This is a genomic window from Nonomuraea sp. NPDC049714, from assembly GCF_044465295.1.
In the GTDB taxonomy this organism is placed as follows: Bacteria; Actinomycetota; Actinomycetes; order Streptosporangiales; family Streptosporangiaceae; genus Nonomuraea.
Genome location: NZ_JBITLM010000016.1, coordinates 55,281 through 112,951, shown reverse-complemented (window position 1 = coordinate 112,951; position 57,671 = coordinate 55,281). Strand labels below are relative to the sequence as shown.

Annotated in this window: 31 protein-coding genes and 2 pseudogenes (2 of these 33 cut by a window edge); 12 read left to right on the top strand and 21 right to left on the bottom strand. The window is 69.2% G+C overall.

What is annotated here, in order from left to right; all coding sequences use genetic code 11:
• Both ACIBQX_RS43370 and ACIBQX_RS43365 read left to right on the top strand, forming a co-directional pair.
• A pseudogene (locus ACIBQX_RS43370) lies at nt 1-34 on the top strand (recombinase family protein) (its annotated part extends 320 nt beyond the left edge of the window); the annotation flags it as partial.
• Nucleotides 35-69: 35 nt separating this feature from the next.
• The gene (locus ACIBQX_RS43365; protein ID WP_397015314.1) at nt 70-627 is read left to right on the top strand and encodes a GNAT family N-acetyltransferase; all 558 of its coding nucleotides are present in this window, start codon (nt 70-72) and stop codon (nt 625-627) included.
• 33 nt (nt 628-660) lie between these two features.
• Here the strand turns inward: ACIBQX_RS43365 and ACIBQX_RS43360 are convergent, their stop codons facing one another.
• Nucleotides 661-1,020, bottom strand: coding sequence for a hypothetical protein (locus ACIBQX_RS43360; RefSeq protein ID WP_397015312.1), 360 nt, complete (start codon nt 1,018-1,020; stop codon nt 661-663).
• Nucleotides 1,017-1,731 (bottom strand): annotated as a pseudogene (locus tag ACIBQX_RS43355) (transposase); the annotation flags it as partial. The pseudogene ACIBQX_RS43355 and the gene ACIBQX_RS43360, both read right to left, overlap by 4 nt.
• A gap of 669 nt (nt 1,732-2,400) precedes the next feature.
• On the opposite strand from ACIBQX_RS43355, the gene ACIBQX_RS43350 reads away from it, so the two are divergent.
• Nucleotides 2,401-3,297: an aminoglycoside phosphotransferase family protein gene (locus ACIBQX_RS43350; RefSeq protein WP_397015310.1), complete on the top strand. Its 897-nt coding sequence runs from the start codon at nt 2,401-2,403 to the stop codon at nt 3,295-3,297.
• A 533-nt stretch (nt 3,298-3,830) separates the two neighbouring features.
• Here ACIBQX_RS43350 and ACIBQX_RS43345 read toward each other — a convergent pair.
• Nucleotides 3,831-6,917 (bottom strand): BTAD domain-containing putative transcriptional regulator, encoded by a 3,087-nt coding sequence (locus tag ACIBQX_RS43345; RefSeq protein WP_397015308.1) that lies wholly within the window; start codon nt 6,915-6,917, stop codon nt 3,831-3,833.
• 72 nt (nt 6,918-6,989) lie between these two features.
• Here ACIBQX_RS43345 and ACIBQX_RS43340 point away from each other — a divergent pair, with 72 nt between their 5' ends.
• Nucleotides 6,990-7,580, top strand: a complete 591-nt coding sequence (locus tag ACIBQX_RS43340; protein ID WP_397015306.1) for an NADPH-dependent FMN reductase — start codon at nt 6,990-6,992, stop codon at nt 7,578-7,580.
• A complete protein-coding gene (locus ACIBQX_RS43335) occupies nt 7,577-8,122 on the top strand; it encodes a dihydrofolate reductase family protein (RefSeq protein WP_397015304.1) in 546 nt (181 codons plus the stop codon). The genes ACIBQX_RS43340 and ACIBQX_RS43335 overlap by 4 nt, the downstream gene beginning before the upstream one ends.
• Here the strand turns inward: ACIBQX_RS43335 and ACIBQX_RS43330 are convergent.
• Entirely contained in the window at nt 8,094-8,264 is a 171-nt protein-coding gene (locus ACIBQX_RS43330) for a DUF4158 domain-containing protein (RefSeq protein ID WP_397015525.1), read from the bottom strand. The genes ACIBQX_RS43335 and ACIBQX_RS43330 overlap by 29 nt on opposite strands.
• 307 nt (nt 8,265-8,571) lie before the next feature.
• On the opposite strand from ACIBQX_RS43330, the gene ACIBQX_RS43325 reads away from it, so the two are divergent.
• Entirely contained in the window at nt 8,572-9,648 is a 1,077-nt protein-coding gene (locus tag ACIBQX_RS43325) for a ferritin-like protein (protein ID WP_397015302.1), read from the top strand.
• Between the two features lie 718 nt (nt 9,649-10,366).
• Here ACIBQX_RS43325 and ACIBQX_RS43320 read toward each other — a convergent pair.
• Nucleotides 10,367-10,540 (bottom strand): hypothetical protein, encoded by a 174-nt coding sequence (locus ACIBQX_RS43320; protein ID WP_397015300.1) that lies wholly within the window; start codon nt 10,538-10,540, stop codon nt 10,367-10,369.
• Nucleotides 10,541-10,589: 49 nt separating this feature from the next.
• Between ACIBQX_RS43320 and ACIBQX_RS43315 the strand changes: the two genes are divergently transcribed.
• Nucleotides 10,590-12,227, top strand: a complete 1,638-nt coding sequence (locus tag ACIBQX_RS43315; protein WP_397015298.1) for a hypothetical protein — start codon at nt 10,590-10,592, stop codon at nt 12,225-12,227.
• A 342-nt stretch (nt 12,228-12,569) separates the two neighbouring features.
• Here the strand turns inward: ACIBQX_RS43315 and ACIBQX_RS43310 are convergent, their stop codons facing one another.
• On the bottom strand, nt 12,570-13,436 hold the full coding sequence (locus tag ACIBQX_RS43310) for a LysR family transcriptional regulator (RefSeq protein ID WP_397015296.1): 867 nt from the start codon (nt 13,434-13,436) through the stop codon (nt 12,570-12,572).
• A 95-nt stretch (nt 13,437-13,531) separates the two neighbouring features.
• Between ACIBQX_RS43310 and ACIBQX_RS43305 the strand changes: the two genes are divergently transcribed.
• Both ACIBQX_RS43305 and ACIBQX_RS43300 read left to right on the top strand, forming a co-directional pair.
• Nucleotides 13,532-14,371, top strand: a complete 840-nt coding sequence (locus ACIBQX_RS43305) for a TIGR03620 family F420-dependent LLM class oxidoreductase (RefSeq protein WP_397015294.1) — start codon at nt 13,532-13,534, stop codon at nt 14,369-14,371.
• A gap of 118 nt (nt 14,372-14,489) precedes the next feature.
• Entirely contained in the window at nt 14,490-14,666 is a 177-nt protein-coding gene (locus ACIBQX_RS43300; protein WP_397015292.1) for a hypothetical protein, read from the top strand.
• Nucleotides 14,667-15,003: 337 nt separating this feature from the next.
• On the opposite strand, the gene ACIBQX_RS43295 is transcribed toward ACIBQX_RS43300, so the two are convergent.
• From ACIBQX_RS43295 to ACIBQX_RS43275, 5 genes are all read right to left on the bottom strand, one after another.
• Complete coding sequence (locus ACIBQX_RS43295) at nt 15,004-17,235, bottom strand: hypothetical protein (protein ID WP_397015290.1); 2,232 nt, start codon at nt 17,233-17,235, stop codon at nt 15,004-15,006.
• A gap of 21 nt (nt 17,236-17,256) precedes the next feature.
• Nucleotides 17,257-29,988: a hemopexin repeat-containing protein gene (locus ACIBQX_RS43290; protein WP_397015288.1), complete on the bottom strand. Its 12,732-nt coding sequence runs from the start codon at nt 29,986-29,988 to the stop codon at nt 17,257-17,259.
• A 161-nt stretch (nt 29,989-30,149) separates the two neighbouring features.
• On the bottom strand, nt 30,150-30,878 hold the full coding sequence (locus ACIBQX_RS43285) for a phytanoyl-CoA dioxygenase family protein (RefSeq protein ID WP_397015286.1): 729 nt from the start codon (nt 30,876-30,878) through the stop codon (nt 30,150-30,152).
• A gap of 1,063 nt (nt 30,879-31,941) precedes the next feature.
• The gene (locus tag ACIBQX_RS43280) at nt 31,942-32,334 is read right to left on the bottom strand and encodes a GNAT family N-acetyltransferase (protein ID WP_397015284.1); all 393 of its coding nucleotides are present in this window, start codon (nt 32,332-32,334) and stop codon (nt 31,942-31,944) included.
• Between the two features lie 203 nt (nt 32,335-32,537).
• Nucleotides 32,538-35,882: a S8 family serine peptidase gene (locus tag ACIBQX_RS43275; protein ID WP_397015282.1), complete on the bottom strand. Its 3,345-nt coding sequence runs from the start codon at nt 35,880-35,882 to the stop codon at nt 32,538-32,540.
• Nucleotides 35,883-35,973: 91 nt separating this feature from the next.
• Here ACIBQX_RS43275 and ACIBQX_RS43270 point away from each other — a divergent pair, with 91 nt between their 5' ends.
• On the top strand, nt 35,974-36,990 hold the full coding sequence (locus ACIBQX_RS43270) for a TrmB family transcriptional regulator (protein ID WP_397015280.1): 1,017 nt from the start codon (nt 35,974-35,976) through the stop codon (nt 36,988-36,990).
• A 79-nt stretch (nt 36,991-37,069) separates the two neighbouring features.
• On the opposite strand, the gene ACIBQX_RS43265 is transcribed toward ACIBQX_RS43270, so the two are convergent.
• The 6 genes from ACIBQX_RS43265 to ACIBQX_RS43240 form a co-directional block, all read right to left on the bottom strand.
• A complete protein-coding gene (locus ACIBQX_RS43265; RefSeq protein ID WP_397015278.1) occupies nt 37,070-37,894 on the bottom strand; it encodes an alpha/beta fold hydrolase in 825 nt (274 codons plus the stop codon).
• A 291-nt stretch (nt 37,895-38,185) separates the two neighbouring features.
• A complete protein-coding gene (locus ACIBQX_RS43260) occupies nt 38,186-40,972 on the bottom strand; it encodes a glycosyl hydrolase family 95 catalytic domain-containing protein (RefSeq protein ID WP_397015276.1) in 2,787 nt (928 codons plus the stop codon).
• 97 nt (nt 40,973-41,069) lie between these two features.
• Entirely contained in the window at nt 41,070-44,552 is a 3,483-nt protein-coding gene (locus ACIBQX_RS43255) for a ThuA domain-containing protein (protein ID WP_397015274.1), read from the bottom strand.
• 108 nt (nt 44,553-44,660) lie between these two features.
• A complete protein-coding gene (locus tag ACIBQX_RS43250) occupies nt 44,661-46,406 on the bottom strand; it encodes a ThuA domain-containing protein (RefSeq protein WP_397015272.1) in 1,746 nt (581 codons plus the stop codon).
• A gap of 11 nt (nt 46,407-46,417) precedes the next feature.
• Complete coding sequence (locus ACIBQX_RS43245) at nt 46,418-49,237, bottom strand: PQQ-dependent sugar dehydrogenase (RefSeq protein ID WP_397015270.1); 2,820 nt, start codon at nt 49,235-49,237, stop codon at nt 46,418-46,420.
• Nucleotides 49,238-49,359: 122 nt separating this feature from the next.
• Entirely contained in the window at nt 49,360-51,717 is a 2,358-nt protein-coding gene (locus ACIBQX_RS43240) for a ricin-type beta-trefoil lectin domain protein (protein ID WP_397015268.1), read from the bottom strand.
• Between the two features lie 378 nt (nt 51,718-52,095).
• Between ACIBQX_RS43240 and ACIBQX_RS43235 the strand changes: the two genes are divergently transcribed.
• Nucleotides 52,096-52,836, top strand: a complete 741-nt coding sequence (locus ACIBQX_RS43235) for a FadR/GntR family transcriptional regulator (protein ID WP_397015266.1) — start codon at nt 52,096-52,098, stop codon at nt 52,834-52,836.
• Between the two features lie 45 nt (nt 52,837-52,881).
• Here the strand turns inward: ACIBQX_RS43235 and ACIBQX_RS43230 are convergent, their stop codons facing one another.
• The 4 genes from ACIBQX_RS43230 to ACIBQX_RS43215 all read right to left on the bottom strand — a co-directional run bounded on the left by ACIBQX_RS43230 (nt 52,882) and on the right by ACIBQX_RS43215 (nt 57,100).
• Nucleotides 52,882-54,057: a mandelate racemase/muconate lactonizing enzyme family protein gene (locus ACIBQX_RS43230; protein ID WP_397015264.1), complete on the bottom strand. Its 1,176-nt coding sequence runs from the start codon at nt 54,055-54,057 to the stop codon at nt 52,882-52,884.
• A gap of 1 nt (nt 54,058) precedes the next feature.
• Entirely contained in the window at nt 54,059-54,886 is an 828-nt protein-coding gene (locus ACIBQX_RS43225) for a carbohydrate ABC transporter permease (protein ID WP_397015262.1), read from the bottom strand.
• Nucleotides 54,886-55,791: a carbohydrate ABC transporter permease gene (locus ACIBQX_RS43220; RefSeq protein WP_397015260.1), complete on the bottom strand. Its 906-nt coding sequence runs from the start codon at nt 55,789-55,791 to the stop codon at nt 54,886-54,888. Before ACIBQX_RS43220 ends, ACIBQX_RS43225 begins: the two co-directional genes overlap by 1 nt.
• A gap of 70 nt (nt 55,792-55,861) precedes the next feature.
• Nucleotides 55,862-57,100, bottom strand: a complete 1,239-nt coding sequence (locus ACIBQX_RS43215; RefSeq protein ID WP_397015258.1) for an ABC transporter substrate-binding protein — start codon at nt 57,098-57,100, stop codon at nt 55,862-55,864.
• Nucleotides 57,101-57,266: 166 nt separating this feature from the next.
• Between ACIBQX_RS43215 and ACIBQX_RS43210 the strand changes: the two genes are divergently transcribed.
• Nucleotides 57,267-57,671 carry the 5' portion of a FadR/GntR family transcriptional regulator gene (locus ACIBQX_RS43210; RefSeq protein WP_397015256.1) on the top strand. It continues 366 nt past the right edge of the window, so the window shows 405 of its 771 coding nt (coding positions 1-405); its start codon is at nt 57,267-57,269; the stop codon falls past the right edge of the window.

Below are 57,671 nucleotides of genomic sequence, written 5' to 3'. Positions count from 1 at the left end.
CCGCCGCCGCAACACCGCGATGGGCGATCTGTGAAAGCGCGTTTGCGGGCGCGCGATAAGTTGCCCGCCATGACTGAACTAGGGTCCGTCACCTGGCCACCTGCCCCGATCAAGACCGAGCGGCTCGTGCTCCGTGAGTCCGAGGCACGGGACCGTTCGGCGTTCATCGAGCTGCTGGCGTCGCCAGAGGTGCACACCTACCTCGGCGGCCCCCGCCCGCGTGACGCGCTTGAGCGCGAGATGCCCGGGGTGCCCGAGCGGTGGCCCGGGAGATTCGTCGTTGATCTCGACGGGGCGATGATCGGCCAGATCCTGCTCAGGAGAGCAACGGGGCACCGTCGACCGGCTGCTGCGGGGAAGGCGGATCTCGGTTACCTGTTCCTGCCGCGAGCGTGGGGATTCGGGTACGCCGCCGAGGCGTGCGCGGCGGCACTCGGCTGGTTCGACGGCGTCCTTCCCGGCGAGCCGGTGGTGCTCACCACCCAGACCGCCAACGTCGGCTCGATGCGCCTCGCGGCAAAGCTGGGGTTCACCGAGGTAGAGCGGTTCCAGGCCTGGGACGCCGAGCAGTGGCTCGGCCTGCGGTCCCCGGTCGCGCCGCCCACTCGGGCTCGGCCGTTTCTTTGAGCGATTGTCAATACCTGTGGATCGGGTGGGTGGTCAGTCTCGGTAGCGGGGGTATCCCCCGTGGTCGGGAAGTTCGTCTTCGTAGTCGCAGGCAGCGACTGCGTCATGACCGGCCTGCCAGGCATGGGTGAGGATCTTGGACACCGTCTCGATGACCTGGTGGCTGGGAGCGTTTCCTCTTTCGATCTCCATCTTGATCGGCCAGGTGGGGAAGTCGGCCCCATCGTGCGTGCAGTTGTCATTGCGCCGGATCTCGATCTCTATGGTGCCGACGCGCAGCAGGCGGCCATCACGTATCGCGCCGATGGCGCGGGCGGTCAGCTCAATCGCAGCCTCTTGGCTTGCGCCGCGTAGGTAGAGCCCGCAGTAGTCGTAGCGGTCGGAGCTGGTCATGCGGCGTCTTTCCCCGCGTGACGTTCCGGCAGAACACCGCGTTCGAAGCAGGCGCCCGCACGGACGAGGGCGACCAGGTGAGGGGCATTCACGGCACGCCATCGGGCCTGGGCGGACCTCGATCAGCTTGAAGGCGTAGGCGGCCTGGAAGTCATTGACCGCGGCTTGGGCGTGCTCCCTGTTCTCGGCGTTCCAGATCTCGGCCAGGTGCTTCTTGGCCGCAGCGTGAGCGGACATCGGCAGCGTCCCCAGGACGTTAGCGATTTGGTGAAACCAGCACCTTTGCGCTTTGACCTGCGCCAGCAGGCACAGCTTGTGCTCCTCCAGCCGGATGTTGACGTGGATGCCGTCCACCCACAGATGGACGTAGTCGACGCCGGACAGGTCACGGGCGGCAAAAGCACGCTGCTCCCCCTTCCACTGCTCGGTGAGCCGAGTGATTACCGCCGCCGACAGGCCCGTCGTCGAGCCGAGGAACTGGCCCAGCGCGGGGACGAAGTCCCCACTGGACAGCCTGTGCACGTAGAGCAGTGGCAGCACCGCGGTGATCTGCGGTGTCTTGCCAGCCCACGCCGGCAGGATCGCCGAGGAGAACCGTCGGTGCTCACCACTCTCCTCGTCGATGCGCTTGTCGTTGACTCTTGGGGCCTTGACCTCGACCGCACCAGCCGCGGTGAGAATCTCACGCGAGGCGTGGTAGCCGTTACCGATCTGATCGATCAGCGAAGCCGACGCGGGCATCGGGCTGTCGTCGGCGGGCGGCTCGGGGACTACGGTAAGCGGCACGGATGTGCCTTCCCGACCGACGCTGCAGCGTCGGCCTTATCTCGAAACCATCATCGGATGATCCGGGAAGGTACACCTCTTCCCGGCAGGTCCACAGGTTTCGATCATTACTCGTTTCTTTCAGGTCACCCGTCATCTGGTCAGCGAGATGATCCGAAGCCCAGCTCCTGCGGCAGGTGCTCTCAGGCAATGCCGCTGTGCAGCACGAACAAGATTCCCTGCGAAGCCAGCCGCTTACGTCCTGGATGCCGGAATCGACGCTTCCGCTCGGGCAGCAGCGACCTGATCACCGCCCAGAGTCGTTACTGACCTCCACGGCTTCAGCCGCGCCATGACCGCCCCTCTCGCCGGCGGATAATGCTAGTTATCCGCTGCGAATTCGAGGGCATTCAGCTAGCCGGATTTCCCCGCACACTCCGATCTGGTTCTCCAGTCCGCGTGCTTAACGGCCTGTATAGGCTTCTCCGAACTATGGAGCCGTTCCGTCTCAAAGCCTCTGATCTGAAGCTCTCATTAGTGATGCCAGAGAATGACAGCGAGATGGTCCGGAGAGCGAGAGCCGCTCCGCCTGCCGCCCCAGTACTGTGACTTCGCATGACCGACACTGAGATAGAGATCACCACGGACCTGGTCCGCGACTTGCTGCAGGAGCAACATCCAGACCTTGCAGGGCTGGCCATCCGCGAGGTGGTGGGCGGTTGGGGCAACCAAATGTGGCGCCTCGGGGACGAGTTGGCCGTGCGCATGCAGCGCATGGACCCCACCCCGGAGCTCCAACTCAAGGAGCGGCGGTGGCTACCTGTGCTGGCCCCGCGCCTGCCGCTCCCGGTACCGACCCCGGTGCGGTTCGGCGAACCGTCCGAGCGCTTCCCCAAGCACTGGACCGTGATGACGTGGGTTCCCGGCGAGCCACTGGACCACGGCTCGATCAGCCGCGGCGCCCACGCGGCCGACACGCTGGCGGGTTTCCTCCGGGCGCTCCATGTGGAGGCACCCGCCGAGGCGCCGATCGCTACGGACCGCGGTGCCCATCCCAGGAACTGCACGGTCGGCTTCGAGAACTTCTTCCAGGCCGTTGCCCCCGACGACATCGCTGCCGACGTCCGGGACGTCTGGGCCGATGCCGTCGCGGCCCCCGCGTGGGAGGGCCCGCCGGTGTGGGTGCACGGCGACCTCCATCCCGCGAACGTCGTCGTCTCGGACGGAACGCTCTCGGGCATCATCGACTTCGGTGACATGTTCGCCGGCGATCCAGCGTGGGACCTCGCCGCCGCATGGGTGCTGCTACCCGCGGGCACGGCCTCACGGTTCTTCGACATGTACGCGCATGCAGACGAGGCGGCGATCCGGCGCGCCCGCGGGCTGGCCGCTATGAAGAGCCTCTTCCTGATGCTCATGGGGCAGAACGGAGATCGGGGCCTTCCCGGCGGCAAGCCGCACTGGGGACCTGCGGGCCGGGCGACACTTGATCGTGTTCTGAAGGGTGTTTGACGCACGCTTCTTGAACGTGTTCTCGATCTTGGTTAAGGGCGATGCGGCAGCCCACCTTCCTGGGGTTCATCGATCACCGCGCGTGGTGGGGATGCCGAGGTCCACGGGCCGTATGCTGCCCGTGGCCCCGATCGAGCCGGCAGGGCTTCTCCTCGGCGCCAGCCAGGCTGACCTGGAGTCCTTCAACCTCGCCGAGCCAGTTAGCCGGGGTTGTCGGGCACGTTAGTTACCTGCGGAAATCCCTTCCCACGGATCTCCGTCACGCCGCCTTAGGCACCGCATCGATCGCCCCAGCTCGTGCCGAAGCCCTGTGGCGGGTCGGTGAGAACGCGTGGGGTTGTCATCGACGACCGGCACATGCGCGCCACACGGGTGGGCGGAACCATGATCACGCTCGGCGAGACCAAAGAGCGCTGGACGACATCGTGGCCCGGCTGGCCGCGTACCAAAGGCTGGCAGAAGCTGCGCAGGACCGTCTCACTGTGGGCGACGGTCGACGGGCCAGGATCTTCCGTACAAGGACCACGACGTGCTTATGTGATCGTCTCGTCCAGGGTCTGGTGGCGGCCGGCGGTGTATTCAGTGGTGAAGACCTCTTCGCCCAGGATCCGGCGACAGATTGCGGCGATTCTGTCGACGTCGGCACGTTCCGCCGGGGACTGCGGGAGGGCGGTGGCCTCGCGGGACGCAGCCGCCGCACCGAGGAGCCGGGCGGCGTGGGCGTGGGCGCCCGCGAGGGCCACGGCCCCGGCCAGGCCCTCCGCGGCGGCGACCGCGCTGTGCGGGGCGTCGAGCTTGCGTGCCGCACTGTACGCCTCCAGGTGCAGGGCGCGGGCGGCCTCGGCGTCGCCGCGTTCCTCGGCGGTGAAGCCCAGTTCGACCAGGACCATCGAGAGGTACAGGGGCTCGGCGCCGCCTCCTGACTTCGCCCGGCGTACCAGGTTGCCGAGGTGTTTCTCGGCGAGATCGAACTCGCCCTGCCTGCGGGCGGCGGAGCCGAGGCCGATCTCGGCGAGGATCTCGCCGCCCGCGTAGTCCTGTTCCGTGGCGAGGCGGAGGGCGCGCTCGCACAGCTTCCAGGCCTTCGCGTAGTCGCCCAGTTGCACGTGGGTCCAGCCGAGCCAGGCGAGCTGACCGCTGACCTCCGGCCACAGGCCCAGCGCCTCCGCCATGCGCACACTTTCCTCGTGCAGCCTGGCGGCGCGGTCGTTGTCGCCGGTCAGTTCTGCCAGGCCGCCCAGCCAGGCCGATGCCTGCAGTTGACCCCATCGGTCGCCGAGTTCGGCGAACAGCTCCCCGCTTCTGGTCGCCGCCTGCTCGAGTACGGGCAGGTTGCCGCGTACGTGCGCGAACTGGGCGCGAGTGCTCAGCGCCGCCGCCTCGCCCCACCGGTCGCCTGCGGCGCGCAGGGCCTCCAGAGCCCTGTCGAGCAGGTCTTCACCGGCTTCCATCTCACCCAGGTTCACCAGCGCGAAGGCCAGGAACCACGCGGCCCTGGCCCGCTCACCCAGCTCTCCGGCGAACACCTCCGCTGCCTGATCCCGGCGTACCATCCACTCGGGACTCCCGCCCTTCAGAACGGAGATGCCCAAAAGCCACGCCATCGCCACAGACCGCACCCCGCCACCCGCTGCGGTGAGGGCGGTTTCGAGTGAACGACCGGCTTCGGTCAGGCGGCCGCGGAGGTACCAGTACCAGGTGAGGGCATTGGCGAGACGGAGGGTCAGCTCCGGGTGAGCGCCGTCCACGACGGCGCGGAGGTTGGCGGCCTCCGCGTCGAGCCGGCCGAGCCACTGGCGCTGGTCGGGGCCGTAGAGGTGGGGGGCGGCTCGTTCAGCGAGATCGGTGTAATAGGCATGGTGGCGGTGCCGTACCTCATTCAGGTCGCCCGCCTCTCGCATGCGTTCCACGCAATAGGCGGCGACGGACTCCAGCAGGCGGAAGCGGTTTCCCGCCCTGGCCACCAGCGACCTGTCGACGAGGCGGGCGAGCAGGTCGAGGACGTCATCGGCGGCCACGCCGTCGCCGGGGCACACGGCCTCGGCCGCCTCCAAGATGCACCCGTCGGCATGTACGGCCAGGCGGCGCAGCACGAGCCGCTCCTGCTCGGTCAGCAGCTCCCAGCTCCAGTCGATCATGGCGGTCAGCGTCTTCTGGCGGGGAGGCGCACCCCGATGCCCGGTCGCCAGCAGCCTGAAGCGGTCATCCAGCCGGTCCACCAGGCCGTCCACGCCCAGCGCCCGCACCCTGGTGGCGGCCAGCTCCAGCGCCAGCGGGATCCCGTCCAGCCGCCTGCACAGCAACGAGACGGCGGAGATGGTCGAGTCGTCGAGCCGGAAATCGCTGTGCGCGGCCGCCGCCCTGGCCGCGAACAACCGGACCGCGCTGTCCTGCTCCAACGGCGGCACGTCCCACACCACCTCGCCGGCCAGCGCCAGCGGCTCCCTGCTCGTCGCCAGGATTCGGAGTTCCGGCGCGGCCCGCAGCAACGTCTCCGCCAGGTCCGCCACCTGTTCCACGACGTGCTCGCAGTTGTCCAGCACCAGCAGCACCCGCCGGTTGCGCAGCGCACGCGCCAGCCGGTCGCGTGCCGAGAGCGGCTCGCCGCCCGGGTCGCGGATCTCCATGACCGCCATCACGAGCTCGGCCACCTCACCGGACCGGGGCATGGAGGCCAACTCGACCAGCCAGACACCGTCGGCGTAGGCGGAGACCAGCCGGCCCGCCGTCTCCACGGCCAGCCGAGTCTTGCCCACCCCGCCGGACCCGCAGAGCGTCACCAGCCGACTCGCCCCGAGCTGTGCGGATACCGCGGCCAAGGACTCGTCCCGTCCGATCAGCTCGGTGAGCGGAGTGGGCAGGTTGGTGGCATGCCGTACCACTGGAGCGAGGTCAGGGTCCTGGGCGAGGATGGCCCGCTGTAACTCGGCCAGCTCGGGGCTGGGTTCCAGGCCGAGCTCCTCGCCGAGCCGTTCGCGCAGGTCGGCGTAGCTGTCCAGCGCCTCGCTCTGCCGTCCGGCCCGATACAGGGCCTTCAGGTGTACGGCACGCAGCCGCTCACGCAGCGGATGCCGCGCCACCAGGTCGGCCAGCTCCCCGGCGAGCAAGGCGTGTTCTCCCAGCCGCAGCCGGGCCTCGGCGTGCGCTTCCACGGCGGTCAGGCGCTGCTCCTCCAGCCGGGCGATCGCCGCCCTGGCGAACTCCTCGTCGGCGAAATCGGCGAACGCCGGGCCCCGCCACAGGGCCAGCGCGTCGGCCAGCAGCGCGGCCCGCGTTCCCGGGTCTTTCGCCGCTTGGGCCTGCTTGGTGAGCTCGGTGAACCGGCGCGCGTCCACGGCGTCCGCCTCCACCTGCAGCAGGTAGCCCGCAGGCCGGTGCGCCACCAGGTTCCGATCGCCCAGCGCCTTGCGCAGCTGCGAGACCCTGACCTGCAGCGTGGCCGATGGATTGGCAGGGGCGTCGTCTCCCCACAGGTCGTCGACCAGCCGGTCGGCCGACACCGGGCGGCCCTCGTGCAGGAGCAGGTCGGCCAGGAGCGCGCGGACCTTCAGCCCACGGATCGTGACGGGCGCGCCGTCCGCGTCCCACACCATCAGCGGGCCAAGCACCCCAAACCGCATGACCGTCACCCTATGCCGGAGCGGTAAGCGCGGTGGAAGGAAACGGTAAGGGCCGCCCAGCACAGTAGTCACATGGCAAGCGACGAACGGCTGCGGGTGGCGGTGATCATCGGTAGCACCAGAAGCGGCAGGTTCGGCCCGACGGTGGCCGAGTGGTTCGCCGCCCAGGCCCGCAGGCGAAGGGAGCTGGAGGTCGACGTCGTCGACCTGGCCGAGGCACGGCTGCCCGAGGTCCTCACCGACGAGGACGAGGAGCTGCCTGCCGAGGTGCGGACGCTGGCTCCGCGACTGGCCGCGGCGGACGGCTTCGTGGTGGTGACCCCCGAGTACAACCACAGCTTCCCCGCACCGCTCAAGACCGCCATCGACTGGTACTACGCGGAGTGGCAGGCCAAACCGGTCGCCTTCGTGTCGTACGGCAGAGAGTCGGGCGGCCTGCACGCGGTCGCCCAGCTCCGTGAGATCTTCGCCGTACTGGGGGCGGTGGCCGTCACCGAGTCGGTCAGCCTGCCCTGCTACTGGGACCTCTTCGACGCCGACGGCTCCTGGCCCAAACGGGGCGCGAGCTGCCATGCGGCGGCCGGAATCACGCTTGACCAGCTGTCATGGTGGGCCCGTACGCTGCGGGACGCCAGAAACGATCACCAATGGAGAGAACAATGAGGAAAGTCATCGCTTCGACCTACACCACGCTCGACGGCTACATCGACGAGCCGCAGAACTGGTCGTTCGACTACCGGACGGACGATGCCACCCAGTACGCCCTGGACCTGATGCGCAGGTCGGATGCCCTGCTGGCGGGGCGGGTCACCTACGAGGGGTTCGCGTCGGTCTGGCCGACCAGGCCCAGCGACGAGTTCTCCGACCGGATCAATGGCATGCACCATTACGTGGTCAGCGACACCCTGGAGAAGGCCGACATCTGGGGCACCTCCACCATCATCAGGAGCGAGAACCTCGTCGAGGAGGTCACCAAGCTCAAGCAGCAGCCGGGCCGCGACATCATCATCTACGGCAACGGGCAACTGACCGACGCGATGTCGCAGGCCGGGCTGCTCGACGAGTACCACCTGTGGGTGCACCCCCTCATCATCGGTGAGGGTGAGCCGCTGTTCAGGCGTGAGTCGAAGGCGAAGCTGAAGCTGCTGGAGAACAAGACGTTCAGCTCCGGTCTGGTCATCCTGGTCTACCAGCCCGAGCAGTAGACCAGGATGACCGCACGCACGACGGATCCTCGACGCCCAGTTGCCCGGCCACGAAGTCGATGACCACCGTCGGCACGTCCAGGGGATCCTCCAAGAACATCCCCACCCACCGAGCAGTGACGAGTAGGAGGCCGAAGCCCAGCTTTCATGTCAAGGGCCGACTGAGCGCAACAGCGCGGCGGCGAGGGTCTCGCCAATGCCCGAAGCTCCCCTGCCCAGCGCCTGCCCGGTATGCGCAGGCCCGATCCGGGCCTCGCCGCGAGGCCCGGATGCCGGTCTACTGCGGCAAGCCCTGCCGCCGACCAGCGCACCGCGCCCGCGACCAAGCCGCCCGCCGTCTCCCCACCCCCGCCGAGCGCGCCTTGTCACAGATCCGGGTGCTGTCCTGTCTCAGCTGATGCACGGCCGGACCGACCGGCCACCGTCTACCTGTGTGAGGCATAACACCCATGACCTACACGGAGAACCGGCAAGGCGTCGCCGCCCGTGGGCCGGCGCGGATCGACACGCTCGACAGCCTTCGTGAGCACCTGCAGTGGGCGATCGAGTTGGAGCACGCGACGCTGCCGCCGTACCTGTGCGCCCTGTACTCGCTGGACCCGGAGCGCAACCCGGACGCCGTGGAGGTGCTGGGTGGCGTCTTCGTCGAGGAGATGCTGCACCTGGCGCTGGCCGCGAACCTGCTCAACGCGGTCGGCGGCCGCCCGCGACTCGACATGCCGGGGATGGTGCCGCCGCACCCCCGGCCGTTGCCCCACAGCGACATCGAGTTGTCGCTGCTGCCGTTCGGCCCCGAAGCGCTGGAGATGTTCCTGCGGATCGAGCGGCCCGCGCCGCCCGGGGCGCCGCCGGAGGGCGACGGCTACGAGACGATCGGCCAGTTCTACGACGCGATCGAGCAGGGCCTGCGTGACCTGTGCGAACGGCTCGGTGAGCAGGCGGTCTTCCGCGGTGACCCTGCCCGCCAGCTGAGCGGCGCGCATTTCCGGCACACGGCCGGGAACCTGTTCGCGGTCAAGGACCTGGAGTCGGCGCTCGGAGCGCTGGAGGAGATCGTCGAGCAGGGCGAGGGCACCGCCCGCGGCGAGGTCTGGGACGGCGACCAGGACATCTTCCACCCCGATCGGGATGAGGTCGCCCACTACTACCGGTTCCAGGAGCTCAAGGTCGGCCGGCGCTACCAGCGGGGCGACACCCCGCAGTCGGGCCCCACCGGCGAGCCGGTCACGGTGAACCTGGCCGCCGCCCGCTCGATGCGGCCCGACCCGCGCCTGTCCGACCACGCCCAAGGCGATCCGATCCGGGCGGCGCAGGAGCAGTTCAATGCCGCCTACTGCACGCTCCTGAACCAGCTCGAACAGGCCTTCAACGGCGACCCGACGATGCTCGGCGTCGCCACCGGCACCATGTACGCGATCAAGGCCCGGGCGGCCGCCCTGATGGAGCTGCCCGACGGGAACAGCACCGTGGCCGGCCCCACCTTCGAGTACGTGCCGCCCGAGCAGCGCTCCGGCCTCGGTGGATAGGCCCCTCGCCACCAGCTCTTCAATCCTCCCGAGCGGGCCTGGTACCGCATGGGAGGTACGTTCGTTGTCGGCCGCGGGCCCGGCCGCTGCACCAGCTCCGGCATAGTGCACTCCAGCATCGTGCCCAAGCCGGCCTCACCGCGCCGGATCTGCCCACTGTGCCGGGCCGGTGTGCCCGCCGAAACCGGCAGCGAGGCCCCGTAAACGAGAGTCTTCACTCGACTGACAGCGAATCTCTCGCCGATCCTCGCCTCTTACGATCAAGCACCGTCAGTATGGGCACCGGAGTCGTGGATCTGCGGGCGGCGGGAGGCTGCCCGCTGGCGGGAGAGCCGGATGTCTCGTGGGGCGTGTGCTGGACGAGGATTCCCGCACCGGTCGGTTGTCGCGGCGTGCGCGGCGTCGAACGAACCGCGCACCGCCTCGGCCACCGCCAGGCGCGCCGGCCCGTGACTGTGCCGCCCCGTTGGCAGCGCCAGCAGATCATCGGCCGGATACCGGTTGCGCCGGCGAGCTCGACTACCTCTCCGTCGGGCCGCTGCATCAGCAGATCAAAGACGCCTGGGAAGCACTCCTCCGGACTGGTGGTGGATCTGGGCGGCGTGACGTTCAGCAGAGCACCTCTCAACCACCGTCCGGACGACCAGCCGCGCTCCGCGTAGCAGTCCCGGCCAACGTCCGGACTGCCGGTGGCTCCGGAGAAAGGAGACAACCATGATCACCCCTTGCGCCGGCGATATGCACAGAGCGCGGTCAGGAGGTTCAGCCCCGAGGTCCAGACCCGCAGCCGGGTGCCGCTGGCGAAGTTGACGCCGGTCGCTCTCAACCCGGGGTGGGCGCCCTTGATCACGGTTCGGTGTCGTGCGATCGGCTGATCTTGACGTGGGAGCACCCATAAGACGTTATTAGAACATCTGTTCACATTTGTGCAGGAGGTCCTCGTGCGCCACCCACTGGTTCGCCGATTAGCCGCGCACTGCGGCGCCGCCGGCCTGATCATCGGCCTGCTCACCGTCGCGGCCCCCGCCGCCTCTGCGGCCGACACCACGACCGACCTCGGGGTGACCTTCGACTCCTACACCGCCGACCTGGCCGTCGGCGGCGGCCGGGTGTTCGTCGCCGCCGACGACCGGATCATCGTGGCCGACGTCGGCGGAAACCTCACCGGTGGCGTCGTCACCGGCCTGTCGGGCGTCCGCGAGCTGGCCATGAACGCGGACGACACCCGCCTGTACGCGACGCTCACCGGCTCGAACGAGGTGGCCGAGATCGACACCGCGAGCCTCGCCGTCACCCGGCGGATCGACCTGTCTGCCCACCCGTGCCCGTCCACCCTGGCATTGCTGGGCGAGCGGCTGTGGGTGGGGCACGGGTGCGACAACGGCCCTGGCGGCGTCGTCGGCCTGGATCTGAGCGCGGCCACACCGGCGCCGGTGGCGGTCGGGGGCGAGCATCTGCGCGCTCCCGTGCTCGCGGCCGCCGGCGACACGCTCGTGGTCGGAAGGACCAGCCTGCACCACGCCGACATGCTGGTCTACGACATCGGCGGCGGCACCCCGGAGCCGCGCGGCACGATCGACGGTGAGGAGTGGCGCATGGACTACCTGCGCGACCTCGCCCTGACCTCCGACGGCACCAACCTGTTCGCCGCGGCCGACACCCCCGGTCACTTCACCAGGTACGACACCAGGACCCTGGCGGCGACCGGCACCTACGGCGACGGCTGGGACGGGTATCCGTCGGCCGTGGCGCTCGGCTCGGGCGGCGCCTACGTCGCCGCGGGACGCCAGTGGGGCAGCACCGACCTCACGCTCTACGACACCGCGACCGGCGCGGCGATGTTCACGGCCGACCAGCCGGACGCCGAACTGCTCCCGGACGGCGTCGCGTTCTCCGGCCCGGACGTCTTCGTGCTACTGCGGAGCTCCGCGAACCGGCTGCTGCTGTGGCGGGTGACGGGCGTCGCGCTGCCGGCATCCAATCTGACGGTGACGGCCCCGGCGCGCCCGTATGTCGGCTCGCCGGTCACCGTCGAGGGGCGGCTCACCCGCACCGACGGCAAGACGCTCGGGCTCAAGCCGCTCGCGGTGACCCGGCGCCTGGTCCACGGGACGAAAGAGCCGATCGCCGGCGTGACGACGCAGAAGAACGGCACGTTCACTTTCGAGGACACACCGCCGGACGCCGGTGAGGTGACCTATCTGGTGTTCTGGGACGGCGACGACCACTACCGCCGGAGCAGCGCCTCCGTCACCGTGACGGTCAGGCACAGATCCGCCCTCACCATGACCGGGCCGCAGTCAGGCGTCGTCGGCACGCCCATGGAGCTGACCGGCGTGCTGACGACGGGCGGCGAGCCGCCCTCGCCGGGGGCCACGCTCACCGTGCAGCGCAGCGTGCAGGTCGACAACGTCAGCACCGGAAGCGTCAAGCTCCCGCCGGTGACCGTGAACGCCGACGGCACGTACACGTTCACCGACACGCCCGCCATCGCCGGCAGGTACAGCTACCTCGCGCTGTGGTCAGGAGAGGTCACGGCCGGGCCGGCCAAGGCCACTTATCGGATCGTGGTCGAGTGACCTGACGGCCGTGCCCGGCCATCGGGCCGGGCACGGCCGTCAGCCCTCAACGCTCCATCAGCTGCGCCACAGCGCGCTGACCCACTTGTCAACGGCGACCACGTTCGCGCCGTCCGCGGCGAGCCGTCGGCAGTACGCGTACCCGATGCCCCCGAGCCGCCCCGGTCACTAGCGCCGTCTTTCCGTCAAGCGCCACGGGTGAACTCCAGACCCACCTGGGTGGCGATCGCGAAGTAGTCCTCCAGGTGCCAGGTCCGCACGATGCGCCCGTCGACCACCTGGTGGAAGTCGGCCGCCCGGAACTCGACCTCGCGGCCGGGTTCGCATCTTGCTGTGGACAGGTCAGTCTCCGAAGGCCGCCTGGTGGGCAGCGGCGCAGGTGTGCGGGAGGTCGACCGGCACCACGACGCTGCCGGTGATCGTGGTCTGCGGTGCGAACGGGATCGCCCGCACCCGGGTGGAGCGGATCTCCGCGACCTGGTCGCCTGGCAGCACGGTCCAGCTACGCGGATTGAAACCGACCTCGACGATCGTGTCCTGGACGGTCCCGGCAAGGCGGCCGACCCGGGCTCCGGCCCCGGCCTTCCGTATCGCGGCTGTCAAAGCCTCCGGCAGGAACAGGGCGTGGTCCCGCGACGGGATCCGCAGTTCGCCGACGGCGAGATCGGCCAGGTCGACTGTCGAGCGACCGGCGGCGAGGTGCTGCACGGACACGATCGCGAACAGCTGCTCCGTCCACGTCGGCAGCACCCTCAGCCCGGGTGCCGAACGCACCCCCCGAGCCAGTGCCAGATCGATCTCCCCCCGTCGCACGTCGTCCAGCCGAGCCTCCAGCGGAAGGTCGACCAGCACGACGTCGACGCCGAGCGCCGAGGGGTGCTCACGCAGCGCGTCGATCCCGCGCTCCAGGCGAGCGGTGAACCCGGCGGCGGTACCGATGCGCATGGTGCCCGCCGGCGCACCGGCGGCGGCCTGGACCCGATCCGCGGCCGCGAGCGCATCACGCGCCGCGGCGAGCACCCGGTGCCCCGCGGCAGTGAGCCGAACCCGGCGCGGTGAACGGTCCAGCAGCCGGACTCCCAGCTCCCGTTCCAGTTGAGCGATCCGCCTGCTGACCGCGGGCTGGGCGATGTGCAGCCGCTCGGCGGCCCGCCCGAAGTGCAGTTCGTCGGCGACCGCAACGAAGTAACGCAGTGCGCGCAGTTCCACCGAACGGCCCCCTGTTCTGCGACGATGCCCCCAGGTTATCGAGCGCGGCGGAACTGGTTCTGGTTTCCGATGCGGCGTGGTGCTGGGATCGGATCATGGATATCGACCTGGGACTGCTCGGCGCCCACCTACGCGAGCACGAGGTGAGCCCGGAAAGCGCGGTGGAGGTGGAGCGGGCCGGCTACGGCACGCTGTGGCTGGACGCATCGCCACCGGCCGACCTCGCCTTCGCGGAGAAACTGCTCGACGCCACCACCCGGCTGGTGGTCGGCACGAGCGTGGTCAACGTGTGGACCGCCGACGCCGAGACCGTCGCCGCCTCCTACCACCGAATCGCCGCCCGCCACCCCAGCCGGTTCCTGCTCGGCGTCGGGATCGGGCACCGCGAGGTCCACACCGAGTGGGCGTCGCCGTACGACACCCTGGTGTCCTACCTGGACCAACTGGCGCTGGCCGGCGTCCCGGCCGAGCGGACGGTGCTGGCCGCCCTCGGTCCGAGAATGCTGCGGTTGGCCCGCGACCGCACGGCGGGCACCATCCCCTGCCTGGTCACGCCCGAGCACACCCGGCGGGCGAGGGAGGTCCTCGGGGCGGGCAAGCTGGTACTCCCCGGCCACTTCGCGCTGCCGGAGCCCGACGTCGAGCGGGCCCGCGCCGTCTCCCGGGCCGCACCGCCAGGGAACGCGCTGCAGGTCACCAACTACGCGAGCAACCTCCGGCGGCTGGGCTTCACCGACGAGGACCTCTCCGGCACCGGTAGCGACCGCCTCATCGACGCACTGGTCGCCCACGGCGACCCGGCCGGGCTCGCGCGCGGCCTGACCGCGCACCTCGATGCCGGCGCGGACCAGGTTGGCGTCTACCCCCTCGGCGACGACCCCATCGCCACCCTCCGAGCGGCCGCCGACGCCGTGCTGGCCATCAGGTCCGAGTGACCCGGGCGGGAACGCGTCGGCGTCCACGTTGGCGAGCACCACGACCTCCGGTGCGGGCCCGTGCCCGCCTGCGTCCAAGTAGTCTCCACGCGGGGTCTGCGTCAACATCGCCCACGCCATGACGGAGCTGGAGGAGCTGCTGCTGACCTTCGGCGGCTGGGAAGAGGACGGCGGGGTGGACGCCGGCGAGCAACCTGCCCGCTGGCCGGTGGCGCCCCCTGAGCGGGGCATGCCGGATCACGGGCTGGACGAGAACGGGCCGTCGTATGGCCTGACCTTCGCGGGAATGCGGTAGAAGGTGCGGGTCGCCGTCCACCTTCCCGGTCGGTGAAACGGCCGGTGATGCGGCCCGTCAGGCAGAAATAGCTGTGCAGATCCTCGTCGTACGTGTCGTGTCCGCCGAGTTCCAGTCCTTCCGTCAGAGGCGGGTATTCGGGGAGGTCCACGGGTTCGCCCGGCTCCTGTGGCGGAGTGACGTCGCCGAGCATCTCACCGTCGTAGTGGAGGTGCGGCGGCGAAAGCCCTGGACCCACTTCCCCCGTGTAGTCGATGTCGAATACCCGCCGCTTTCCCATGCAACCCCGTGTGGACCACGGTGTTCCGCTGAAGATCGCGCACCTGCGGGAGACAGGCTAGCGGTCTGGCGGGTACAGCTCCTCCGCCAGGATGCTGATGTCGATCGGGTTCTCGGCGGCGATGCGCCGGGCGACACCCGTCAGGATGTCCCGCAGGTACAGGCTCGTTTGCGGGAACTCGTTCAGGTCATCGACGATCTTCTGCGCCCGGTTCTGCCTGATGGCGGGGTCCGGCTCCTTCGCAAGATCGAGGAACGCCATGCGGACATCGGGCAGCACGCCCGATGTGTAGAGAATCTTGCAGTCCCACAGATATTCGAGGAAGAGCAGGAAATGCTGGGCCTCGGCGTCCACCCCGCCGAGCACCTTGGCCTTCGTCACGACCTTCTTGAGGGTCACGGTGTCCAGGCTGGCGGCGAGCACGGGGTCCAGTCCCAGTTCCTTGACGTAGGGGTCGAAGGCCACTCGCGTCGGCGCCCCCCTCGGCGGGGCCTTCGCGTCGGACCGGGCCATCCGCCGCCGCACCTTTTCGATATTGTCGAGCTCGGTGTCCTTCAGGATCTTGCCCAGCTTGACGAACTTCACGGTGTTCTTGAGGAAGGGCCAGTTCTCCTCGTGGAGGATCTCACGCATCTCGGCAAGGGTGATCACCTCGTAGAACAGGTCCTTCCGCGATACCTCGCCCGCACGTTTGGTCATGCCGGCGTTGATGAGCTTGCTCTTGAAGGTCTTGTAGTCGGCGACGTCGTCGAGGTTGATCCCGTCCAGGCAGTAGTAGACCGGTTCGCCCTTCTGCCGGGCCCACCACAGGCCGGCCTTGCAGGCCAGCGCGCCCATCATCTTCGCGGAGTCCTTGCCGGTCAGGTCGGCGGTGAGGAGCTTGGCCTCGGGGCCCTGCTTCGACAGGAAGGTCAGGAAGTCCGTGGCCTGCTCCCGGAACGCCTCTATGTACGCCGTCCGGTCCTCCAGCATCAGCGCGTAGTTCACCTCCGAGCTGGGGTTCGGCTTGCCCGCCGCCAGCATGTCGAACGCCATCTCCGCCTTGGCGATGCCGCCCTCCACGCACTTGGGGATGGTCTCCGTGGGGTTCCGGAGCAGGGCCCGGTAGTTGTCGGCCGTGATGATGTCCTGCACCGCCGCCCAGAGGTCCATCATCCGGAGTGGGCGCATGCCGCCCGGCTTCGTCCGCGCGGCCTCGACGTAGGGCAGCCGGACGTCTTCGAATCCCCAGAACGTGCCCGGCTGGGCCTCGAACGCCACCAGCAGCTCTGAGCTCATCACCTTCTGGTAGGTGGTCAGGATGCCCGGGGACTCGCTGGTGGACATCGCCTCCAGAACCTGCTTCGCCCCCCTGACCTTCGCCTCGTTCTCGTGCTTGCCGAGGGTGCCCTGCTCGTAGTCGTGGACCCGCTTCAGGTAGGTGCTGAGCAGGTGGTCCAGCGGCTGGACGTAGCCGCTCCACACCCCTTCCTCGGTGGTGCTCCCCCGGCCGGTGTTCATGGGCAGGATGCATGCCAGCGCGGTGCTTACGTCCATGGCGATGAGATCGCAGATCTTGTTGTAGTCTCCCCCGTTCCACAAGGAGTTGTAGACCCTCGCGGCGAGACCGGTGCTCTTGTCGTTCCAGTCCTCCTCGACGGAGAGCACGCCCGGCTGCCACATGTAGTCGTACAGGGTCGCACCGATCTTGTCCGCCGCTCTCGGCGGCGCGGCGTCGCCGACGGACGAGGGGGTGTCATCCCGCTTCTTCCGGCAGTGCAGGATCAGAAGGTTCTCCACGACCGCTCGCGTGCTTCCGCTCAGCTCGGCGAGCGCGCCGCTGACGTCGATCCTGACCTGGTCGGCGGCGAAGAGATAGGTCACGACGATCTTGGGTTCGCTGTCCACGAACCCGGCGAGCAGACCCTTCTCCGTAACGATGGACTTCAGCAGCTCGTGGAGCAGTCGGTGGCGTTCCACGGAGACGACCTCGGAGGCGCCCTGCAGATCCGCGAGTGCCCTCGACAACTCCTCCGGCTTCCTCTCGGCGACCAGGTTCGCGACGAATTCCGGGGCGAGGATCTCCGCTTCGCGCAGTTCCCGGTCGTCCAGCGCGGTGCTTTTGAACATCTGGATGTGTTCGGTGTGCGCCCCCCCGCTCACCAGGGTCTTGGCAACCCACTTCTTGGCGCCCTTGGTCTTCGCCAGCGCCTCCGCCGGCTGTGGCGTCCGGAACGGTGTCGCCTTCCCCTGCGCCGGCGGCACCGGCACCCTGCCGCTGCCCGATCCCGACTTCTTCAGATTCTTCACGGTGATGCCTCCGTCGTCAGGTCAGCGGGCGCGGTAGAAAAGGACGAGGCCGACGTTGATCAGGGCCTCCCGTTCGCCGTCCACGGTCAGCGTCCACTCCTGGGCTCGCAGGCCAGGTAGGTGGATCGCCTTCCCGTCGTCGATGAGCTGCCCGTTCAGGCGCAGCCGGGCCGATCCCCAGTCGGCCACCTCGTACCGGGCGTACATGCCGGTGATCTGGACCCCGAGCATGTCGGGGAAACTCTCCGGCCCGATCGGCAGCACCAGGTCGCCGCCGTCGAGGAACTCCCGCCACTGCTCGGGGAACTCGCCTGCCACGTCGACGTACCGCGCCGCCGGGTACGGCCGCCGCATGCCGCGCACCGCGTTGGCGAACACCTCCCCGCCCTGCTCGGCGGTGTACTTGACCAGCAAGGTCACGTCGGACAGGTCGTACGGACGCCGGCCGGTGATCTCCATGCGCCAGGTCGACACCGCTCCCGTGCCCTCGAAAGGCAGGTAACGCTCGTCGTCGAAGCGCAGCTCGAACAGGCCGTTGTTGTCGCGGTGCTGCTCGGTGTCCGACAGCGCGATCTGCTGGCTGGGCCGCCAGTCCGACCGGACGGACGCGGGGGCGTCCCCCTTGGCGTCCAGCAGGTAGCGCACCGCCTTGGGGTCGAGGCTGAGCACCGTCCTGTGCCCGGTCTGCGTGAGCACGGCGTTGACCTCGATCGGACCTTCCGGCCCGTCGAACACGACCGAGACGGTCTTGACCCGCCGCCGGTAGTGCCCGGGGAAGTCCCGGTCGAACAGCTCCTCGGTCAGCGCGAACTCGCACCGGCCGTCGTTCTTCAGCGCGAGCACCGCGAGCGGGTCGAGCCGCAGCAGGGAGATCCGCTTGGTGATCTCCAGGCCGCGGTTGTCGGAGGAGGTGTACGCGTGCCCCAGGCGTTCGACGTCGACCGCCAGGGCCTCTCCCGCCAGCAGGCCGTTGCGGCGGCTCTCCCAGTAGACCGGCTGGATGTACGACTCCGACGCGCCCCTTTCGTACTGGTAGGCGCGTTCGGCGGCCTTGGCGATCTCGTGGGCCAGGCCGTAGGAGGCGAAGTACATCGTCGCCAGGCGCCCGGCCTTCCACCGGTAGAGCTCGGCGTTGGTGAACTTGCCGGTGAGGAAGGTCGCCACGGCCTCCAGGTCGGCGATCTCCTGGTCGGTGATCTCCAGCTCCCGTTGCGCGGCGGCGAGGCCGGCCTTGGCGGCGGTGATCTGGTGGCCCAGCTCGCGCTGGTCGGCCCTGGCCAGCATGGCCTGGAAGTGCCAGTCGCCCTCCTGGCGCTCCTGCTCGACGCGGACGCCGTACAGCTCGCCGAGGACGGAGAAGGCCTCGCCCAGGGTCTGGGCGATCTCGGAGCCGACGTCCAGGACCCTGCCGACCTGTTCGCCGCCGATCATGGTGCCGAAGATGAACGGACCGGCCAGGACCTGCGGGGCGCCGTAGGCGATGGCGGCGCCGATCTTCAGCCCTGCGGAGGCGAAGTGCGAGTTGACGCCGTCCGTCATGGCCTGGATCTGGGACTGCTGGAGTGGGGTGAGGCCGGCCTCGATGAGGTTGTCGTAGTACTCCTGCCGGGCCTCGGCGGCCTGGCGGGAGGCCTCGGCCTGGGCGAGGTACTCGGTGGCCGACTCCACCTGGGCCTCGCGTACGGCTCGCATCATCTGCCGGATGTTGCCCTCCTGCCGGGCCTGCAGCAGGGTCAGCTCCTCGGCGTCGCGGCGTTCGAGCACTCCCAGGAGCTCGCCGCCGAAGCCGCGCAGCCGGTCGACCAGGTCCTGCGCCCTGCGGTACAGGAAGCCGAACCGGTAGTGCGGAACCGGCGCCGAGAGCCCGGCCGTGACCTGGTCGGGAGTGAGCCCGGCCGCGGTGCCCCGGACCAGGGCCAGCACGTCGGCGGGCGGCTCGAACAGGGGCAGCGGACGGCTGAGGCCCATGAAGTCGAGGGAGGCCCTGATCTTGCGGAGCCGGTCCTCCACCCGGTCCCAGTAGTCGCCCAGCACCGAGTTGCCGGGGATGAAGAAGTAGGGGTCGGCCACCCCGCGGTGGACGGCCCCCATGCCGTCGAGCAGGGTGCCGCCGGCGGTCACGGTCTCGGCGTACGGGTCGGCGACCTCGGCCGGGTCGAGCTCGTCGTAGGTCCTCGCCGGGGGCAGGTGGCGCGGGCCGACGCTCTGCGGGCGCTCGCCGAGCAGGTCGTAGGCCAGGATGTAGAGCATCCTGGCCTCGTCGACGCTCTCCATCGTGTGCTGGCGGAACAGCAGGTCTCCCCAGTCGAGCACGTTGTCGACGTAGGCCATCACGACGGCCCGGCGGTAGGCGGCCGGGCGCAGCTCCGCGATGGCGTGCGGGTCGAGCGGGTCGTCCCGGTAGGCCTTCAGGAGGGCGCCGTGGTCGCCCATCAGGTCGTACTGGCGGCGCAGCCCGGCGATCATGCCGATCTTCTCGCGCAGCCGGTCCTCGCTCTCGAACGGGCGGACCCGGGCGGCCAGGCCGTCGAGCAGCTCCAGGTCGGCGGCGGTGCACGGGCGGGCGTGCTCGAACAGCGGAGCCAGCGACTCGACGTCGGCCAGGATCGGGCGCAGCCGCTGGCCGACACTCGGGGGCAGGTTCGCCAGGTCCGCCCGGCAGCCGGCGGCCAGCGCCCGCACGTCGATCGCGAGGAAGGGCAGGAATCGCCAGTAGCGGTCCTGCTCGGTGGGGTCGAAGACGTACTCGTACCAGGTCTTGGCGTCGGCGAAGCGCTGGGCGGCGTTGAGCGCCTGGGCGATGAGCAGCGGCGCGTGGAAGAAGATCTCCCAGTAGTAGCGGCCGTTGGCGCTCTGGAAGTCCAGGTGGCCGCTGACCGGCGCGCCGGCGACCTCGGTGCGCACCTGGATCGTGGTGGAGCCCGTCCTCTCGGTGCTGAAGGCGGGCAGTTCGTCGATCTCCTGGGTCTCCGGGGCCAGCAGTCCGGCCACGCCGCCGACCAGGAGCCTGCGGTTGAGCTCGAACGCCGTGCTGGAGGTGAGCCGGACGATCTCGTGCGGCAGGGCGGCGTGCTCGTAGGGGCGCTGCACGACGCCGGTCCTGGGGTGGACGGCGTACTGGCTGCCGACGAACAGGTACAGGTCCGACGGGGTGTCCAGGGCGCCGGTGTAGCGGGTGGCGAAGTCGGGCGGCAGCGAGCCCCAGTTGCCGTCGATCGGCGTGAAGGCGCCCAGCGTCGCGGGCTCCTGACCTGCGGGGATGACGGCGTACTCCGCGCCGCTGAAGATGTAGCGCTGGTCGCCGCGCTGGAAGGTCGCGTGGACGGGCCGCGGCAGCGCCTTCGGGTAGCCGGGGTCGGCGAGCTGCGGGATGTCGGCGCCGTTGAGCGTGTAGCGGTAGTACTCCCGCCCGCTGGCCAGGAACAGGTGGTCGCCGGACACGTAGGCCGCGTCGACCGTCCCGGTCGTGTTGAGCACCGTGGCGATCTTCCCGAGCGAGCGGGTCTGGTGCTGGGTGGTGTCGGCGCCCACGGTGAAGGTCTCGTCGCCGAAGAAGTACGGCGTGCCGTGCACGTCGGCCGCCGCCCGGATCTTCGGGGGCAGCCCGTCGGGGTTGTCCCTGAGTCTGCGCACGCCGCCGTCCGGGCGACCGTCCTCGATCTTCAGGTATGTGTCCCCGAGGATCAGGAACAGTGTGGCGTCTTTGACGAGCGCGGCTCGCACGCGGGCCCGGTCCGGAACCGGCCACCGGTCGCGGACCCTGCCGGACCGGCTGAAAGCGCCGCTCGTCACGTCACGCTGGACGTAGCTGTCGTCCTTGATGAAGTACTCGGCGCCGTCCCAGGTGAACGCCGCGTCGATCGACGCCCAGGGCGGCAGGTCCTCGGCGTTGCCGTCGAGCCGTCTGGGATACCCGAGGTCCATCTCCCGGTCCACCAGGCGGCCCCGGTAGCGGTAGTACTCGTGGCCGCTGAACACGTAGGTGAACTCGCCGCGCACCAGCACCGCGTCGACCCGGCCGGTGCCGGCCAGCTCCCCGCCGGCCACGTTGCCCCAGCGGCTCGCGGTGGACTCGCCGGTCGTCCGCAGCGGGCCGAACGGCTTGGTGACCAGGAACTCCTTGGTCAGGTTGGAGAAGAACCAGCGGGTGTCGCCGCGTTCGAAGGCGGCGTCGATGCGCTCCCAGCTGGGCAGCCGGTGGCCGTTGCCCTTGAGCTCCAGCACCGGCGGGTCCTCACCGGGGTCGGCGATGACCGGGCGCACCAGGAAGCTGCCGCCCTTGTGGTCGACGCTGAACCAGGGCCCGTCGGGCGACTCGACCGGCATGTTGAACCGGACCGCGCCGCCGACCGGCTCGGCGAAGACCTTGCCGACGTCCACCAGCTTGGCGGGCAGGGCGGGCGTGCCGATCGGGACGGCGTACAGCTCGGGGGTGAGCGCGTACGACACGGCGTGCTGCTTGCCGCCGGCCGCGTACGAGCAGGACGCCACGATGGAGTCGTGCGCGCCCGCGCCCGGGACGGTGGCCGAGGCCCGCACGAACAGGCTCTCACCGGTGATCGGGCCGTCGTGCAGCGGGCCGGGCGGCAGCGCCTGCGGGGCGACCCATTCGCGGTTGAGGTTCTGGAAGGAGTAGAAGATCCGCACCCGGTGCTCGGGCGGCGGCGTGGACACGTTCTGCTTGTCGCCCTCCGTCTTGGTGGTGATGACGGTCTTGCCGGTGTCCTCGGGGACGACCGCCTCCACGACGCTCCAGAAGACGAAGATCCGGCCGAAGGCGTGCACGGGGTCGACCCGCCCGGCGTCGATCTGCACGCCGACCTGGTCCCACGGCTCCCAGCTCGCCGACAGGCGGTCGCCGTCGCGGAACTCGGCCTCCCGGACGTACCAGCGGCGCGGATCGGTACGGGTGTGGCCGAACAGGACGAGCTGCCGGGTGCCGTCGGCGTCGTCGTCGGCCCGGTACACGTACGCCCCGGCGATGGCCAGCCGGCTGACCTCGGTGTACTCGTCGAGGTAGCGCTTGTAGGCGCGCTCGACCGTGTCGGCGGTGATCTCGCCCTGCAGGAGGTCGTCCTCCAGCTCCCTGAACGCGGGGGTCCTGGTGTCGCGCAGCTCGGGGCGGAGGTAGTTCTCCGGGTAGAGGAAGACCTTCCGGTTCGCCTCCCAGATCCGGTAGTTGCGGAGCCACTGCCACCAGGTGCGCAGCTTCGGCTTGACGTCCTCCCCCGCGGCCGGCTCCTCCAGGTCCAGGAGGTAGCGGTGCAGGTAGAGCTGGGCGGCCGCGATGGCCTCCCGCACCCGCGAGGTGACGCCCTCGCGGCCCATCTCGACGTCGATCAGGGCGTGCTCGTAGATCTCGGCGGCGGTGGCGAGCTCGCGGTGCAGGTGCAGCACCGCCGGGACCAGCGCGTCGCGCCTGAGCACGTTGAGGTCGCCCCGCGCGAGCGGGATCGCCGCCTCGGGCAGCAGCGCCTCAAGGGTGTCGGCGGTGGCGCCGTACAACGCTGACGGGCCGGCGCCCATGCCGGCCGCGACCGTGAACAGCCGGCTGAGCTTGAGCAGGAACTCGATCTCGAACCGGTCCTCCTCGGCGGGGAACTCGGTGATCCGGCCCGCGTTGCGCTTGACCCAGCGCAGCTCGTCGGGGTCCCACGGGAACAGCTCGCACAAGCGGTCGTACGGCTCGTCCGAGCCCTTGGCCAGCAGCGCTGCCAGGCCGGGGTGGCGGCGGCTGAGGTCGGCGAAGGAGACGATGGTGTGCATGTCGGTCAGGCGGTAGTCGGCACCGTCACGCCAGCGGTGCCGGAAGAGCTGCGGGAAGGTGCGGTCGATCACGTCCAGGCGGCCGGAGTAACGGACGTACCGGTCGTCCTTGACCAGGTAGGCGGCCTCGCCCAGGGTGAAGGCACCGGTGACGCCCGCCTCGAAGGAGGGGGGCAGGTCGCCCCAGTCGTCCTTGATCGTGCGGGGGTAGCCCTGCTCGGCGTGGTCGAGCTCACCCGGCGCGTAGCGGACATACTGCCCGTCGGCGAAGGCGTACAGCTCGCCCTGCCTGCCGACGAACGCGGCGTCGATCACCGGAGCGGTCGCGAACGCGTTGCGGATGCGGCCGAACCGGGCGGCGACCGCGTCGACCACACCGTCGACGGTGCAGCGGTCGCCCTTGAAGAAGCAGACCTTGCCGTCCCTCAGGAAGGCGGCGTCCACGCCGTCCTCGAACTCGGCCGGCAGGGGCCCCCAGTCACCCTCGATCGTGCGGGGGTAGCCCTCGTCGACGTAGAGGTAGTCGGTGCCGGTGTAGCGGACGTACTGGTCACCGGAGAACAGGAAGGTGTGCCGGTCGCGGACCAGCGCGGCGTCGACCTTCTTCCGGTCGGCGATCGCGTTGCGCACCTGGCCCAGCAGGCCGATCGGGTACGTCGCGGCCCGCGACGTGGAGACGGCGTGCACGAGGTGGCCGGTGACCAGGTGCGCGGTGCGGCCGTTGGCCACCGCCGCGTTGACGCCGTGCAGGGCCGCCGCGTCGTCGAAAGACTCGGGCAGCCCGCCGAAGGCCGCCTCCCTGCGCAGCTCACGCACGATGGGCTTGGGGTAGCCGGGGTCGGCGTACCGGTAGCTCGGGCCGGTGTAGCGGACGTACTGGCCGCCGCCGAAGAGGTAGGTGTGGCCGCCGAAGACCACCGCCGCGTCCACCACCGAGCCGAACGGGTTGACCGCACGGCCCCAGCGGTCGCGGATCCGGACGGGCGCGGTGAACGCGCGACCGGTGTAGGTGGTGAAGGTCTCGGTGAAGAAGAAGTGGGTCTCTCCGTCGGTCCCGGTGAAGGCGGTCCTCAGCCGGTCGCCGGGACCGACGGTGAAGCCGCGCCACAGGCGCTGGATCGGCCGCGGGTACGACCACAGGCCGGTGGCCTCGTTGAACTGCACGCAGCGGTCGCCGCTGAGCAGCACCATCGTCTGCTCCTCGAACAGCACCGCGTCAGGCATGGGGAACCCGTCAGGCGCCTTCCAGAACGTCTCGTCGGCGAGCGCCGGATAGCCGGGGTCGGGCCGCTCGTAGGCTCCCTCGTCGCCGGTGTAGACCAGGTGGCGGGTCATGCCGTCGGGCCCTGGGCGCTCGAACAGGTGCGTCGTGTCGTCGCGGTGGTAGGCCAGGGCGACGCTGGTCAGCCCGCCCCAGTGCTCGGCGATGGACTTCGGCCCGCCGTCGATGACGTCGGCCGAGTCACCGTAGACGACGAACTGGTCCCCGCTGAACAGGTACGTCCTCCCGTCCCGCCCAACGAACGCCGCATCCACCACGTTGTCCTGATAAATCGTGTTACGTGGGCGGCCCCACTCCTCGTCGAGCGGGTAATCCTTCCCGCTGGCCGTGTTAAGGCACATCGACCCCTTGAACAGGTACGTGTTCCCGTCGACCCCCGTCAGCACGGCGTCGAGCCCGTCGCGGTAGCCGGCCGGGACCGTACGCAGCGCCGGCGGACGGACCGGCTCGCTCTTCTCCGGGCCCTCCAGGGCATGCTGCCGGCGCCAGCCCTGATCCGTCCGCACCATGATCGAGCCATGGTCGACGTAGGCGGCCGAAATCCCGGGCAGCTCGTAGGACCGGTAGAGGCCGTCGGACACGGCGTGCCACTGGCCGCCCCGGAACAGATAGACCGTCCGCCGGTCGGCGAACGCCGCGTCCACCCCGTCGAGGGTGACCTCCAGCGCCCCCAGCCTGGGCTCCCCGGCCAGCTCCGACAGGGCCCGCGGGTAGCCGTCCTCGATCACCCGGTAGTCGTGGTCACGGTAGCGGACGTACTGGTCGCCGGAGAACAGGTACGTGTACGTGTGGACGTCCCCGGTCGGCTCGGTCACGTCCATGACCAAGGTGGCGTCCACCCGGCCGGTGCGCTGGATCGTGTTGACGACGTTGCCCCAGAAGTTCGCGGTGGTCGCCGGATAACGGTCGTCGATCTCGGTGTAGTCCGCGGTGGAATAACGGACGTACCGGTCGTCGGAGAAGACGTACGTCCTGCCGTCCTTGCCGACGAACGCGGCGTCGATGTGGTCGAACGGGATGCTGTCCCACCGTTCGCGCAGACTCCTGGGCTCCGACCACCAGCGGTGCCGACTGTCGAACACGACGAAGCGGTCGCCGCTGAACAGGCAGGTCTGGTTGTCGCCACCGGCGAAGACCGCGTCGAGCCGGGCGAACGTCTCGGGCAGGTTCAGCCAGTTCTCCGCCAGCGGCCTGGGGAAGCCGTCGTCCGGTTCGGTGTAGTCGCGGGTGGAGTAGCGCACGTAGAAGGGGGTGTCGTCGCCGTGGACCCGGATACGGTCACCGGTCCGGCGGATGGTCAGCTCGATGCCGCCCTCGGCGGTCACCCGCCACTCGGGCGAGGCCCCGGTCACGGGCGTGGCCGGCCCGACGACCACGCCGTGCTCCTGCAGACGGCGGCGCAGCGCGGGCGAGCAGGTGCCCTCGGCCAGTTCGGCCGCGTAGTCGGCGGGCAGATCGAGAATCAGCCCGACCGGCCCGAACAGGTGAGCCGAGCCGTCCATCACGAACGCGGCGTCGACCCGATCGAGCCCACCCCAGTCACCGGCGACGGCACGCGGGTAGCCGAGGTCGACGACGGAGTAGTCCGCGCCGGAGTAGCGGATGTAGCGATCGCCGCTGAACAGATAGGTCTTGCCGTCCAGCCCGACGAACGCGGCGTCGACCCGGCCACCGGGCAGCACGTCGGCCATCAGGCCCCACGTCGCGACGGTCGGCTCCACACCGCTGGAGGCGCCGAGGGCAGCGGTCTTGCCGTCCTTGAACAGGTGCACGATGCCGGAGCCGTTCTCGAAGGCCGCCTCGACGGCGCCCTCGAACTCGACCGGCACCTCCGGCCGCCACGTCTCGATCCGCCGAGGGTAGCCCTCGGCCACCCGGACGCCGTCGTTCTCCGGGCTGTCGGTGTAGCGCACCACCTGGTCACCCGAGAACAGCAGATAGCCGTCGGCGTCGGCATAGGCGGCGTCCATCCGCTCGGCGCCGTCGAAGGCGTTCCGCAACCGCCCCCACCGTTCGGTCAGCGGCTGCTCGGTCACCCCGTCGAAGGACCGCTCACCTGACAGGACGTACGTGCGGCCGTCGTGACCGTGGATCACGGCGTCCACCGCGGCACGAAAGGCCTCGGGAAGCGGGGTGTCGCCCTCCCACCACTCGGTGATCGGCCTCGGGTAGCCCTCGTCGGCATAGGTGTGGTCGTCGCCGGAGTACCGCAGATACTGGTCGCCGGCGAACAGGTGGATGCGGCCCTCCAGATCGACGTAGGCGCCGTCGATCTTCTCCGGGTCGGTGAAGTTGTTGCGTACCTTGCCCCAGACCTGCTCCTTCGGCGCCCAGCGAGTGCCGCCGGGCTCGCGGGTGAAGCACGAAGAGACGTTGCTCGGGCCCCGGCCGACGATCCACTCAGTGCCGTCGGGCAGGGTGAAGGCCGCATCGATCGCGGACAGGCCGGCGAAGCGGGGCGACAGCTCGGTCAGCGGCTTCTGCCGGGAGTCGGTCAGGGCCAATGTCCGAGCGGAGTAGGTCCAGTAGACGCTGCCGTGGAACATGTAGATCAGGCCGTCGTGACCGGTCAGCAGCGCATCGAAGCGATCGTGACCGGGCGGCATGGCGAGCGGCTCGGGGAACTTGCCGGTCAGGTCCTGATCGTGGAAGGCCACAGTGACCTCGTCGCCGTCCAGCCCGAGCTTGGCGGCCAGCCGGGCGAAGCCGCGAAGCCGCCGGTAGACCCGCGCGAACTCCGGTCCCGCCATGCCGCCGCCGAGCGCGGGTGCCACCAGCACGTCGAGGCCGCCCGGTGCCACGGCCGCGCCGATCGCCTCGATGGCGGGGCCTGGCACGCCGAGCACGTCCTGGAGCAGGCTGAGCAGGGCGCCGTGCTGGCGCGCGGCCAGCTCGCCGAGGGCGCCGGTCAGCTCGGCCACGGCGTCCGCCTGCTCCTTGGCCACCGCGTGCAGCAGGAAGAAGACGTCCTTGGCGTAGTCGTCGACGCCGGGCAGGCTGAAGTCGAGCGCGCTGGTGACGGTGCGGAAGTAGGCCAGCCGTCGACCGGGCACACTGAGCGTCTCGGTCAGGTGCCCGGCGTCGATGAGCATGGCGACCAGCCGGGAGCACTCGTCGTCGTCGAAGCCGAGCTCGGTGAGGGCGTCCAGGTCGAGGCGGTAGGGCGTCAGCGCCCGCGTGATGTCCGCGATGCGCTCGGAGACCAGCGTCCCGTCCTCACCGGTGAAGCCCTCACCCGGATCGAAGACACCGTTACGGGCCTCCTCGCCGGCGCGGCCCTCGTCGAGGACCTCCCGCTCCAGGCGCCTGACCACCCGGGCGGCCATGACGTCATCGGCCAGGTCCGCGAAGTCGGCAGGGGTGATCAGGTGCATCATGGCCTTCGCCGCCGCGAGCTGGGCCTTCATCGCCGCCAGCACCGCGCGCCGGACCGGGTAGAACTCCAGGGCGATCCCGAGGTCGGCGACATCGAGCGCGGCCAGGGCGGCCTTGTCACGATAGACGCCATCGGCGTCGACGACGCCGTTGAAGCGCAGGCTCTCGGCGAGCGCGGCGAACTGCTCGGCGGTCAGCCTCAGCTCGCCGAAGACGTCCGGGTCGAGCGGGATCCTGGCCGCCCGGTAGGCTTCGACCCGCTCCTTGAGCACGGCGAGCACGGCCGGCGCGACGTCGTCGAGCGACACATTGACACGAAAGTCGGCGGCCCGCGCGGGATCGGCGAACACCTCCGGGTCGAGGACGTCACCCTCCTCGGTGAGGTAGCCGTTGTGCACCAGGTTGTCGTACAGCTCGGCGCGGTCGGCCTCGGTGAGCTGCGGCAGGGCGGCGGCCAGGTCCGAGGGGTAAAAGGCGTCCTGCAGCCCCGCGACGACGCCGAACAGGGTCTCCCGGTAAGCGGAGAAATCCCCGGCCAAGGTGAGCCCGGCAGGCAGGTCCTCGGAGGCGAGCAGCCCGCCGGCCTCGATGACATCCCGGAGAACGAGGTTGGTGAAGATCTTGGCGGTCAGCCGGTTCCCCAGACCGAGCCCCAGGAAGTCGCCCTTGGTGAGCACGGCGAGACGGCCGACGGCATCGTGGGCGGCGGTGGCCACGACGGCCGGGTCGATCCGCAGCAGGCGCGGGTCGTGCGGGGACACCACACCGTCGGTGTACGTGGTCACCCCCTCGTACAGGACCCGCGCTGCCCGCTCGTCGAACCGGTCGGAGACGAAGGTCCGGGGGGTCAGCGCCATGTCCGCGAACCGTTCGGCGATCTGGGCGATGACCTGGGCCTGCTCCTCCCGCGACTCCGATGTGGCCGGCCCGCCGAGGACGGCGCCGAGGTCCTCCCCGGCGAAGCCCCACGTACGCATCCAGGCCACGACCTCGAACACCGTCTGGATCAGCCAGAGCGAGGCGGCCGGGTCCTCGTCGCGTTCGAGCATGCGGTAGATGTCGCCCGACCCGCCGTCGAGCACCGGCAGCACCGGGAAGGTCGAATGGCGTTCGATGGCCGGGTCGGCCTCCAGCGCGTCCAGCACGGCGAACAGTTCCTCGACGGACATGCCCAACGCGCCGGTCAGGCGGGCCACCCGGTTGAGCACGACCAGGCCCGGACGGCCGATCCCCCGGTCGAACGGGCTCTCCTCGAGCGGACCCGCGTAGCGCGCACGAAGCCGGCGGACCACCTCCATGATCTCTGTCTCCGCCAGGTCGATGGAACGTGCCAAAAGACGACGATACGACCGGTTCTGCGGCGCGAGGATGTCGCCGGCCGGAAACGGGCCGTCCTTGATCCCATCGGGCAGCGTCCGGGTGATGAACGCCTCGACGAGATCGAACGGCACGTCGTGCGTACGGTGCAGGTGGACCGCAGCGGCCAGCGCGCGCAGCGCGACCGGCTCCAGCCCGTTGGAGATCCCGGCGGTCACCCGGTCGAGGTCGGTGAACGACAGCCCCGACCTGCGGGCCAGCCGGATGAAGCGATGGGCGCGGTCGAACCACTCGTGCGGCGGCTCCCCACCGGAGCGCAGCACGAGCGTGCGATCGTCGGGACCGACCTCGACGACCGCACCCTGGTGCACCCAGAACCCGCTCCGGGAACGTTCCATCTCGGGATCCTGGTAAAGCAGATCGCGCAGTTCCTCACCGGTCAGCGAGGTCGCGGACAGGAACCGGTCGATGTCGCACAACGCGTTGACCTGCTCCTCCGAGCCCAGCCCATAAGCCTCGGCCAGGGAGGCGGCGTCGGAGCGCTGGACGGAGATGAGATCGACGTCCTCCAGGCTCAGCCCGAGCTGGTCGCGGGTCACCCGATCGGGATCCACCCTGGCGGCGAACAGCCGGTAGAACTCGACCGGATCGACCCCCAGATACTTCAGGTACGTGCCGAATCGCGCGGTGTCCAGCGAGAAGGGCAGGTGGAGCGGGTGCTTGAGCGTCTTCAGCCGGTCGTAGGGCCGCTCGCCCACCAGGGCTTCGAGCACCTCGTTGACGACGTCCAGGTAGGGCAGCTCGGTGAAGGTGCCGTCCGCGTCGAGCTCGACCTTCCCGATGTCCGGCCGCCGCCGCAGCAGGGAGACATCGGAGAAGGTCTCCTGAAGGAAGGTGAGCAGGTCGGTCAGATAGGCCGCCGGCGAGTAGACGGACCGGGCCTCATCTCCCGCCCGCAGATCGAGGTGCCCGAAAAGACGTTCATAGCTCGGTAACGAGGCATCGTTGCGCACGCGGAGGTCTCCCCGTCGGTAATCCCGCTGACTTGGCCGCCTCATGATCGCCCATCCAGCGGAGGAGCGACCTAACCAAATGGTGACATCCTTGCGAGATCCGGGTCCGCTGTCCGGTGAAGGCAATGCCGAGTACGGGACCGCGCCGGTACCCGCGGACGTCAGCCCGCCAGTGCCCGTCCCAGGAGATTGCCCGCCTCCGGCGAAACCGGCTGCCTCAGCAGCACCGGCCCCTGCGCCATGAACCGGGGCCCCGCCCCCCGGTGCTCGTCGGCGGCGTGCACGGTGAACGGGTGCACCAGGAACACATCGCCCGGCTCGCCCGTGGCGTACGCCAGCGGAAAGCCCCGCGAGGCCTCGTCGACCACCGGCCCGGCCTTCATCGGGTCCAGCACCTGCCCCGCCAGCGCCGCACCCGCCGCCCGGTGCGAACCCACCCGGATCCGCGTCGGCGCGTCATCCGGGCCCACCCGCGACAGCAACGTCAGCACCAGCATCATCTCCGGCCGCCCGCTGACCGCGTACGTCCCGTCGGGCAGCCCCACATTCGCATCGATGTGCCAGCCTCGATCGTCGACCGCCGCCTTGCCGGGAAACCGTACCGGGATCATGCCCAGCGCGCCCCGCGGCGCCCAGCCGTCCGCCCCGCACACCTCATCCAGCGCCCGCGCCACCCGGGCGCTGCGCGCCATCTCGCCCAGCGGCCCCTGACCGATCAGGTCCGACGCCCACATCACCGGCTCGTCCCAGCCGGACGGATCGCCGGGGGAACGGCCGCCCAGCTGCGCCCACACCTGCGCCAGCGCCGCCTCGGCCAGCTCCGGCGCCACCGTCGCGGCCACCTTCACGAACCCGTCGCGGACGAACGCCTCACCATCGATCTCTGACATGACAACCACCCTAATTACGGGCGCAACCCGATTTGCGGACGGCGGCGCCGCGCGGAGGAGTACCGGATGTACATGCTCTCACCGCCCTCCGACAACGTCCCGGCACGGCGTCGTGTCCTGGCCTGGAAATGTGCGGCGGCGCAACCGCGCAAGACCTGCTCGGCAGGCCCGTGCGCTACCAGGCGCTCACCGCAGAGGACGAATGGCGGGCTTGCCGAACCAGCGGGAGAGGTGGTCGTCCAGGTCGCGCTGATAGAGCTCCGCCGGGCAAAGGCGGGGACGAGGCCGATACCCAGCCCCGCGCCGATCAGAGCCGATCGAGCGGCCCTGCGTTGCCAGTGTCCCTTGCGGGCGCTGACGAAGGGCCGGCCGGCGTACCGCCCTTCGCCGGCTACCGGGTCACCGCGTTCACCCAACGAGGAGGAGAACGCGGTCGGGCTCGGCCAGAAGGCCCGCTGACTACTGGAGGACGAGCTCATCGGCCTGGGCGTCGACTTCACCAAGGGGGAGATGTGGAAGCCGTACACGCCGATGGGCAGTGAGGCGGATGTGTCGCTCCTCGTCCGGATCACGACCGCGACCCGGCTCCGGGCGACCCCGACGCGCGCCGCCCGCTGGGCGGCGCGCGATCTTCTCGTGCTGGTCTGCTCGGCGGGGCGTTCTAGCGCGTACGAGGGCCGAGGCGGACTGGAACCTGGTCGCTGGCGATCCCCCAGTTCGGGCATTTCTTCAAGCGACCCTGATGGCGCCTGGACCGTCGCAGGCGACGCCATCGCGTGCTTCCTCCCGATCAGCGAGAGCTTGGGGATTCACGTCGTCGGCAGGTTTGTTGAGTGTGGGGTGGACCTTGAAAAAGGAGCGCCCCTTTACAATGTAGATTTATACGCGCCGTTCGATTGCCACCACGTGTTTCCTGTCTGCGGCACCAGTGCAGGATCGCGGGAACCGGCACCTTGTACCGCTCCCCTACCCGCCCTGCGGTCGGCGCCGATGACCGCAGGGCGGCCGGCGGCGGGAGGCTCGGAAGACCGGGGACCTCGCTGCGGCCCCCTCCGCGCCAAGCTCAGGCGAGCCGGCGGGCCATGCAGACGGCCATGGGATGGCCGGCGTAGGGACCGTACCCCTCGGTTCGTTCGTAGCCCTCACGCTCGTAGAATCGGATCGCGTCGGGCTGCTTGTCGCCGGTCGTCAGTTGCACAGTGTCGAGCCCACGTCGGCGAGCGTGCTCCTCCAGGTTACGCAGGATGCTCCTGGCCACGTCTGTGCCGCGAGCCTGGGGCGTGACGTACATCCGCTTGATCTCGGCCGTGCCGTCGGGCAGCAGGCGCAGCGCGCCGCAGCCGGTCGCGTTGCCGGCGCTGTCGCGGGCGATGAGGTACACGTCGACGTTCTCCGCAGTGGGCTTATCGGTCTCCTGGTCCGGGATGCCGTAGCGGGCAGCCAGTTCCGCTTCCATCGCGCTACGCAAACGGTCTCCGTCGACACTGTCCCAAGGTTCCTCCGAGATAGTCAGCGTCATGACACTCCAATCACATCATCGTGGGAAAAGCGATCTCATGATCCTTCCTCGAATCTATCCGCCGGATCACCGCGTCGTGCTCCTCCGACGTCGGAGACGGGATCCCGCCGCGCCCGGCAGGCGCGGCGGGATCCCTGGATTCACTTGATCTCGTAGGCCCTGATGACGGTCTCGGTGAAGGAGTTGCCGCCGGTGTCGGCCGCCTTGACGCGCAAAGAGGCGAACTTGCCGTGCGTGCCGGACGGATGCCGGGTCTCGGCGGCCCAGGCGCCCTTGCCGGAGCGGTGCACCAGCGTGGGCAGCCAGGTGCCGCCGTCGTCGTAGGAGATCTCCACGGTGAGCTTGCTGACCCTCAGGTCAGGTGAGCCCTCCTGGCGCTGGACCCGCAGCGGGATGCGCATACGGCCCACCTCCGCACGGTTGTGGGCGTCCAGATCCGGGTTGATCTTGACGGCCATCAACGGCAGCACCTGCCGCTTGCCCGCCTCGGGGGTCTTCGACCGGAACCGCCATTCGGCGCTGACCCGGGTGGACAGCTTCGTCGCGGCCGGGTCGCGGTCAGCGGTCATGGTGAGCCGGTAGTCGGCCGCCTTCCGGTCCACCGGCATCTCGAGGGTGGTGGACAGGTGATCGGCAGTGAAGATCTCCTTGCCGTCACGGTAGAGCTTGGCCTGCGGGTTGCTGTAGTCGACGAAGGAGTGCCGGTCGGGGTTGCCGTCCCCGAACAGCTCGGCGCTCACCTGCAGCCAGTTCTCATCACGCCAGGAGTAGTCGCCGCCCGGGGTCAGCGAGGCCGCGAAGACACCGGTGTTCCAGCGATCGGAGGTCTTCTGTCCAGCGCGGTAGGTGATCGTCTTGTCGGCCCTGTGGAAGAAGAACTGGTCCAGGTCGTCGAACCCGATCGGCGGCACCTGGTACTGGACGAAGGACGGGTACCAGCTGGTGTCGCCGGGCGTGTAGTACTCGGTCCTGGTGAAGGGGAGCGAGAACCGGGACACCTCACCGTAGGGCGTCCATGCCAGCTCCTTCCCGTACAGCACGGGCAGGGCGAAGTGCTCGCCCTGCTTCCCGTCCTGCTGCGTACCGTACGTGGAGGCGACCTTCGCGAGATCGCGGTGGCGCGGGCGGTAGCCGGGGTCGGCGGGAATGCGCGGCTCGGCCTTCATCAGGTGGTAGAAGTACGGGCTGTCGTCGTAGCCGCCATCACCCTTCGGCTTGGCCCACTGCGTCCACCTGTAGTAGGCGAACTGCTTGCTCACCGTACGGGTCGTGGGGATGGCCTTGATGCCTTCGACGCGGTCGGCGCCCCGCATGCCGCTCAGGTCGACGTCCACGCCGAGCGGTTGCATACCGTCGACGAGCTGGAGCATGCCGAGCATGCCGAGCGCCAGCCGTGCCGTCGGCTCCTCCGTCCGTACGTCCACCTGTCCGGCCTCACGGGCGTCAGCGGTGAAGGTACGGTCGGCGTCGAGCGTGAACTCCGGGTCCGCGGCCATCACCACGGCGCCGTCCTGGTCGGCCATGAGGGTGACGACCGTGTAGCGGTGGCCCTTCAGCAACCTGAGATCCAGCGCACCGCTGGAGATGTCGTAGTTGCGCTGTTCCTTGGCGTCGAGGTCGATGACCCCGGCGAAGGCCACCTGAGCGGGCTTACCGTCCGAACCGATGAAGCTCAGCTTGAGCGCGTGCTTCTCCGGCTCCACCCGCATGCCGATGCCGGTGCGCACGGAGACCTCGGCGTTGCCGGCGATGACCGTACCGCTGTACGTGCCGAGCGCGGTGGCCTCGGCGGTCACCTTGACCTGCGCGGTGCCGTGGGCGGGCACCTCCACCGTGGTGGCGCTGAGCTTGAACGGCGTCACCGGCTCACCCTGGCCGTCCTTGGCCGTCACTCTCAGGTCCAGCCGGACGGCGGTGTCGCCGTCGTTGCGGTAGGTGAGCGTACGCTCGCTGGGCGAGGGAACGGGCAGCTCGATGTCCCCCATGTTCAGCGAGGTGGGCTCGGCCGTGACCTGCTGGGTGATGGCGCGGGCGACGTCCACGCGGCCGGAGCCCTGGACGTAGGCGCCGAGCTCGTCGCCGGGCGCGGTGGAGGCCATCAGCGCCGCCTTGATCTGGCCGGCCTTCCAGTCGGGGTGCCGGCCGGCGACGATCGCCGCCGCTCCCGCCACGTGCGGGGTGGCCATGGACGTACCGCTCATGCGCGTGTGGAAGTCGTCCACCGGGGCGCCGGCGGAGGTGCCCGCGGCCCTGGCCGCGACGATGTCCACGCCGGGCGCGATCAGGTCGGGCTTGACCGCGGCGTCGCCGGCGCGCGGGCCGGTGCTGCTGAACCCGGCGACCGTGTCGGCCTCGTGCTGGGAGGCGCCGACCGACAGCGCGTGGTCCGCGCTGCTCGGCGAGCCGAGCGCTTGGGGGCCGTCGTTGCCCGACGCGATGACGAACAGCGTGCCGTACTGCTCCGACAGCGTGTTGACGGCCTGCTCCAGAGGGTCGATGCCGGGAGTGTCGAGGCTGCCGAGGCTGAGGTTCGCGACGCGGGCGCCGTTCTGCGCCGCCCAGGTCATGCCCTCGATGATGGCCGAGTCCGGGCAGTTTCCGCTCTGCTCGCAGATCTTGCCGATCAGCAGCCTCGCGTCGGGAGCGACGCCCTTGTGCTTGCCGCCCGAGGCGGCGCCGGATCCGGCGATCGTGGTGGCGACATGAGTGCCGTGGCCGTTGAGGTCGCGGACGTCGGGCTCGAACGTGAAGTTCTCCGTCTTGGTGACCAGGCCCTGTAGGTCGGGGTGGCCGGGGTCGTAGCCGGTGTCGAGCACCGCGACGGTGACGTCCTTGCCGGTGTGGCCCGCCGCCCATGCCTGGGGCGCGCCGATGCGCGGGACGCTGACGTCGAGAGAGATCTTGGCCTTGCCGTCCAGCCAGATCTTCTCAGGCGCGGACGTCGATCTGGCCTGCGCGGTCAGGGATTTCCAGAGTGTGCCCGCGGCGGCGCGCGGCTCGCTCTGCGCCGTACCGTTGACCGCGGGCAGCGGGCGCCCGCCCGCGACGCGCAGCGCGGCGGTGCCTGCGGGGTACGTCACGATCAGCGGGAGCGCCGGCGTGGCGGCGTCGTCGTAGCCGAGCGAGGCAAGCTGGGTGACGTTGAACAGCCGGGGGTCCAGCCGGCCCGCGGCCAGAAGGGGCATCGCATCGACGGGAACGATGCTGAGCCCTTCCTCGCCCCGGCGGTGGACGAAGTTGATCTTCTCCCTGCTGGGGCCCGGCTCGACGTCGAGCCGGGTCTGCTCGCCGGGGATCGGGCGGAGGGTGACCTTGTCCCCGGTGATGAGGGTGATCGTCTTAGGGGGGCCGGCAACCCCGGTGACCTGCCCTGTCGGGAAGGAGGCCGAGGGGGTGGGGGTGGGGGTGGGTGTCGCTTGGGCCGGTGTGGCGGCGGCCACCAGGGCCGCTATCACGACGCCGGTAAGACCAGTTCTCTGAAGCACATCCCGAGTTCTAATGGCTTGTTAATTTTGGTGACAAGGAGGTTCATGTGGCCTATTGCGGCAACTGCCGGAAGTGGCCAAGATCGTAGGCATGCTTGATGAGGGCCCGGCGCTGGCGGTGGTGGGGGTCAGCGCGTTCGACGAGCGGATCTACCGCGAGGTGCTGGCCTGCCCCGGTATCACCGTGCAGGAGCTCGTCATGCGGAGCGGGGAGAACCCGGGGCGCATCCAGACGTCACTGAGCAGACTGCGCGCCAGGGGCCTGGTCAGCCGCCTGTGGGGGCGGTCACCCCGCTGGACGGCGACGAACCCGGGGACCGCCATCCGCTCGCTGGTGCGCGGCCTGCAGAGCGACCTGGACCGGCTCACCGACACGGCCGACCAGTTGGAGGCGGCCTTCCGCACCGCCGGGCAGGATCTTGAGGAGGGTGGCCAGTTCGAGGTCCTGGCGGGGCCCGAGGAGCAGGCCCGCTGGTACGTCCGGCTGCAGCAGGAGGCCAAGGAGGAGGTGCTGACCTTCGACCGGCCTCCGTACGTGCTGGACTATCACAATCCGCTCCAGACCGCCCTGCTCCGCAAAGGCGTCCGTTATCGGACCATCTACGTGCCGGAGGCGTTCGATCACGCGGGAGCGCTGCAGGAGCTGGGCAGCCTGGTCAAGGCGGGCGAGGAGGCGCGGGTCCTGCCCGAACTGCCGTTCAAGATGGCGCTCGTCGACCGCTGGCGAGCGGTCATGCCGCTGCACATGGATCCACCGTTGACGCGCGGCGTGCTGATCAAGGGGTCCACCATGGTGGTGGCCCTGGTCGAGCTGTTCGAGCACCTGTGGAAGCAGGCGCTGCCGATGGGCTCTCAATCCACGCTCCCTGACGACGCGCCGGAGCCGGCCTCCGAACCCGGCCGCGGCGAGGAGTGGGCGGAGCTCACCCAGGAGGATCGCCAGCTCCTGACACTGCTCTCGGCCGGACTCAAGGACGACGCCATCGCCCGCCAACTCGGCACCAGCCCGAGGAGCCTCCGCCGCCGCCTGCGTCACCTCCTGGACGAACTGGACGCCGAGACCCGCTTTCAGGCAGGCGCCCAGGCCAGCCGCCGCGGCCTCATCTGACCTCCCCGCGAGCCAGCGGCACCTTGTCCCGCCTCGTCGGCGCACCCGCCACCGAACCGATCGCCCGCCGCGCTGAACTTCACTGCCTGATGAACTCGAGCAGGTCGGCGTTGATCGTCTCGGCGTGGGTGGTCGGCATGCCATGGGGGAAGCCTGTGTACGTCTTCAGCGTGCCGTTCCGCAGAAGCTCGGCCGACAGCGGAGCCGAGTTCTCGTAGGGAACGATCTGGTCGTCATCACCGTGCATGACCAGCGTCGGCACGGTGATCTTCTTGAGGTCCTCGGTGAAGTCGGTCTGCGAAAACGCCACGATACCGTCGTAATGGGCCTTCGCACTGCCCATCATGCCCTGCCGCCACCAGTTCTGGACGAGCGCCTCCGACAGCTCCGCACCCGGCCGGTTGAAACCGTAGAACGGGCCGGACGGGAGCGCCCGGTAGAACTCCGAGCGGTTGGCCGCGAGCTGGTTCTGCAGGTCGTCGAAGACACTCTTGGGCAGGCCACCGGGGTACGCGTCGGTCCGCACCATCAACGGCGGGACCGCGGCGAGGAGCGCCGCCTTGGCGACGCGCGACTCGCCGTGGCGGGCGAGGTAGCGCACGACCTCCCCGCCGCCGGTGGAGTGTCCGATGTGAACGGCGTCACTCAGATCAAGGTGCGCGGTGACGGCGGCCAGGTCGTCGGCGTAGTGGTCCATGTCGTGACCCTCGCTGACTTGAGCCGACCGGCCGTGACCGCGGCGATCGTGGGCGATGACGCGGTAGCCGTTCCGCAGGAAGAACAGCATCTGGCTGTCCCAGTCGTCCGACGACAGAGGCCAGCCGTGGCTGAAGACGATCGGCTGCCCGCTCCCCCAGTCCTTGTAGAAGATCTCGGTACCGTCTTCGGTCGTGATCGTGGGCATGTGGGACTCCGTCCAGGTACGCGAGGCAGTGCCCCGCCTGAGCTGCGACGGCTCCCGGAGGCAGGCCGGGACCGTCTTGGCTGACGACACCATCCTGATCGGACCGTCACCGGGGCAGGTGCCGTCACATGACTGTCCCGCCATTGAAAGCCACATCCAGTCACTCCGAATCAAGCCACGCCGAACAGCAGAACAACGTGAACCGATCTTCCTGAGCAACCCCGCCACGCAATCGGCCGCTCGACTGCGGCGCTGACGGGCCGGCCGACCGGCATGTAGGGCTGAACGCGGTCACGCGCTCGTGATCGTCCATTGGTTGTTGGTGCTGCTGTTCGGCGTCCACAAGGCGACGGCGGAGCCGGCGGTGCTGTTGCCCATGCCGTCCAGGGCGGTGCCGGTGCCTCGGTTGATGATCTGGTGGCGGCCGTTGCCCGTACTGTTGAGTCGCCACTGCTGGTCGGCGCCGCCGTTCCAGGCCGACTGCCGGGCATTGGCGCCGTTGGCGGTGTTGCCCCAGCTGTCGATGACCATGGCGTTGGCGCGGTTGACGATGCGGTACCAGCCGTCGCCCAGGTCCACGAGCTGCCACTGCAGGTTGGTGCTGCCGTCCCAGTTCCACTGCTTGAGGTTCGACCCGGCGACGACGTTCCCACCGCTGTCCAGTACCAGGCCGGTGGTCGCATTGGTGATCCGCACGTAGCTCACCGGCGCAGGGCCGGACCCGGTCATGCGGTACGTATGACCGGCCTGGCCGGTCAGTCCGATGACGTCGTTCTCGGGTTCGGCGACGGTGACGGTATCGCCGGTCGTGGCGTCGACCACCTCGTAGGTTCCGGCGAAGATCCGGCTGCGCACGTTGACCGTCCCGTCACGGTCGAACCTGATGAGGATCTCGGTGGCCCCGCCGGAGCTCCATGTCGCGTCCACGGTGTGGCCGCCGCGTCCCCGAAGGCCCTGCACCTTGCCGTTCGGCCAGGCCGGCGGCAGTGCCGGCAGCACGTGCAGCTCGCCGTTGTGGCTGTGCAGCAACATCTCGGCGATGCCGGACGTGGCGCCGAAGTTGCCGTCGATCTGGAACGGCGGGTGCAGGTCGAACATGTTCGGCGCCAGCCGGTCCGTCGTCACCAGGCGACGGAGCAGCGCGTGCGCCCGGCTGCCTTCCTCCATCCGCGCCCAATAGTTGATCTTCCAGGCGAGTGACCAGCCGGTCCCGTCGTCCCCGCGTAGTTCGAGGGTGCGCCGCGCGGCGGTGTAGAGACCCGGAGTGCCGCGCTTGGTGATCTGGTTGCTGGGATGCAGGCCGTACAGGTGGGAGATGTGCCGATGGGCGGGCTCGGTCTCGACCCAGTCGTACAGCCACTCCTGGATGTTGCCGCGCGAGCCGATCTTCATCGGCGGGAGCCGGTCCCGGGCGGCCAGGACCCGCGCCCGGAAGTCGGCGTCGACACCGAGCGCCTGGGCGGCCTCGGCGCAGTCGTTGAACAGATCTCGCAGGATCTGGTTGTCCATGGTGGGGCCGGCGCAGACGCTGGCGCCCGCGTGGTGGGCGAGTTCCGGAGAGTTCGACGGGTTGGTGACCAGATACCCGAGATTCGGCTCCTGCACGAGGGTCTCGAGGAAGAACTGCGCGGCGCCTCTCATCGCGGGGTAGTACCGCCGGAGGAACTCCAGGTCGCCGGTGAAGCTGTAGTGGTCCCAGACGAGGGTGGCCAGCCAGGCGCCGCCGGTCTGCCACATGCCCCAGAACGCGCCGTCCACGACCGACGTCCCCCGCCACGCGTCGGTGTTGTGATGGGTCACCCAACCGCCGGCGTTGTACTGGACGCGGGCCGTTCGGGCGCCGCTGACCGCGAGTTCGTCCATCATGGCGAACACCGGCTCGTAGCACTCGGACAGGTTCGTTGTGTCGGCCGGCCAATAGTTCATCGGCAGATTCGCGTTGATGGTGTATTTCGAGTCCCAGGCCGGCGTGAGCGAATCGTTCCAGATGCCCTGCAGGTTGGCCGGTTGCGTGCCCGGCCGCGAGGAGGAGATCAGCAGGTATCGGCCGTACTGGAACAGCAGCGCGGAGAACTGCGGGTCGTCGGTGTTCGCGTGCTGCGCGATCCGCACGTCGGTCGGCTGGTCGGCTGCCGCCGTCCGGCCGAGGTCAAGCGTCGTGCGCCCGAACAACCGCTGGTAATCGGCGACGTGCCGGCCGCGCAGGTCGTCGTAGGTCCTGCCGGTGGCCGCGTCGAGATGGCGCCGCGCGATGCCCTGGTAGTCACCGCCGACGTCGCGGAAGTCGCGGTAACTGGAGCCGATGGACACCAGCACCAGCACGCTGTTGGCGGACGTGACCTGCAGCGTGCCGCCGGAACTTCTGACGCTGCCGCCTTCGGCGACGGCCCGCGCCAGCGCCAGGTACCGGACCGAGCCGGCCACTCCCTCCATGTCTCCCGAGATGCCGTCGAGCGCGACCGTGGTCCCGTCCGGGCTGGAGCGCGTCGCTCGTTGCGGGCTGCCGAACGTCGCGGAGAACGTGATCGAGCCCGGCCTGTCGGCGGTCAGACGGATGGCGATCACCTGATCGGGCGCGCTCGCGAGTACCTCGCGCCGGTACCGGACGCCGTTCTGCAGATAGGACACGGCCGTGGTGGCCGTGGTGAGGTCCAGATAACGGTTGTACTCCGCGACCCCGGCGGCGCTGCCGAAGCCGAGCCGCAGATCACCGACGGTCTGGTAGGCCAACTGTCCCGCCGGGTTTCCCCGCATGTTCTGGTCGATCATCGTCTGGGCCTGGCTCCACTGGTTCTGGAAGACCAGTTGCCGGATCTGCCCCAGCGCCGCCGCCCCTCGGGGATTGCTCTGGTCGTACGGTCCGCCGGCCCAGACGGTGTCCTCGTTGAGCTGCAACCGCTCGGTGTCGGCGTTGCCGAACACCATGGCGCCCAGACGGCCGTTGCCGATCGGGAGCGCGCGCAGCCAGTCCGCGCCGGCGCTCTCGTCGTACCACAGGGCCAGCTCGTTTGCGGCGCTCACCTGGGGAGGGGGCGCCGAGGCGGCCCGAGCGGCGGCCGTCCACCCCAGCGGCAACATCGCTGCTCCAGATCCTGCCGCGCCTAATTTCAGCACTTGCCTTCGCGATAGATCAGACATCTCGAATCTCGCTCCCTACGGAGGCGTCGCATGGGAATCAGACGCGGGTCCACTTCTGGTTGTTCTGGCCGTCGCACGCCCAGATCTGCACCTTGGTGCCGTTGGCGGTGCCGGCGCCGCTGACGTTCAGGCACTTGTTCGCTCCGACGGCCGTGATGTCGCCGTCGGCGTCGAGGCGCCATTTCTGGTTGTTCTGGCCGCTGCAGTCCCAGATGATCACCGCGGTGCCGTCCGCCGTCCCGGCCCCGTTCACGTCCAGGCACTTGTTGCCGTACACCCGGAGCTCACCCGAACCGGTCGACGTCCACTGCTGGTTGGGCTGCCCATTGCAGTCCCAGATCTGCACCTGCGCGCCGTTCGTCTGCGTGGCTCCGTTGAGGTCCAAGCACCGGTTCGACCCCACACCCCGCAGCGCGCTCGTGCTGCCCGGAGGTGAGCCGTCCCCCTGCCCGACGCCCTTGCCGTTGAAGGAGATGGAGTCCACGTCGAACGAGTTCGCGGACGGCGCCTTGAACACGATGTGGACATTGCGGGTACCGCCGGGGTCGGTGACCTGCACCGCGGGCAGCGACACGTAGGTGTTCCATCCCCCGGTCGCCGGCACGGGGCGGGAGGCGAGGAGGGCCCCGGTCGGCGAGTCGGCGTGCAGTTCGATGGACGCCCCGGTGTTGGACGGCGCCGAGACGCGGAAGGACACCGTGTCGATCCCGGACAGGTTGATCGGGCTGAAGGAGATCCAGTCATTGTTGGAGATGTCACCGATGCGCCTGCCGCCTTCGGCTCCGGACTCGTCGATGACGCGGATTCCGGACGAGCCGGTGAAGTGCTCGGCCTGCTTGTGTTTCGGCTGCAGGGTGAGGCCGGCGGAGCCCTTCAGGCCGCCCCTGTCGGTGTAGTCGGCGGACAGGACGTAGTAGACGTTGGCGGCCTCGTCATGGCCGGAGGCGGTGGTCGTGACCGTCCCGGAGCAACCGGTGTACTGGCCGGTGTCGTGGGCGTGCTGGTCATGGCCGAGCGCGGTGATCACGTTGACCTTGGTGCAGTCGGCGGCGCCGTCCTCGGCGTCGGTGACGTTCACCGTGTAGTCCACCTCGTCGCCGAAGTCGATGAACCCGCCGTCGGGTGGAGCCGAGAAGGCCACCTTGGGACGGGTGTTGCCGACGACGATGGGCAAGGTGACGCTGCCCGTCTTCCCGCCGGAGTCCCGTACGGTCAGCTTGGCCGTGTAGGTGCCGTTGGTGTTGTAGGTGTGGGAGGGGTCGGCGCTGGTGGAGGCCCCGCCGTCGCCGAAGTCCCACGCGTAGGTGATCGCATCGCCGTCGGGGTCGGTCGAGCCGGCCGAGGAGAACGCCACCGCCAGCGGTGCCGCGCCCGAGTCGGGGTCGGCGCTCGCCTTGGCCAGGGGCGCGCGGTTTCCGGCCACGTAGTCGACACGGTAAATGCTGTCATCGGTGTTCGCGTGACCGAAGCCGTTGCCCCAGTCGGCCATGTACAGCGCTCCGTCCGGGCCGAACTTCATGTCGATCGGCGCACGCGGGGCGAGCTGTGCCACAAAGGGGTTGATCTTCAGGAGGTTGCCCGAGGTGTCCAGGCGGAACTCCTTGACGAAGTTGCGGCTCCATTCATAGAAGAACGGCGTGCCGTCGAAGTACTCGGGGAACTTTCGGTCTGAGCCGCCGGCCGGGTCGTAGCGGTAGAACGGGCCGCCCATCGGGGCGGCGCCGCCGCAGCAGTCGATTTCGGGGAACTCGGCCGAGGCGTGGTAGTCGTACCACACGGTAGCGGGCTTGGCCGCAGGCAGGTTGGTCAGGCCGGTGTTGTTGGGCGAGTTGTTGACCGGCGCTGAGCAGGTGAACTTCCCGCCGGAGGTGCTGGTGGCGAAGTTGTAGTCGTTGAACGGGAGGTTGTTGCCGACGCAGTACGGCCAGCCGTAGAAGCCGGGCTGCTTGATCAGGTTCCACTCGACGGTGCCCTCGGGACCGCGGCTGGGGTTCGCGGCGCCCGCATCCGGACCGTAGTCGCCCACCGAGATCCAGCCCGTCACCTTGTCGACCGAGAAGCGGAACGGGTTGCGGAAGCCCATCGCGTAGATCTCCGGCCGGGTCTTGGCGGTGCCCGCCGCGAACAGGTTGCCGGACGGGATCGTGTAGGTGCCGTCGGGCTCGGGGTGGATGCGCAGGATCTTGCCGCGCAGGTCGTTGGTGTTGGCCGAGGACCGCTGAGCATCGTAGTGCTCCCGGCCCGGCCGCTCGTCGATCGGGGCGTACCCGCTGGACCCGTTGGGATTGGTGTCGTCACCCGGACCGATGTACAGGTTCCCGGCCGGCCCGAACGCGAGGTAGCCGCCGGTGTGGCCGGGCTCGTCGACGTTGCGGTACGCGGGAACCTCGATGATCTTCTTCTCGCTCGCCAGGTCGAGGCTGGTCCCGTTGAACGTGAACCTTGATACCCGGTTCACCTCACCGCTGTTGGACGGCGAGTAGTTGACGTAGATCCAGCCGTTGGTGGCGAAGCTCGGGTCCAGCGCCAGCCCGATGCCGCCGTCCTCGCCGCCGTCGTACACCGACAGGGTGCCGATGACGCGCGTGCCCCCGCCATTGGCGGGGATCATGTTCACCTTGCCGGAGCGCGAGATGTAGAAGACCCGGCCGTCGGCGGCCACGTCCAGCTCCATCGGCTGGTCCGGTGCGCCGTCGAGGGTCACCTTCTGGAACCGGGCCGCGACCGTGCCGCCGCAGTCACCCGGCGCCGCGCCCGCCGCCCACTGCACCGCACCCAGCAGGTGCTGTTCGAACAGGGGCTCCGCATAGGAGGACGCCTGGTGGCCCATCGCGGTGGCCCACACCCGGCCGCCCTCCGGGTTGTGACACCAGGAGATCGGGTGGTCGGCGCCCATCTTGTTCGGCCCCGCGTCATACGTGGTCTCGTCCGCGGTCACCAGCACGTGCACCGAGCCCCGCATGTTCTTGTCGAAGTTGTACCACTCTTCCGGACGCACCCACCGATCCGGCAGCCCTTTCGTGGAGGGGTGAGCCTTGTCGGCCACCTTGGCGGTGCCCTGCAGGATCGACGAATGCGCGGTCATGTGGGCACCGGCCAGGACGACCTGGTCCCACCAGGGAAACTGCGCTTCGATGTTCATGTCGGTGGCGTTGTGGATCGCGACGACGCCGTGACCACCGCGCACATAGGCCTGGAAGGCCTGACGCTGAGCATCGTTGTCCCACACCATGCCGTTGGTCTGGAACATGATCACCGCGTCGTAGGCGGCCAGGGTCGCGGTCGTGAAGACGGCGGAGTCCTCGCTGTGGTCGAGCTGGAAATTGTTGTCGGTCGCCAGCCGCTGGAACATCGCGACACCTGCGGGGATGGAGTCATGCCGGAAGGCGCCGCTCGCCGTCTCGGTGAACAACAGCACCCTGAACTGCGGTGCGGCCGCATGCGCCACTTGTGGCGACAAGGACATCAACAGCCCTGACAAGGCTGCGACCAGGGCGGAGAACAGGCGTGATCTTCGCATGAAGGATCTCCTGAGGGGGTTGCCGGCAACGGTCGGGGTCGGAGGTGACGAGGGGAGGCTCGCGCGGCCCCTCGACGGGGGCCGCGCGCCGGCGTGTGACCGAGGGCCTCAGCGGGTCCAGCGTTGGTTGGTTGCTCCGGTGCAGGTCCAGATGCGCGCCTTGGTGCCGTTGCCGGTGCCGTTGACGTCCAGGCACTTGTTCGCGCCGATGGCGGTGATGCTGCCGTCGGTGTTGAGGCGCCACTTTTGGTTGTTCTGGCCGTTGCAGGTCCAGATGATCACCGCGGTGCCGTCCGCGGTCCCGGCCGCGTTCACGTCCAGGCACTTGCCGCCGTAGACCCGCAGCTCACCGGCGCTGGTCGAGGTCCACTGCTGGTTGGGCTGCCCGTTGCAGTCCCAGATCTGCGCCTGCGCGCCGTTGGCCTGCGACGCGCCGCTGACGTCCAGGCACCGGTTCGACCCCACACCCCGCAGCGCGCTCGTACTGCCCGGGGTGCTGGACAGTTCCTTGATACGGATGTTGCGGAAGGACACCACGTCGCCGGACCCGTGGTTCTGGATGCCGATGTGGCCCTGCTGGAGCGAGCGGACCGGATCTGTGTTGGTGAAGTCGTTGATTCTGGTGCCGTTCAGGAACACCTGCAGCCGCTCACCCTCCACCAGCAGCTCATAGGTGTTCCACTGCCCCGGCGGGTTCAGCGCCGCGTCCCGGGCGGTGATGTCGGCGGCCTTGAACCCGTAGATCGCCCCGGTCGTCTTGTCCGGTGTGTCGGTTGCATCGATCTGCACCTCGTATCCGGTGTTGAGCGCCGCGTTGGGGTCAGTGGTGGCCGGGAACCCGACGATCACGCCGGAGTTGGAGTCGCCGGTCAGCTTCCAGTCGAGCTTGAGGGAGTAGGAACGGAACTCCTTGGCGTTGTGCCACAACATCCCCATGCCGCCCTGGGAGGTCAGCGTGGCGTCGCTGTTGGCGAACGACCCCGGCCCCGCTTGCGACCAGCCCGTCGTCGAGCCGTTGTACAACGTCGTGTACCCGGTCTCTGGACGGCAGTCGGCGTTGATGGCCTTGGCCGCGTACCGGATCCCGCCGAGCAGCAGCGTGCGGAAGTTCGGATCGGCGTAAGACTCGCGGGTGTGCCCCAGACCGGTGTAGAACGCGCGGCCGGAGGACTGGGGGTGGCACCAGGTGATCGGGTGATCGCCCATGCCGCCGCCGCTGTAGCTGCCCTCGTCCAGACTCTGCAGTACCCGGACGTTCGGGCGGGGGTTGGCGCGGTAGTTGTACCATTCGTCGGTGCGTGACCAGGTCGTCCCGAGGTGAGCGGTCGCGGCGTGCGCCCGGTCCTCGTTCCGTACGGTGGCCTGCTGGATCGCCGGGTGGTTGGTGAACCAGGCCCCCATCAGTTGTCCGTAGTACGGCCAGTCGTACTCGGTGTCCGCGGCCGAATGCACTCCTACGTAACCGCCTCCGCCGTCCACGTACGCCTGGAAGGCGGCCTGCTGGTCGTCGTTGAGCACATCACCGGTCGTGTTGAGGAACACCACCGCCTTGTACTGGGCCAGGTTGGCCGCGACGAAGGCGTTCGAGTCCTCGGTCGCGTCGACGGCGAAGTCGTTGGCGGCCCCCAGCTCGCGGATGGCCTGGATCCCGGTGGAGATCGAGTCGTGCCGGAACCCGGCCGTCTCGGAGAACACCAGCACATTGAAGGCCGCGGCCTGGGCGGGGATGGCGGGGATCACCGTCGTGGCGACGGTGATCGCCACCACCGCCATTGACAGGCGTCGCAGCACAGAGGTCTTTCGGTCGCTCCCGGCGGTGCGCCCGAGGGCGGCGGGGGTCGGATGTCGCAGCATGAGTGTCCCTTTCAGACGCGGGTCCAGCGCTGGTTGGTTCCTCCGGTGCAGGTCCAGATGCGCGCCTTGGTGCCGTTGGCGGTGCCGTTGACGTCCAGGCACTTGTTCGCGCCGATGGCGGTGATGCTGCCGTCGGCGTTGAGGCGCCACTTCTGGTTGTTCTGGCCGTTGCAGTCCCAGATGATCACCGCGGTGCCGTCCGCGGTCCCGGCCGCGTTCACGTCCAGGCACTTGCCGCCGTAGACCCGCAGCTCACCGACGCTGGTGGCGGTCCACTGCTGGTTGGGCTGCCCGTTGCAGTCCCAGATCTGCGCCTGCGCGCCGTTGGCCTGCGAGGCGCCGTTGACGTCCAGGCATCGCCCCGATCCCACACCCGTGAACGCACTCGTGCTCCCCGAGGGCGGGGTGCCGGTGTCGAAGGTGAAGGCGTCCAGGTCGAACAGGTGACCTTGTCCGGTCGGGCCGCGGAAGACCAGATACAGCGTCGTCGTGCCGGCCGGGGCGCCGCTGAGGTTGGCCGAGACGTCGGTGAAGGTGTCCCAGCCGCCGGTGCTCGCCACGTTCGCCGTTCCCAGCAGTGTGCCTGTCGCCGAGCCCGCCCGCACCTCGATCCTGCCGCCCGCGCCGTCCGAGGACACCCGGGCGGTGATCCTCGTCGCGTCGCCCAGGTGGTACGGCTGGAAGGAGATCCAATCGCCGTCATCGGTGAAGCCGACCGTCTTGCCGCCTTCCGCGGTGGCGTGGTCGGCACTCTGGATGCCCTGCTGGGCACCGAAGTGCTCCGCCTGCCGGTGCCGCGGCTGGAGCGTACGGGCGCTGGTGGAGGTCAGACCGCCCTGGTCGGTGTAGGAGGCCTCGAAGACGCCGTAGATGTTGGCCGCGGCGTCGTGCTCACCGTCGACCGGCACCGAGATGGAGCCCGAGCAGCCGGTCTTGGAGGTGATCTGGTGGCGGTGGCTGTCGTGGCCGAGGAAGTAGGCGACGGTGACCTCGTCGCAGTCGACCGTGCCGTCCTCCGGGTCGCTGACGGTGACCTGGAAGGGCACGGTGTCGCCGAAGGAGAACGGTTGCCCGTCGGCAGGGGTGGTGAGGCTGACCGTCGGTGCGGTGTTGCCGACGGTCACGATCACGCTCGCCGTGCCGGTGAGACCCTGCGGATCCCGGACCGTGAGCGTCACCGTGTAGGCGCCGTTCGTGGTGTAGGTCTTGCTCGGATTCGCTGCCGTGGAGGTGGTGCCGTCGCCGAAGTTCCACGCGTAGGTCAGCGCGCCGCCCTCCGGATCCGAGCTGCCCGCCGAGGAGAAGTTCACCGCCAGCGGAGCCGGTCCCGACGTCTTGTCGGCGGACGCCTGGGCGATCGGATTGCGGTTGGCGTCGCCGATGTACTCGATGCGATACAGCGCCTGGTTGTTGTTCCCGGTGCCGTAGTCGAGGACGTACAGGGCCCCGTCAGGACCGAAGGCCATGTCCATCACCTGCGTCCCCGACCAGGGGAACGCCGAGATCTCCCCGTGGGCGCCGTCCGGCTTGACCTCGATCGCCTTGATCCAGCGCCGGCCGTATTCACCGGCGAAGTATCGCCCGTCGAGCGCCTGGGGGAACTTGACGGCCGAGTTCAGGCCGGGATCGTAACGGTAGACGGGGCCGCCCATCGGCGACTCCGACCCGGAGCCGAACTCCGGTGGGCTTCCGGCGTCCCCCGCGTACCGGATCCACGCCGGCTTCGCCGGAGGCAGCGTGGTCAGGCCGGTGTTACGGAAGGAGTTGTTGGCCGGGCCGCCCGCGCAGTCGTACTTCGGACCGGTGCTGTTGGTGGCGAAGTTCCATTCGTTGTAGGTCTCGCCGGTGGTGTTCGTGCCCGTGCAGTACGGCCATCCGTAGTTGCCCGGACCGGTGATGCGGTCGAACTCCACCTGCCCGCTCGGCCCGCGGCTGGAGCTGGTCACACCCGCGTCCGGCCCGTAGTCGCCGAGGTAGACGATGCCGGTCGCCTTGTCCACGCTCATCCGGAACGGGTTGCGGAGGCCCATCGCGTAGATCTCCGGCCGGGTCTTCGCCGTCCCTGGCGGGAACAGGTTGCCGCCGGGGATCGTGTAGGTGCCGTCAGGCTGCGGTTTGATGCGCAGGAGCTTGCCACGCAGGTCGTTGGTGTTGGCGGCCGAGCGCTGGGCGTCGAACTGTGGGTTGCGGTTGGTCCGCTCGTCCAGCGGGGAGTATCCGCTCGACTCGAACGGGTTGGTGTCGTCGCCGGTGGTCAGATATAAGTTGCCGGCGGCGTCGAAGTCGATGTCCCCGCCCACGTGACAGCACTGGCCGCGGTCGTTCTGGACCCGGAGGACCACCTTCTCGCTGGTCATGTCGAGAGTGTCGTCCGCCTTGAGGGTGAACCGGGACAGGTACAGCTCGCCCTTCCACTGGTCGAACTGGGCCTGCGTGCCGGTGCTGGGCGCATCACCGTTCGGCGTGCTCAGCCGCGGGGAGTAGTAGATCCAGAGGTACCGGTTCGACGCGAAGCCGGGGTCGACCGCCACTCCCTGCAGGCCCTCCTCGTCGTGGGTGTAGACGTTGAGCCTGCCGGCCACCTTCGTGTTGCCGTTGGCATCGGTGACACGCAGCGTGCCGTCGCGCGCCGTGTGCACCACCGACCGGTCCGGCATCACGGCCAGCGACATCGCCTCACCCAGTTCAGCGCCACCCGACGCGAGAGACACCTGCTGGTAGTCGGACGGCGGGATGTCGAGGGCGTTCGCCGGGGAGGCGGCGAGCGTGAGTGCTCCGGAAGTGATGAGCGCCATCGTGGTCAGCAAGGTGAGCCACGGACGTCGGGACATGAGTGTTCCCTCCTGCAAAGGAAGACCGGTCAGGGCAGGGCGCCAGGGATGCTGCCTCGTGGCCAGAGGAGTGCCGCCTCTGGCCACGGTGGGAGAGGGGGCCCGTCATCAGGCGGACAGTGTCAGGCGCGGGTCCACTTCTGGTTGGCGCCGCCGTGGCAGGTCCAGATGTGCACTTTGGTGCCGTTGGCGGTGCCGGTGCCGTTGACGTCCAGGCACTTGTTCGCACCGATGGCGGTGATGCTGCCGTCGGCGTTGAGGCGCCACTTCTGGTTGTTCTGGCCGTTGCAGTCCCAGATGATCACCGCGGTGCCGTCCGCGGTCCCGGCCGCGTTCACGTCCAGGCACTTGCCGCCGTAGACCCGCAGCTCACCGGCGCTGGTGGCGGTCCACCGCTGGTTGGGCTGCCCGTTGCAGTCCCAGACCTGCGCCTGCGCGCCGTTGGCCTGCGAGGCGCCGCTGACGTCCAGGCACCGTCCCGACCCCACACCCCGCAGCGCGCTCGTGCTCCCTGGAGGCCGGCCCTGGGGCCCGGCGGCCGCGATCACGGCCTGGGCGCCGGCCGGCCAGGCGCCGTTGGTGACGGTGACGTTGTTGTTCACCACGTTGCCGCGGTCGCCGTTGGTAATGTTGGTGCTGCCGTTGGTCGACCAGTTGCCGGTGACGGTGAAGTCGCCCATGTTCTCGCCGTACCAGTAGTTGGCGGTGGCCCAGGTGCCGGTGTTCGACAGCACGTTGTTCCTGACGGTGTAGTGCCGCGAGCCCTCGTCGAAGTAGATGCCGAACCAGCCGTTGGTGCGCAGGCAGTGGTTGTCGTTGATCACCGCGCCCGGGTTCCACGACAGCGTGTAGATGCAGCCGCCGTCGGTCATCTGCTGCATGACGTCGTGCACGTAGTTGCCGATGAGCCGGTTGCCGGAGGCGGTGGTGGGCGTGGTGTAGCGCGGCTGGAAGTCGTACAGGCCGCGGTCGGCGTAGTGGGTGCTGCCGCCCGGCTCGTTGGCGCCCCAGCCGTATCCGATCGACATGCCGGTGTAGGGCATGTTGTAGACCTCGTTGTGGGACACGTCGGTGTTGGTGACGTAGGTGGTCAGGACCGAGACGACGCCTCGGTGGTTCAGGCCGAGGTCGTGGATGCGGTTGTCGCTGACGATGATGTTCCGGTTGACCATCCGCTGGTCACTCGGGTGGTGTGCGTCCGCGCGCACGCCGCCGACCACGATGCCGCCGGCCGAGCTGTGGGCGATCTCCGACCGGGTGACCGTGATGTCGGCGGCGCCCAGGCCGACACCGCCGGCGTGCGCGTTGGCGTCGTTGCCGATGCCGATGGCCGTCTGTCCCAGGTTGACGAAGCGCGAGTCGGTGAAGGTGATGGTGTTCGCCGCGGAGACCTGCACGGCGGCCGGCATCTGGTACCAGTTCGGCCGGGTCGCCTCGAACTGCCGGCAGCCCTGGTGACACGAAGTGAAGGCGGGCCAGCTCCAGTTGCCCGCTATGTAGGCGCCGGTCTGCTGGTCCACGTAGCCCTGGTCGCCGCTGGGGCCGAGCCAGCTCGTGCCGGTGAAGGTGATCCCGCTGAACGTGATGTGGTGCGCGGGCGCGTCATAGGTTCCCCCCACGTGCACCAGCGACTGGAGCACCGGCAGCTCCACGCTGACGTTGCCCATGTTCTGCCCGGTGAGCGGGATGTAGGACAGCGCGCCCGCCGCGGGGTCGAGGTACCACTCCCCCGGCGAGTCGAGAAACTCGTAGGCGTTGACCAGGTGGAGCGGCCCCGCCCGGTGCGGGCTGGTGAAGGTGTCGTACCCGAAGTTGTTGTTGTTCCAGGCGGGCTGCCGCATCGTGATGAGGTTTCCGCTGATGCTCTGCACCGGCGCGTACCGGTCCGTGAAGGAGCCGACGCTCTCCATCTCCACCCGGTCCTGGTCAGCGAGGTTGTTCAGATAGCTCAGCGCGCCGCTGGTGAATCTCATCCCGGTGCTGCTCGCGGTGAAGTCGGACCGGTTGACGGCGGTGCGCGCCCGGGTGGCGAGCGCACCGTCGACGTACAACTGCCGGGTGTCGATCCCGGCCCCGACGTTGGCGCGCCAGATGTTCTTTCCCGAGTCGGCCACGGTCCATCCGGTGATCGCCCTGGCTCCGCTGATGACCGGGACGGCCCCTGCCGCGGCCTGCCATCTGACGGAGTAGCCGTTGTTCCCGGAGTCGGCGGCGGTCAGCCGGAGCGGCGAGGACAGCCGGTACACCCCGCCGGCCAACTCCACGACGATGTCACCGGACATCCCGGCGTTCAGCGAACGTACCGCCGTCTGCGCCGCGGCCGGCGAGCACGGCTGGGTGGAGGTGCAGGCGGTGCCGGTGCCGGCGGGTGACGCGTACAGGGTCGTGGTGGCCGCGAGGGCCGGGGTGGCGGGGGCGACGAGGGCGAACGCCGCGGCCAGCGCGGCGGTGACGATGCCGATCAGGATCGGTCTCAGCATCGTGACGGGCGGAGGTAAGGGCACAGTCGTTCCTTCGGGGGGGTAGGCGTATGGCCAGGTCACGCCGTGATCCTCAGGCAGGTGACGCCTTGGCGGGGTGGAGCGGTCGGGGATCGCCGGACTCGCTACCCATTACCTTCGGAGCAGGGAAAGCCGTCAAGCCTTTAAGCCTGCTTATTTTGCGATTCGCGCACCGAGAGTACGGCCATGGCCAGCTGATTTATGCCTTCACCAGCAACAATATCGATGACCGCGCACGTCCGCGCCGACAGCCTCGAATGAACCGTTCATATGTATCGTACTCATCGGACGGCACTGTGGCGGGGAGGGTTAGCCCATCAGTCATACTCTTGCAGGGAACGGTGAGGAGGAAGCACGGTGACTGAGGCCTCCCGCGAGAGCGGATACCGGCCGGGCTACGAGGTAGCCGCCGAGCAGGTGCTGGAATTGATCCTCAGGCTCGGCCTGCGTCCAGGTGACCGCATGCCGACCGAGAACGAGCTGGCCCAGCAACTGGGCACCAGCCGCACCGTGGTGCGCGAGGCGGTGAAGATCCTCTCCGCGCTCGGCCGGGTACGCGCCCAGAAGGGCCGCGGCTTGTACGTGGCCGACGACGAGGGGATGCTCGGCACCGGGCGCTGGGGGTCCTTCTTCCTCCCGACCGACCTCGACCACGTCTACATGCTGTTCGAGTTCCGCCGGGCGCAGGAGATGGAGACCAGCCGCCTGGCCGCCCGGCGTGCCACCCCTGCCGAGCTGAGGGCGATCGAAGAAGCGGCCGGCCTGTGCCGCCACGGCTTCGAGACCGGACGCGAGGAACTGTTCAACGAGGGCGACGACGCCTTTCACACCGCGATCGCCGTCGCCTCGCACAACATGTTCCTCCAGGTCGCCGTGCGGGAGGCCCGTAGGCTGCAGGCGCAGTCGAGCCTCATCGGCCTGCGCGGCTCGGTGGGCGAGCACGCCGCCAAGGCGGTGGAGGAGCACGACGCCATCTACCAGGCCATCCGCGCCGGCGACCCCGAAGCGGCCGCCCAAGCCGCGGCCACGCACATCGACAACACCCTCGACGACTACCGCAGGGAGATCCAGCAGCGCCTCTTCTTCTCGTCCCACTGATCCGGGCACGGGCGACGGCGGGCGTCAGCCGCGTAAGGCTTCGGCTCATCCCGGAGACCGCGTTGCGGAGGAGCAGTTGGCGACCGCCAACAGCCGTCGTCCGGCGTGCTCCGGCCGGATGTGGGGGCCCTCGGCCGTCCTGGCGTCCGGCCGGCGGACGAACGCGTGGATCGCCTGCTCATCGACCGTGATGCCCAGCCCTGGCGAGTCGCCGAGGATGAACGCGCCGTCCTCGACGTACAGGTCGAGCGACAGTCCGAGCGGCGGGCGCAGATCCTGCAACTCGCTGGCCATGTGGTTCGGCACCGACGTCGCGGCGTGCAGCAGCGCGACGGGCGTGGCGCCGATCGGGCTGACCGGCAGGTCATGGGCGTGCGCCAGCGCGGACACCCGGAGGAAGTGGGACACCCCCCAGACGACAGCCGTCTGGACGATGTCCACGGCCTCCGCGGCCAGCAGCGGACGGAACTGCTCGAGCCCGGTGAGGTTCTCCCCCGTGGCGACGGAGGCGCGGATCCCGCGACCGACCGCGGCCAGGCCATCGGCGTCCCACCGCCGTACCGGCTCCTCGATCCACGTGAGATCCAGCGTGCGTTCGAGCTCGCAGACGTGCCGAACCGCCTGCTTGCGGGTCCAGGCCTCGTTCACGTCGAGCATCAGGCCCGGCCGCGCTCCGCGCCCTGCCTCGGTCAGGACCTCCCGTACCAGCGTGAGGCGGTGCCGGTCGCGTTCGATGTCGAGGCCGCCCTTGATCTTGGCCGCACGCAGACCGTGCCGGGCGTAGACCTGGTAGATCGAGACGAGTTCGTCGTCAGTCAGGCCGATGTCGAGGCCGGAGGCGTAGGCGGGCACCCCCCGGTCGCGCCCGCCGAGCAGGCGCCAGAGCGGCTCACCGACCGCCTGCGCCTTGATGTCCCACAGGGCGGTGTCGAGTGCGCCGATCGTGCCGAACACGGCGCCGGCGTGGCCCGCCTTGAAGGTCCGCCGCAGCATGCGGTCGTAGAGCGCCGTCACGCCGCGCGGATCCTCGCCCTCGATAGCGGCGAAGATCGTCTCGATCTCCACGTGCGGCCCGAGGCCGATGCCGGTGATCCCCTCGTCGGTGTCCACCATGACGAGCGGCACCGGGACGACTCCGTCGGCGATGACACCGTTGACGTCACCGACGGGACGGCCCCATTCCTGGACCGTCGTCATGGTGCGATAACCAGTGATCCGCATGTCAACCCTTCGTGGAACCGGCGGTGACGCCGTCGGTGATCTGGCGCTGGAGGAACAGATAGATCATCAGCACGGGCACCGCGGCGATCAGGACCCCCGAGGCGAAGATGGGGATGTCGTCGGAATACTGCCCGCGCAGCGCGTTGACCCCGATCATGAGGGTGCGATGCTCCGGCGACGGCATCATGAGCAGGGCGATGAGCACGTCGTTCCAGCAGAACAGGGTGTCGAGAATGCCGACCGACAGCAGCGCCGGAACGCCCAGCGGGAGCATGATCCGCCGGTACACGCCGTACACCGTGTTGCCGTCGATCCTGGCCGCGTCGACGATCTCCGCCGGAATGGTCCTGTAGTGACTTGTCATCAGGAAGACGGTGAACGGGAGGAACTGAGCGACGTAGGCCAGGATCAGTCCCGGATAGGTGTCGATGAGCCCGCTGTCGGCCATGACCCTGGCGAGCGGGACCATGATCACCTGGAACGGGATGAACAGCCCCGCGAGACAACCCAGGAAGATCACCGAGGAACCGCGGAACCGCAGCTGAGCCAGCGCGAAGCCCGCCATCGACCCCAACAGCAGCAGCAGGGCCACGGCGCACGCAACCACGATGAACGAGTTGACGAAGTACCGCGCCATTCCGGCGCCGGCCCACGCCTCGGCGAGGTTGTCCCACCGCAGAGAACCCGCCGGAGAGAACCGGTCGAGGATGTAGTCCCGACGGGTCTTCATCGCGACGTTGGCGGTGAACCCGAGAGGATAGATCGTCGCCAGCGCGAGACCGGCCATCGGAACGGCGGCCACCCACCTGGCCAGACGCGCCCCGGGCATCAGTCCTGCCTCCCGGCGCGACGGAGCAGGGTGATCTGCAGGAGCCCCACCACGAGCATGACGACGAAGAGAACCGTCGAGGCCGCCGAGGCGAGCGCCGGCCGGTTCATCTGTCCCTGCTGGTGCCAGATGTAATACTCCGGCAGGTAGGTGGACCCCTCTGGGCCCCCGCTGGTCATGACGAAGAGCAGGCCGAACATGGATGTCAGCATTCCGATCATCGTCGTCACGAAGACGAACTGAATGGTACGGGTCAGGCTCGGGATGATCACGTGCCAGATGATCTGGCGGAGTGACGCACCGTCCACGCGGGCGGCGTCCAGCAGCGAGGCGTCCAGGGTGCTGAACCCCGCGAGGAACACCACCAGGGCCATCCCGAACGTCGCCCATATGTGCACGCCGACCACCGTGAACATGGCGATGCCCGGATCGCCCAGCCAGTCGACGGGGCCGGCGCCGATCGCCGCGAGGACGGAGTTCAACGGGCCGTCGTACCCGAGCATGAGGTTGAAGATCGCGCCGACGATCACCGGTGAGAGCACGGCCGGGAAGAAATAGACGCTGCGGTAGACCCGGTGACCCGGCACACGCAGATAGATGAAGGTCGCGAGCAGACCCGGAATCGCCACCGCCAGGGGAAGCAGCAGCACGAGCAGCCCGACGTTGCGCAGCGAGGTGTGGAACAACGGGTCGCCGGCCAGCTCCAGGTAGTTGCTCGTCCCGACGAAGGTTCCGTTGAACTCGCCATCACCCGTGAAGGAGAAGTTGATCCCCAAGGCCAGCGGCCACAGTCGCAGCGCGACGATGATCAGTACGGCCGGGGCCACCAGGACGTAAGGCGCGATGCGCTCGGCGCGCACCGCGCGGGGGGACGGCCGGGCTGCCGTACGGGCTTGTTGCTTCACGCTCACTCCGCCGGCCCGCCCTGAGCCGGTCGGCCGGGCCAACGGCGAGGGGCCTCCGATCGGCACGCGGTCAGCCCACCCGGTCGGAGGCGGCCAGTTGCTCCACGGCTTCGTCCACCGTGACCGACCCGCTCAGGAGCTGCTGGGACAGCCTTCCCATCACGTCCAGAGTCTTGGAGGACAGCGCCACGTGCAGGGCGGGCCTGCCGGTCTTGATCTCGGAGGTGATCGTGGTGGCGGCCGGGCCGGCCTGCGAGACATCGATCGTCGTGTCGGACGCGATCGCGCCGGCCTCGGCGTAGAACGCCGTCAAGGCGTCGGTCGAGGTCAGGGCTCGCACCAGATCGGCGGCCAGTCCGGGGGCCTTCGTCCCCTTCGCGACCGCGTAGCCGATGCCGCCGTCATACGGAAGGCTCGGGGTGGCTCCGTCGGTGACGACCGGGGCCCGCATGACGCCGATCTTTTCGGGCGGCAGGAACTCTCCGAAGTCTTTCCAGTGCCCGATGTCCGATATCAGCCCGATGATGTGAGCGGCCTTACCGGTCTCGAAGACTCTGAAGATGTCGGTGAACATCGCGGTGGAGTTGGCACCGTCGTTGTTCAGCCCTTGGTCGCCGGCGTCCTTCCACAGCTCGAAGATCCGCCGCACGTGAGGAGAGGTCCAGTCGCGTTTTCCGGCGATCCAGTCGTCGTACTCCCGAGGTGTGAGGACTCCTGATCCGAGGCCCGACAGGAAGAACTGGATTCCGATGCCTTCCTTGTTTCCGAGCGCGAAGCAGGTGGCCCCGGTCGCCTTCTTGATGGCGGCGCAGCCGCTGACGAACTCGTTCCAGGTCTTGGGTGGGTCAGCCGGGTCGAGGCCGGCCGCTTCGTAGAGCGTCTTGTTGTAGTAGATCGGGTGCCCCTGCAAGGTCACCGGTGCGGCGTAGACCTTGCCGTCCTTGCTGAACGCGTCCCAGCCCGCCAGCCGGCTCCTGTCCTCGGCCACGTACCGGTCCAGTGGAAGGAGCGCGTCGGCTCGGTCACGGATCTGCCCACCCCCGTTGAAGAGCATGACGTCGGGCGCCTTGTTCGACTGGATCGCCGTGCCGAGCAGGGTGTAGTACTGGTCGAACGGCTGGGCGACGAACTCGACGGTGACCCCCGGATGCCGCTTCGCGAAGTCCGCCTTCGCCTTCTCGACGTAGGCCGCGGCGGCCGGTTCACCGGACTTCCAGTCCCAGACCACGAGCTTCTGCTGTGAGTCTCCGGACGGGGAGCCCGTCCGGGTCGCGCTTCCACAGCCGGCCACGGCCAGTACCGCGGCCATCAAGGCCGACCATAACGCTCGATGCTTCATCGCTGCCCGCTTTCCGGGGGCGGCCGCCGGATCCGGCCGTCTGCGACCAAACGTAATTCGTATGACGTCTGACGACAAGGGGTCTCGCGTATACTGGCGCGGTGACGCTGTCACTTGCCAGGCCACCGGAGGCGACATGACGGCATCGCAGGAAACGGCCGGCAGTGGCCCGGTGCCACCGGTCTGGGTACGCCGCCCGGCAAGTCTCGCCAGAGCGGTGACCGCCGAGTTGGTGGAGCGCATCGTGCGCGGTGTGCACCCGCCGGGGACACCGTTGCCCCCTGAGCCCGCGCTGTGCGAGGCCTTCTCCGTGAGCCGCACCGTCGTGCGGGAGGCAGTGAAGATCCTGCAGGAGAAAGGGCTGGTACAGGTCCGCCAGGGCTCCGGCACCATGGTCACCCCACCGGCGACGTGGGACATGCTCGACGAGCTCGTCCTCACCGCGACCATCGCCGAGGACGAGAGCCTGGCGATCCTCGACGACCTCGTCGTCACGCGGCGCGTGCTGGAGTCCGACATGGCCAACGTCGCCGCCCGCCTG

Coding starts and splice junctions, on each gene's coding strand:
- ACIBQX_RS43365 (WP_397015314.1), top strand. CDS start 70: ATGACTGAACTAGGGTCCGTCACCTGGCCACCTGCCCCGATCAAGACC.
- ACIBQX_RS43340 (WP_397015306.1), top strand. CDS start 6,990: ATGGCAAGCGACGAACGGCTGCGGGTGGCGGTGATCATCGGTAGCACC.
- ACIBQX_RS43300 (WP_397015292.1), top strand. CDS start 14,490: ATGACGGAGCTGGAGGAGCTGCTGCTGACCTTCGGCGGCTGGGAAGAG.
- ACIBQX_RS43360 (WP_397015312.1), bottom strand. CDS start 1,020: ATGACCAGCTCCGACCGCTACGACTACTGCGGGCTCTACCTACGCGGC.
- ACIBQX_RS43260 (WP_397015276.1), bottom strand. CDS start 40,972: ATGTTGCCGCTGGGGTGGACGGCCGCCGCTCGGGCCGCCTCGGCGCCC.
- ACIBQX_RS43280 (WP_397015284.1), bottom strand. CDS start 32,334: ATGGAAGCGGAACTGGCTGCCCGCTACGGCATCCCGGACCAGGAGACC.
- ACIBQX_RS43270 (WP_397015280.1), top strand. CDS start 35,974: ATGCTTGATGAGGGCCCGGCGCTGGCGGTGGTGGGGGTCAGCGCGTTC.
- ACIBQX_RS43305 (WP_397015294.1), top strand. CDS start 13,532: ATGGATATCGACCTGGGACTGCTCGGCGCCCACCTACGCGAGCACGAG.
- ACIBQX_RS43240 (WP_397015268.1), bottom strand. CDS start 51,717: ATGCTGAGACCGATCCTGATCGGCATCGTCACCGCCGCGCTGGCCGCG.
- ACIBQX_RS43255 (WP_397015274.1), bottom strand. CDS start 44,552: ATGCGAAGATCACGCCTGTTCTCCGCCCTGGTCGCAGCCTTGTCAGGG.
- ACIBQX_RS43225 (WP_397015262.1), bottom strand. CDS start 54,886: ATGCCCGGGGCGCGTCTGGCCAGGTGGGTGGCCGCCGTTCCGATGGCC.
- ACIBQX_RS43325 (WP_397015302.1), top strand. CDS start 8,572: ATGACCTACACGGAGAACCGGCAAGGCGTCGCCGCCCGTGGGCCGGCG.
- ACIBQX_RS43285 (WP_397015286.1), bottom strand. CDS start 30,878: ATGTCAGAGATCGATGGTGAGGCGTTCGTCCGCGACGGGTTCGTGAAG.
- ACIBQX_RS43265 (WP_397015278.1), bottom strand. CDS start 37,894: ATGCCCACGATCACGACCGAAGACGGTACCGAGATCTTCTACAAGGAC.
- ACIBQX_RS43230 (WP_397015264.1), bottom strand. CDS start 54,057: ATGCGGATCACTGGTTATCGCACCATGACGACGGTCCAGGAATGGGGC.
- ACIBQX_RS43245 (WP_397015270.1), bottom strand. CDS start 49,237: ATGTCCCGACGTCCGTGGCTCACCTTGCTGACCACGATGGCGCTCATC.
- ACIBQX_RS43350 (WP_397015310.1), top strand. CDS start 2,401: ATGACCGACACTGAGATAGAGATCACCACGGACCTGGTCCGCGACTTG.
- ACIBQX_RS43335 (WP_397015304.1), top strand. CDS start 7,577: ATGAGGAAAGTCATCGCTTCGACCTACACCACGCTCGACGGCTACATC.
- ACIBQX_RS43345 (WP_397015308.1), bottom strand. CDS start 6,917: ATGCGGTTTGGGGTGCTTGGCCCGCTGATGGTGTGGGACGCGGACGGC.
- ACIBQX_RS43215 (WP_397015258.1), bottom strand. CDS start 57,100: ATGGCCGCGGTACTGGCCGTGGCCGGCTGTGGAAGCGCGACCCGGACG.
- ACIBQX_RS43250 (WP_397015272.1), bottom strand. CDS start 46,406: ATGCTGCGACATCCGACCCCCGCCGCCCTCGGGCGCACCGCCGGGAGC.